The 51,434-nt window shown below is 69.6% G+C and carries 50 protein-coding genes and 1 pseudogene; 27 read left to right on the top strand and 24 right to left on the bottom strand.

The genetic code is table 11. The annotated features are described in order from the left end of the window. Positions 1–148: 148 nt before the first annotated feature. The gene (locus C0461_RS02110; RefSeq protein WP_292103509.1) at positions 149–415 is read right to left on the bottom strand and encodes a DUF6356 family protein; all 267 of its coding nucleotides are present in this window, start codon (positions 413–415) and stop codon (positions 149–151) included. A gap of 109 nt (positions 416–524) precedes the next feature. Here C0461_RS02110 and C0461_RS02105 point away from each other — a divergent pair, with 109 nt between their 5' ends. Beyond that, positions 525–1,700, top strand: coding sequence for an acyl-CoA dehydrogenase (locus C0461_RS02105; protein ID WP_292103507.1), 1,176 nt, complete (start codon positions 525–527; stop codon positions 1,698–1,700). Positions 1,701–1,799: 99 nt separating this feature from the next. On the opposite strand, the gene C0461_RS02100 is transcribed toward C0461_RS02105, so the two are convergent. After that, the gene (locus C0461_RS02100) at positions 1,800–2,609 is read right to left on the bottom strand and encodes a DUF3313 family protein (protein WP_292103505.1); all 810 of its coding nucleotides are present in this window, start codon (positions 2,607–2,609) and stop codon (positions 1,800–1,802) included. Between the two features lie 149 nt (positions 2,610–2,758). Here C0461_RS02100 and C0461_RS02095 point away from each other — a divergent pair, with 149 nt between their 5' ends. The 4 genes from C0461_RS02095 (at position 2,759) to C0461_RS02080 (ending at position 7,018) form a co-directional block, all read left to right on the top strand. Next, positions 2,759–3,571: a response regulator transcription factor gene (locus tag C0461_RS02095; protein ID WP_292103503.1), complete on the top strand. Its 813-nt coding sequence runs from the start codon at positions 2,759–2,761 to the stop codon at positions 3,569–3,571. Between the two features lie 7 nt (positions 3,572–3,578). Beyond that, a complete protein-coding gene (locus C0461_RS02090) occupies positions 3,579–5,006 on the top strand; it encodes an ATP-binding protein (protein WP_292103501.1) in 1,428 nt (475 codons plus the stop codon). A 33-nt stretch (positions 5,007–5,039) separates the two neighbouring features. Then, positions 5,040–6,365, top strand: coding sequence for a trypsin-like peptidase domain-containing protein (locus C0461_RS02085; protein ID WP_292103499.1), 1,326 nt, complete (start codon positions 5,040–5,042; stop codon positions 6,363–6,365). Positions 6,366–6,673: 308 nt separating this feature from the next. Then, the gene (locus C0461_RS02080) at positions 6,674–7,018 is read left to right on the top strand and encodes a DUF2794 domain-containing protein (protein ID WP_292103497.1); all 345 of its coding nucleotides are present in this window, start codon (positions 6,674–6,676) and stop codon (positions 7,016–7,018) included. Positions 7,019–7,198: 180 nt separating this feature from the next. Here the strand turns inward: C0461_RS02080 and C0461_RS02075 are convergent, their stop codons facing one another. Continuing rightward, positions 7,199–7,945 carry a Bax inhibitor-1/YccA family protein gene (locus C0461_RS02075; RefSeq protein WP_292103495.1) on the bottom strand — a complete coding sequence of 249 codons (747 nt, stop codon included), beginning with the start codon at positions 7,943–7,945 and terminating at the stop codon, positions 7,199–7,201. Between the two features lie 126 nt (positions 7,946–8,071). Here C0461_RS02075 and thpR point away from each other — a divergent pair, with 126 nt between their 5' ends. Together thpR and C0461_RS02065 are read left to right on the top strand one after the other, a co-directional pair. Next, entirely contained in the window at positions 8,072–8,605 is a 534-nt protein-coding gene (gene thpR / locus C0461_RS02070; RefSeq protein ID WP_292103493.1) for an RNA 2',3'-cyclic phosphodiesterase, read from the top strand. Next, positions 8,602–9,138 carry a GNAT family N-acetyltransferase gene (locus tag C0461_RS02065; protein ID WP_292103491.1) on the top strand — a complete coding sequence of 179 codons (537 nt, stop codon included), beginning with the start codon at positions 8,602–8,604 and terminating at the stop codon, positions 9,136–9,138. The genes thpR and C0461_RS02065 overlap by 4 nt, the downstream gene beginning before the upstream one ends. Here C0461_RS02065 and C0461_RS02060 read toward each other — a convergent pair. The 4 genes from C0461_RS02060 to C0461_RS02045 all read right to left on the bottom strand — a co-directional run bounded on the left by C0461_RS02060 (position 9,135) and on the right by C0461_RS02045 (position 14,028). Continuing rightward, on the bottom strand, positions 9,135–11,969 hold the full coding sequence (locus C0461_RS02060) for a hypothetical protein (protein WP_292103489.1): 2,835 nt from the start codon (positions 11,967–11,969) through the stop codon (positions 9,135–9,137). The genes C0461_RS02065 and C0461_RS02060 overlap by 4 nt on opposite strands. Positions 11,970–12,033: 64 nt before the next feature. Beyond that, the gene (locus tag C0461_RS02055; protein ID WP_292103487.1) at positions 12,034–12,246 is read right to left on the bottom strand and encodes a hypothetical protein; all 213 of its coding nucleotides are present in this window, start codon (positions 12,244–12,246) and stop codon (positions 12,034–12,036) included. A 24-nt stretch (positions 12,247–12,270) separates the two neighbouring features. After that, complete coding sequence (locus C0461_RS02050) at positions 12,271–12,708, bottom strand: SRPBCC domain-containing protein (protein ID WP_292103486.1); 438 nt, start codon at positions 12,706–12,708, stop codon at positions 12,271–12,273. A 39-nt stretch (positions 12,709–12,747) separates the two neighbouring features. Then, a complete protein-coding gene (locus C0461_RS02045; RefSeq protein WP_292103485.1) occupies positions 12,748–14,028 on the bottom strand; it encodes an MFS transporter in 1,281 nt (426 codons plus the stop codon). Between the two features lie 76 nt (positions 14,029–14,104). On the opposite strand from C0461_RS02045, the gene C0461_RS02040 reads away from it, so the two are divergent. After that, positions 14,105–15,439, top strand: coding sequence for an amidohydrolase (locus C0461_RS02040; RefSeq protein ID WP_292103483.1), 1,335 nt, complete (start codon positions 14,105–14,107; stop codon positions 15,437–15,439). Positions 15,440–15,501: 62 nt separating this feature from the next. Continuing rightward, positions 15,502–16,518: an ABC transporter substrate-binding protein gene (locus tag C0461_RS02035; protein WP_292103482.1), complete on the top strand. Its 1,017-nt coding sequence runs from the start codon at positions 15,502–15,504 to the stop codon at positions 16,516–16,518. Here the strand turns inward: C0461_RS02035 and C0461_RS02030 are convergent. The 5 genes from C0461_RS02030 to C0461_RS02010 form a co-directional block, all read right to left on the bottom strand. Then, positions 16,515–17,087, bottom strand: a complete 573-nt coding sequence (locus C0461_RS02030; RefSeq protein WP_292103480.1) for a cob(I)yrinic acid a,c-diamide adenosyltransferase — start codon at positions 17,085–17,087, stop codon at positions 16,515–16,517. The two genes, C0461_RS02035 and C0461_RS02030, sit on opposite strands and share 4 nt — an antisense overlap. Positions 17,088–17,092: 5 nt before the next feature. Then, positions 17,093–17,299 (bottom strand): twin transmembrane helix small protein, encoded by a 207-nt coding sequence (locus tag C0461_RS02025; protein ID WP_292103479.1) that lies wholly within the window; start codon positions 17,297–17,299, stop codon positions 17,093–17,095. Positions 17,300–17,331: 32 nt separating this feature from the next. Beyond that, the gene (locus C0461_RS02020) at positions 17,332–18,981 is read right to left on the bottom strand and encodes a M28 family metallopeptidase (RefSeq protein WP_292103477.1); all 1,650 of its coding nucleotides are present in this window, start codon (positions 18,979–18,981) and stop codon (positions 17,332–17,334) included. Positions 18,982–19,058: 77 nt separating this feature from the next. After that, positions 19,059–20,270 carry a TIGR03862 family flavoprotein gene (locus C0461_RS02015; protein ID WP_292103475.1) on the bottom strand — a complete coding sequence of 404 codons (1,212 nt, stop codon included), beginning with the start codon at positions 20,268–20,270 and terminating at the stop codon, positions 19,059–19,061. 2 nt (positions 20,271–20,272) lie between these two features. Beyond that, positions 20,273–21,574 carry an SLC13 family permease gene (locus C0461_RS02010; RefSeq protein ID WP_292103473.1) on the bottom strand — a complete coding sequence of 434 codons (1,302 nt, stop codon included), beginning with the start codon at positions 21,572–21,574 and terminating at the stop codon, positions 20,273–20,275. Positions 21,575–21,663: 89 nt separating this feature from the next. Between C0461_RS02010 and C0461_RS02005 the strand changes: the two genes are divergently transcribed. Then, positions 21,664–22,518 carry a hypothetical protein gene (locus C0461_RS02005; RefSeq protein WP_292103472.1) on the top strand — a complete coding sequence of 285 codons (855 nt, stop codon included), beginning with the start codon at positions 21,664–21,666 and terminating at the stop codon, positions 22,516–22,518. 69 nt (positions 22,519–22,587) lie between these two features. Then, entirely contained in the window at positions 22,588–23,079 is a 492-nt protein-coding gene (gene greA / locus C0461_RS02000; protein ID WP_292103471.1) for a transcription elongation factor GreA, read from the top strand. 218 nt (positions 23,080–23,297) lie between these two features. Here the strand turns inward: greA and C0461_RS01995 are convergent, their stop codons facing one another. Further along, positions 23,298–24,767 (bottom strand): methyl-accepting chemotaxis protein, encoded by a 1,470-nt coding sequence (locus C0461_RS01995; protein WP_292103470.1) that lies wholly within the window; start codon positions 24,765–24,767, stop codon positions 23,298–23,300. Between the two features lie 182 nt (positions 24,768–24,949). Here C0461_RS01995 and C0461_RS01990 point away from each other — a divergent pair, with 182 nt between their 5' ends. After that, positions 24,950–25,432 (top strand): MarR family transcriptional regulator, encoded by a 483-nt coding sequence (locus tag C0461_RS01990; RefSeq protein ID WP_292103468.1) that lies wholly within the window; start codon positions 24,950–24,952, stop codon positions 25,430–25,432. Here the strand turns inward: C0461_RS01990 and C0461_RS01985 are convergent. After that, positions 25,429–26,382, bottom strand: coding sequence for a glutathione S-transferase family protein (locus C0461_RS01985; RefSeq protein ID WP_292103467.1), 954 nt, complete (start codon positions 26,380–26,382; stop codon positions 25,429–25,431). The two genes, C0461_RS01990 and C0461_RS01985, sit on opposite strands and share 4 nt — an antisense overlap. 146 nt (positions 26,383–26,528) lie before the next feature. Next, positions 26,529–28,076, bottom strand: a complete 1,548-nt coding sequence (locus C0461_RS01980; RefSeq protein WP_292103466.1) for a bifunctional GNAT family N-acetyltransferase/carbon-nitrogen hydrolase family protein — start codon at positions 28,074–28,076, stop codon at positions 26,529–26,531. A gap of 106 nt (positions 28,077–28,182) precedes the next feature. Here C0461_RS01980 and hslU point away from each other — a divergent pair, with 106 nt between their 5' ends. Continuing rightward, the gene (gene hslU / locus C0461_RS01975; protein ID WP_292103464.1) at positions 28,183–29,484 is read left to right on the top strand and encodes an ATP-dependent protease ATPase subunit HslU; all 1,302 of its coding nucleotides are present in this window, start codon (positions 28,183–28,185) and stop codon (positions 29,482–29,484) included. 3 nt (positions 29,485–29,487) lie between these two features. On the opposite strand, the gene C0461_RS01970 is transcribed toward hslU, so the two are convergent. Next, positions 29,488–30,396 (bottom strand): Hsp33 family molecular chaperone, encoded by a 909-nt coding sequence (locus tag C0461_RS01970; protein WP_292103463.1) that lies wholly within the window; start codon positions 30,394–30,396, stop codon positions 29,488–29,490. 124 nt (positions 30,397–30,520) lie between these two features. On the opposite strand from C0461_RS01970, the gene C0461_RS01965 reads away from it, so the two are divergent. The 5 genes and pseudogenes from C0461_RS01965 (at position 30,521) to C0461_RS01950 (ending at position 36,708) form a co-directional block, all read left to right on the top strand. Then, positions 30,521–31,903: an SDR family oxidoreductase gene (locus tag C0461_RS01965; RefSeq protein WP_292103461.1), complete on the top strand. Its 1,383-nt coding sequence runs from the start codon at positions 30,521–30,523 to the stop codon at positions 31,901–31,903. A gap of 91 nt (positions 31,904–31,994) precedes the next feature. Continuing rightward, positions 31,995–32,549: pseudogene (locus C0461_RS14445) on the top strand (HAD-IB family phosphatase); the annotation flags it as partial. 9 nt (positions 32,550–32,558) lie between these two features. Beyond that, on the top strand, positions 32,559–33,911 hold the full coding sequence (gene serA, locus C0461_RS01960; protein WP_363377373.1) for a phosphoglycerate dehydrogenase: 1,353 nt from the start codon (positions 32,559–32,561) through the stop codon (positions 33,909–33,911). Positions 33,912–33,998: 87 nt separating this feature from the next. Next, positions 33,999–35,819: an autotransporter domain-containing protein gene (locus tag C0461_RS01955; protein ID WP_292103457.1), complete on the top strand. Its 1,821-nt coding sequence runs from the start codon at positions 33,999–34,001 to the stop codon at positions 35,817–35,819. Positions 35,820–36,072: 253 nt separating this feature from the next. Then, complete coding sequence (locus C0461_RS01950) at positions 36,073–36,708, top strand: M23 family metallopeptidase (protein ID WP_292103455.1); 636 nt, start codon at positions 36,073–36,075, stop codon at positions 36,706–36,708. Here the strand turns inward: C0461_RS01950 and C0461_RS01945 are convergent. Together C0461_RS01945 and C0461_RS01940 are read right to left on the bottom strand one after the other, a co-directional pair. Next, positions 36,705–37,280 (bottom strand): demethoxyubiquinone hydroxylase family protein, encoded by a 576-nt coding sequence (locus C0461_RS01945; protein ID WP_292103454.1) that lies wholly within the window; start codon positions 37,278–37,280, stop codon positions 36,705–36,707. The genes C0461_RS01950 and C0461_RS01945 overlap by 4 nt on opposite strands. Further along, entirely contained in the window at positions 37,264–37,665 is a 402-nt protein-coding gene (locus C0461_RS01940) for a hypothetical protein (protein WP_292103452.1), read from the bottom strand. Before C0461_RS01940 ends, C0461_RS01945 begins: the two co-directional genes overlap by 17 nt. Before the next feature lie 120 nt (positions 37,666–37,785). Here C0461_RS01940 and C0461_RS01935 point away from each other — a divergent pair, with 120 nt between their 5' ends. Both C0461_RS01935 and C0461_RS01930 read left to right on the top strand, forming a co-directional pair. Further along, positions 37,786–38,739 carry an ATP-binding cassette domain-containing protein gene (locus C0461_RS01935; protein ID WP_292103513.1) on the top strand — a complete coding sequence of 318 codons (954 nt, stop codon included), beginning with the start codon at positions 37,786–37,788 and terminating at the stop codon, positions 38,737–38,739. Then, a complete protein-coding gene (locus C0461_RS01930) occupies positions 38,736–40,190 on the top strand; it encodes an ABC transporter permease (protein WP_292103451.1) in 1,455 nt (484 codons plus the stop codon). Before C0461_RS01935 ends, C0461_RS01930 begins: the two co-directional genes overlap by 4 nt. 74 nt (positions 40,191–40,264) lie before the next feature. Here the strand turns inward: C0461_RS01930 and rpsU are convergent, their stop codons facing one another. Then, entirely contained in the window at positions 40,265–40,495 is a 231-nt protein-coding gene (gene rpsU / locus C0461_RS01925) for a 30S ribosomal protein S21 (RefSeq protein ID WP_148291571.1), read from the bottom strand. A 202-nt stretch (positions 40,496–40,697) separates the two neighbouring features. On the opposite strand from rpsU, the gene C0461_RS01920 reads away from it, so the two are divergent. Then, on the top strand, positions 40,698–41,336 hold the full coding sequence (locus tag C0461_RS01920; protein WP_292103450.1) for a COQ9 family protein: 639 nt from the start codon (positions 40,698–40,700) through the stop codon (positions 41,334–41,336). Positions 41,337–41,402: 66 nt separating this feature from the next. Next, positions 41,403–41,726, top strand: coding sequence for an endonuclease domain-containing protein (locus C0461_RS01915; RefSeq protein WP_292103448.1), 324 nt, complete (start codon positions 41,403–41,405; stop codon positions 41,724–41,726). Positions 41,727–41,833: 107 nt separating this feature from the next. Here C0461_RS01915 and C0461_RS01910 read toward each other — a convergent pair whose 3' ends face one another. Then, positions 41,834–42,913, bottom strand: coding sequence for a 5-(carboxyamino)imidazole ribonucleotide synthase (locus tag C0461_RS01910; protein ID WP_292103446.1), 1,080 nt, complete (start codon positions 42,911–42,913; stop codon positions 41,834–41,836). Further along, complete coding sequence (gene purE, locus C0461_RS01905; RefSeq protein WP_292103444.1) at positions 42,913–43,404, bottom strand: 5-(carboxyamino)imidazole ribonucleotide mutase; 492 nt, start codon at positions 43,402–43,404, stop codon at positions 42,913–42,915. Before purE ends, C0461_RS01910 begins: the two co-directional genes overlap by 1 nt. A 119-nt stretch (positions 43,405–43,523) precedes the next feature. Here purE and C0461_RS01900 point away from each other — a divergent pair, with 119 nt between their 5' ends. After that, the gene (locus C0461_RS01900) at positions 43,524–44,111 is read left to right on the top strand and encodes a GGDEF domain-containing protein (RefSeq protein WP_292103443.1); all 588 of its coding nucleotides are present in this window, start codon (positions 43,524–43,526) and stop codon (positions 44,109–44,111) included. A gap of 46 nt (positions 44,112–44,157) precedes the next feature. Here the strand turns inward: C0461_RS01900 and C0461_RS01895 are convergent, their stop codons facing one another. After that, complete coding sequence (locus C0461_RS01895; protein WP_292103442.1) at positions 44,158–44,547, bottom strand: DUF559 domain-containing protein; 390 nt, start codon at positions 44,545–44,547, stop codon at positions 44,158–44,160. A 100-nt stretch (positions 44,548–44,647) separates the two neighbouring features. Here C0461_RS01895 and C0461_RS01890 point away from each other — a divergent pair, with 100 nt between their 5' ends. The 3 genes from C0461_RS01890 to C0461_RS01880 are packed head-to-tail and all read left to right on the top strand — an operon-like array spanning position 44,648 to position 48,301. After that, entirely contained in the window at positions 44,648–45,595 is a 948-nt protein-coding gene (locus tag C0461_RS01890) for a pepsin/retropepsin-like aspartic protease family protein (protein ID WP_292103440.1), read from the top strand. A 40-nt stretch (positions 45,596–45,635) separates the two neighbouring features. Further along, positions 45,636–46,694: a ligase-associated DNA damage response exonuclease gene (locus C0461_RS01885; RefSeq protein WP_292103438.1), complete on the top strand. Its 1,059-nt coding sequence runs from the start codon at positions 45,636–45,638 to the stop codon at positions 46,692–46,694. After that, complete coding sequence (locus tag C0461_RS01880; RefSeq protein WP_292103436.1) at positions 46,694–48,301, top strand: cisplatin damage response ATP-dependent DNA ligase; 1,608 nt, start codon at positions 46,694–46,696, stop codon at positions 48,299–48,301. The genes C0461_RS01885 and C0461_RS01880 overlap by 1 nt, the downstream gene beginning before the upstream one ends. A gap of 179 nt (positions 48,302–48,480) precedes the next feature. Here the strand turns inward: C0461_RS01880 and C0461_RS01875 are convergent, their stop codons facing one another. Both C0461_RS01875 and C0461_RS01870 read right to left on the bottom strand, forming a co-directional pair. Next, complete coding sequence (locus C0461_RS01875; RefSeq protein ID WP_292103434.1) at positions 48,481–48,813, bottom strand: chorismate mutase; 333 nt, start codon at positions 48,811–48,813, stop codon at positions 48,481–48,483. Between the two features lie 177 nt (positions 48,814–48,990). After that, positions 48,991–49,806 (bottom strand): ferredoxin--NADP reductase, encoded by an 816-nt coding sequence (locus tag C0461_RS01870; protein ID WP_292103432.1) that lies wholly within the window; start codon positions 49,804–49,806, stop codon positions 48,991–48,993. 142 nt (positions 49,807–49,948) lie between these two features. Here C0461_RS01870 and C0461_RS01865 point away from each other — a divergent pair. Then, positions 49,949–51,434, top strand: a 1,486-nt coding sequence (locus C0461_RS01865) for a DPP IV N-terminal domain-containing protein (RefSeq protein ID WP_292103431.1), incomplete at its 3' end; no start/stop codon positions are given.

Genomic DNA, 51,434 nt, shown 5'->3' with positions numbered 1-51,434 from the left:
GCGACCGCTGGACCGTGGTGCGGGCGCGTCCGAGCTATGACGAGATGCTAGCGCGGGAAACGGTGGCGGGGTGGCTTTGAGGTGAGGGCTTAGAGGGTAGGGCTTAGGGCTTAATCATCGCCCCTAAGCCCTAAGCCCTACGACTCCTTCACAGCCCCGGATCGATCGCTCCGGCCTCGCGCATCCGGGTCTCGCGGGCCATGCGGGCGCGGCCGTTCAGTTCGTCGGCCATGTCCTTGATTCGGTCCGAGGCGGCGGTCCTGGCCACGCCCGGAACGAGGGCGTGGAGGAAGGCGAATCCCGCCGCGCCCAGCAGGCGGAAGCCGAAGGACGACGCCGCGCCCAGGTGCTCCAGATAGGATTCCTCCACCTCGCGCGGGTGATTCAGAAACAGTCGATGGAACGGTGTCGTCATGCTGCGGCGATCCTCACCCCTACCCGTGGAACCCGATCTATCCTAAAGCGGCGGTGACGATCAGGAAACAGGCCGAGGCGCAATCGGCCCAGAAGAAAAGACCACGACCATGTCCGACGCCAAGACCTTTCGCTGGGATGACCCGCTGGATCTGGAGGGCCGTCTGACCGACGACGAGCGGATGATCCAGGGCGCCGCCCGGTCCTACGCTCGCGAGGCCCTGCTGCCCCGCGTGGTCGCGGCGTTCCGCGACGAGACCTTCGACCGGGCCATCATGACCGAGATGGGCGAGATGGGCTTTCTGGGGGCCATGCTGCCGGAGCAGTACGGCGGCTCCGAAGCGTCCCATGTGGCCTATGGCCTGATCGCGCGCGAGATCGAGGCGGTGGATTCGGGCTATCGCAGCGCCATGAGCGTGCAGAGCTCGCTGGCCATGTATCCCATCTATGCGTTCGGTTCGGACGAGCAGAAGATGAAGTTCCTGCCCAAGATGGCGGCGGGGGAGCTGATCGGCTGTTTCGGCCTGACCGAGGCGGACGGCGGGTCGGACCCGGCGTCCATGAAGACCAAGGCCGTGGCGGTGGACGGCGGCTATCGCCTGAACGGCGCCAAATACTGGATCACCAACAGTCCCATCAGCGATCTGGCGGTGGTCTGGGCCAAGCTGGATGACGTGATCCGGGGCTTCATCGTCGAGCGCGACTTCGACGGCTTCACCACCGACAAGATCGGCGACAAGCTGTCCCTCCGCGCCTCGGTCACCGGCGACATCGGGCTGAACGACGTGTTCGTGCCCGAGGCCAACATCCTGCCGGGCGTGAAGGGGCTGCGGGGGCCGTTCAGCTGCCTGAACAAGGCGCGCTACGGCATTGCGTGGGGCGCCATGGGGGCGGCGGAGTTCTGCTTCCACGCCAGCCGCGACTATGTGGGCGAGCGCATGCTGTTCGGGCGGCCCCTGTCGTCGCGCCAGCTGGTGCAGAAGAAGCTGGCCGATATGCAGACCGAGATCTTCCTCGGCCTGGAGGGCGCGCTGGCGCTGGGGCGGCTGCTGGACCAGGGGGCGTGGGTGCCCGAGGCCATCTCCATGATGAAGCGCAACAACTGCGGCAAGGCCCTGGCCGTGGCCCGCGAGGCTCGCGACATGCACGGCGGGGCGGGCATCACCGGCGAGATGCACGTGATGCGCCACGCCATGAACCTCGAGACCGTCAACACCTATGAAGGCGCCCACGACGTCCACGCCCTGATCCTGGGCCGGGCGATCACGGGGCAGGCGGCATTCTAGGGCGCTACCGCTCGGCTCGCGGAGGCTCGCTGCTTGAGCGCGTCTTTAGCGCGCTACCGCTCGCCGCGCGGCGGCTCGCTGCTTGAGCGCGTCATGAGCTTATTGGTCGGGCTGCGTCGTCTGCGCGGCTTCGGGCTCGTCGTCCTCCACCTGGGCGCCGCTGAGTTCGGGGGAGTACAGGCCGGTTATGAAGCGGGCGGCGAGGCCTCCGGGGCGGAAGCGGGGGCCGAAGCGGGCGCAGGGGTCCGGGTCGGCGATGGCGCGCACTGCCCGTTCCTCAGGGCTGAAGGCGTCGCCTACGGCGTCGCCGAACGGCCCGGCCAGCTGCACCGCATCGCCCACCCGCGACAGGGACGGACTGTCGGTCCCCACGGCCTTGGCGTCGCGGGACCACAGGATGGCCGCCGCCTGGCCCTGATCATTGGCGGCCAGCAGCTCGGCCTCGGCGGCCAGCCCGCCGAGCGTGCCGGGCACGCGCAGTCCGATGGGGCCGGGAATGAAGAAGCCCGAGGCGGCCGAGGCGGCCGAGGCGGCGCGGCCGGTCGGCCCGATCCGCGTCACTACCGCCCGCACCCGGCCCGCGTCCGGGGCGGCGTCGGCAAGGACGGTGAACCGCTCGCTGACCTCGTAGCAGATCTGCCGATCCACCTCGCGCAGCACCAGGGTCCGCTCGAAATCGGTCAGCCCCTCGCCCACGCCGGGCGCCAGGATGGCCGGTTCGATGAACAGGCGGTCGATCTGCGACGCGAGGGCGTCGTCGCGGCGCTCCTGGATGGAGGCCCACACCGTGCCCTCGCGCACGACGAGGCCGTCGTAGCTGCTGAGCAGGCCCGAAGGCTCCACCGCCGCCGTGCCGCACGCGGCCAGGGCCAGGGCGCCGCAAGCCGCCGTCATCACGTGAAATCGCATCCGTCTTCACCCGGTCAGAAACCATCAGCGGCGATCATCGCCGCGAAGCCCTAGCTACGGTTCAGGCGCAAGGTGGTTGCATGGCGGTTCGCACACCGTTGTCATCTGGCTGCGCCGGTCTATCCTCGCACCGAGGGCATGGAGGGGTCATGACACAATCCGAGGTCGCCGAGGCGGATCCGTTCGCGGGTCTGAGAGACATGTTTCAGGGCCGTCGCGTTCTGTTGCTGGAAGACGATCCGGCTCTGGCCGAGCATGTGGCCGACCGACTTCTGAAGGCCGGGTTCACGGCCGTGGACCGGGTCGAGGCGGGCGAGGAAGCCCTGTCGCTGGCCGAGGGCGGCGGATACGACGTCATCATCCTGGACCGCATGACTGCCGGCCTGGACGGGCTGGAGACGCTGAAGCGGATCCGCGCCGGCGGGGGGCCTTCGGCGGAGGCGCCGGCCCTGATGCTGACGGCGCTGGGCGGCGAGGGCCAGAAGGTGGAGGGCCTGCTGTCCGGCGCGGACGACTATCTGGCCAAGCCGGTGGGCGACGAGGAGCTGGTGGCCCGCATCGCGGCCCAGCTGCGGCGCGCCGCACGGGCCGCCCCCGCGGCCAACGGTGCGGACATCATCAACGGGCCGTTCCGTCTGGCGCCCGGGGCGCGGACCCTGACGTTCGCCCTGGGGGACATGACGCCGCGGCAGATCGAACTGTCGCCGCTGGAGTTCGGCATCGTTTGCGAGCTGATGACCGCGCGCGGTCAGCCGGTGACCAAGACCATGCTGTGGGACCGCTGCTGGGTGGAATGGAAATTCCTGCCCGACAATTTCGTCAACATCATCGACGCCCGCATCTCGGCGCTGCGGCGGCGGCTGAAGGAGGCGACCCCGGAGCTCGGCGAGGGCCTGCACCCCCTGATCGTCTCGGCGCGTAGCCAGAGCCTCGTCTTCCGCGATCTGAGCGGGGTCGGATGAGGCGGCCTTGATCCCCTCCAGACTGTTCACGGCCCTGAGCCGTGCGGCGCTCAGGCCTACGGCCACCCAGCTGACGGCCGCCATGGGCGTCCTGGCGGCGATGGCCCTGACCGGCTCGCTGGTGGTGACCGGCCTGGCGATCCAGACCGACCAGCGCGAGAAGGCGGCCCTGATCGCCCTGCAGGACTTCGCCGCCATGGCCGCCAAGCTGGGGGCCGACGACAGCTTTTCGACCCAGACCCTGACCGACACGGACGCAGCCTGGCTGGCCGCATGGCTCGAGGCGGTTCAGACGCGGCCCGGCGATGCGCGGTCGCTGGAGGCGGTCTGCCGCACGGGCCGCGGCGGCGCGGGCGTGCGTCTGATCGAGGCGCCGGGCGTCGCGCCCGCCGGCCTTGCGGCCCTGGCCGAGGCGGAGGCGGATCCCATCGAGCGCCTTGGCGACGGGGTCCATGTGCTGAGACTGGAGCGCGGGGCGCTGTGTCCGAATCGCGCGGTGGAGGTGGCCGCCGTGCGTCAGCCCTACGGCGCCCTGACCCTGACCGTGGGCCGGGTGGTGGAGCGCAGCGGCGCGCCATGGGGCTGGGCTGTCCTGACCATTCTCGTGACCGGCGTCCTGATTCTGGTCTTCGGACTGGGGGCTGCGGCCCTGGCCCGGCGGCGCCTGGCGATCGACATCGAGCGGCTGAGCCAGACCCTGGACCGGGCGGCGGTGGGCGATTTCGCCGAGCGCGCGCCGGAGACCGCCGCCGCGCCGGAGCTGACCGGCCTGACGCGGCGCGTGAACCAGACGCTGGACCGGCTGGAGGAACTCATGGACTGGCTCCGGGACGCCTCGGACCAGCTGGCCCATGATTTCCGCACGCCCCTGGCCCGGGCCTCCTCGCGGCTGGACCGGCTGGGGGAGGCGGCGGACGAGGCGGAGCGGGTGCGTCTGGCCGGTCAGGCGGGTGCGGACCTGGCCCAGTTGACCCGCGCCATGAACGAGGCCCTGGCGCTGCGGGACGGCGCCTCCTGGGTTTTCGAGCCCGTGCGGCTGGACGGCCTGGCCGCCCAGGTGATCGAACTGTACGAGCCTGTAGCGGCCGAGCGGGAGATCAGCATCGTCGCCGATCTGGCGTCGGTGGAGATTCCGGGTGTGCGCACCCTGTTGCAGCGGGCGGCGACCAATCTGCTGGATAATGCGGTGAAGTATTCGCCGCCGGGCGGCGTCGTGCGCGTCACTGTGGCCCTGGACGGCGGGGAGGCCGTGCTGCGTGTGGCGGATCAGGGGCCCGGCTTCGCCGGGGCGGCGGCCCTGACGCCGGGCGAGGGGCCGGAAAGCCATGGCATGGGTCTGCCGTTCGTGCGCGCCGTGGCGGGTCGGCACCGCGGCGACCTGATCATTGATGACGCATCGCCAGGGGCTGTCGTCACGGCGCGTTTCCGGGTCTAGTCTGTAATCTGGAATCTGATGGGGGCTTGCTGCGTGAATACGATCCAACTGCGCCGGGCGGCGGCCGTGGCGGCCCTGACCTTGAGCCTGACGGCGGCCGGCGGCGCCTGGGCCCAGATGCCCCCGCAAATGCCCTATGACGCCGAGCGTGGAGTCTTCACCTTCGCGGCAGGGATCGAGCCCAGCCTGCCGGCGGTGGTGGCCATCACCACCCTGGGCGCGGGGGGCGGACCCTCGCGCGGGGATGACGGTCCCAAGGAGATATCGGGCGGATCGGGCGTCATCATCGACGCGGCTGGCGGAGTGATCATCACCAATCACCATGTGATCGACAACGGCACGGCGTTCCGGGTCGACCTGCTGGACGGCCGGTCCTATCGAGCCGAGCTGCTGGGCGCGGACCGGGCCACGGACATCGCCGTGCTCAGGATATCCGCGCCCGATCTGACCCAGGTTCACATGGCGCCCGCCGGAACCCTGCGCAGCGGCGATCTGGCGTTTGCGGTGGGATATCCGCTGGGTCTGGACCAGACCCTGACCATGGGCGTGATCTCCGGGCTGGGCCGTTCGGGGCTGGGCGACGCGGTGGAGGACTACATCCAGACAGACGCGGCGGTGAACGCGGGCAATTCGGGCGGGCCGCTGCTGGACAGCCGGGGGCGGCTGATCGGCATCAATACGGCGATCCTGTCGGGCGGCGGCATGGGCGGGGGCAACGACGGCATCGCCTTCGCCGTGCCCATCAACATCATGCGTTTCGTGACGGACCAGATCCTGGCCACGGGCGAGGTGGTGCGGGGCGAGACCGGGGCGACCGTGTCTTCCCTGACCCCCCGCCGGGCCGAGGACATGGGGCTGGAGCTCGGCCGGGGCGCGGTGGTCGAGGACGTGATCCCCGGCTCACCCGCGGACCGGGCGGGCCTGAGGCGCGGCGACATCATCACGGCCCTTGAGGACCGGGTGGTCTCCAACGGCGGCACGGTCCAGGCCATGACCGGCATCGCGCAACCGGGCGCGACGCTGGAGGCGACCTATCTGCGGGACGGCCGGTCGTTCGAGACGACCCTGACGGTGCAGCGGCCCAACGGTCCGGTCATCGCCATGGGCGGCGCAGGCCTTTCGGCCCACGGGGCGCGCTTCGCCGACATGGACGGCGGCGTGGTGACGCGTTCGGTGGAGGCCGGTTCGCCGGCGGCCCAGGCCGGGCTGACCGCGGGCGACGTGGTCACCCGGGCCGGGAACGCCACGGTGCGCAGCGCAGCCGATCTGGAGCGGGCCCTGTCGGGGGCGCGGCGCGAGATCACGGTGACGGTGACACGGGGCGCGGAGACGGCGACGGCGACCTTGCCGGCGGCCTGATCCAGGGGGCAGGCCCCAAACGCAAAACGCCCGCGCGACCGGGAGGGGGAGGTGTCGCACGGGCGTCTCGCTTGGAGGTTTGCCGGCCCGTCGAGGCCCCATGAAATCCAGGGGGGCTGGGGGGGCTGTTCAGGATCCGGGATCTCCGGCGACCCCGACTGGCCGACACTGCTTATCTGGGCGCCCAAACGGGCGTTGGAAGGACCGAAACAGGGCCTTTTCGTGTTCGCGTCGTTTTTCTTCAGGGGCCGGTCAAATCCCCGTTCCCGCCGCTGGCGTTGCAGGCGCTTCGCGCTAAGCTGAAGACGATGAGCGTCGACGCCTCCGACAGTCCCGCAAGCCACGGCCAGGCCGGTCCGGTGTTCTTCGACCGCCGCGAACTGGACGCCATGCTCAGGGTCTATGGCCGCATGGTGGCGGCGGGGGAATGGCGGGACTACGCCATGGCGCCGGGCAAGGACGCGGCCGAGTTCGCCGTATTCCGCCGGGCCGGGGACGCCCCCGCCTACCGCATCGAGAAACGCCCGGCCCTGGCCCGGCGTCAGGGCGCCTGGGCGGTGATGAACCACAGCGGCATGATCCTGAAGCGCGGCCGCGACCTGGCCCAGGTGCTGCGTGTGTTCGACGCCCGTCGGTTTCAGGTGGTGGAATAGAAAAGGCCCCCGGGAGCGATCCCGAGGGCCCATTCTTAGTTGGCCTACCGCGCTTCGCGCTACTTGAGGCCGTTCTTTCTTGGCCTACCGCGCGTTGCGCGACTTGAGGCCGTTTAGCGCACCACCAACGCGCTCAAGCAGCGAGGCTCCGCGAGCCCAGCGTAGCGCTACTCAAAATTCCTATTCACGCCCGCCCATGAAGGCCAGCAGGAACTGGAACAGGTTCACGAAATTGATGAACAGGGCCAGGGCGCCGAAGCCGGTGGCCACGCCCATGGCGGCCTTGTCGCCGCCGAGCGCGTAGTAGGTCATCTTCAGGCGCTGGGTGTCATAGGCGATCAGGCCCGAGAAGATCAGCACGCCCAGGGCGTTGATGACGAAGTACATCAACGGATTGGCCAGGAACATGTTGACCACCATGGCGATGATCAGACCGATCACGCCCATGATGAGGAAGGTGCCCCAGCCGGACATGTCCTTCTTCGTGGTGTAGCCCCACAGGCTGAGCGCGCCGAAGGCGGCCGCCGTCACGAAGAAGGTCGAGGCGATGGACGTGCCTGTGTAGACCAGGAACACCACGCCCAGACCGGCGCCGATGGTGGCGACAACGGCCCAGTAGAGCAGGTTCACCGCGCCCGCCGTCGGGTTCTTCATGAAGAACATGGAGCCGAACAGCATGGCCAGCGGCGCGAAGGCCACGATCATGCCCAGCGGGGTGTAGCCGACGCCGCCCTGGGCGGTTTCGGCGAACAGATACTGGCCAACCGCCGGCACATTGCCGGTGACGTAGGCCAAGACGCCCGCCACGACCAGGCCCAGGGCCAGCTTGTTGTAGACGCCCAGCATGAAGGCGCGCAGGCCGGCGTCCACCGCCATGTCCGCGCGGGCCGGAGCCTGGGCCGGATAGCCTCGGTTGAAGTCGTTCATCGCGTCTCTCTATCTCCATATGGCCGGGTCTGGACCCGGCCCTCGTCGTCAATATCGGAATCCCCGCCCGCCCTTGCAAGCAAAACCGGTTTGTCACGGTTCGCGGCGCCGCGTTAGTGATGTCACATGATCAGACTGTTCGCCGCCGTTCCGGTCCCTTTCGACATCGCCGAAGGCCTGGCGCGGCGCCAGCGGGGCCTGCCCGGCGCGCGCTGGCGGCCCCCCGAGGCGCTGCACATCACCCTGGCCTTCTACGGCGAGGTGGTCGAACCGCGCGCCGATGATCTGGCCGCTGAACTGACAAGGGCGCGCGTTGATCCGTTCGAGCTGACCCTTGAGGGCGTCGGGGCCTTCGGCGACGATCACCGGACCCGCGCCCTGTGGGCCGGGGTGACGGCATCAGAGCCCCTGAACATCCTCGCCGGCCGGTGCCGCGCGGCGGGGCAAAGAGCGGGCGTGGTCATGGAATCCCGTGACTATCGGCCGCATGTCACCCTGGCCTATCTGAAAGGGGCCGAGGACGACCGTGTGGGCGCCTGGATGACCGGCCACAACCTGCTGCACTCGCCGCCGTTCCGGGTGGAGCGGTTTGGCCTGTACGCCAGCGTCCTGACCGACGCGGGATCCCATTACACCCTGGAACGGGAGTATCTGTTTTGAGCGACGTGAAGATCGAGACCGAACGGCTGATCCTGCGCCCCATAGAGATGGCGGACTTTCCCCGCTGGGCCGAGTTCATGGCCGACGAGGTCAGCGCGGAATTCCTGGGCGGGGCGCAGACGCCCGCCGCCGCGTGGCGCGGCTTCATGACCATGGCGGGGGCCTGGCATCTGACCGGCGCGTCCATGCTCTCGGTGGTGGAGAAGTCGAGCGGCCTGTGGGTGGGGCGGCTGGGTCCGTGGGCGCCCCTGGACTGGCCGGGGACGGAGGTGGGCTGGGGCCTGCACCGGGACGCCTGGGGGAAGGGCTATGCGGTGGAGGGCTCGACGGCGGCCATGGACTACGCCTTCGATGTGCTGGGCTGGGACGACGTCATCCACTCCATCGCCCCGGGCAACCGAGCATCGCAGAAGGTGGCGGAGCGGCTGGGCTCGACCAATCGCGGGCCGGGGCGCTTGCCGCCGCCGCTGGATGGTCTGACGATCGACATATGGGGTCAGACGCGGGCCCAGTGGAAGGCGCGGCCGCGTTAAGCGGCGTCAGTGCGCTCGCGGAAGCTCTGCTTCATGGCGGCGACCCAGCCGGTGAAGGTGTCGGTGCGCGCCGCCAGGGTGGCGAAGTCCGAGGCGCTCTGGTTGGACCCCGGCCCCGCCAGGGCGATGCGCAGGGCGCCGGACGAGCGAGCGCCCTCGATGAATCCGGCATAGCGCTCCGAAAGACGCGCCAGCGGCGCGGGCTGGCGCGCCAGGCTGTAGCCGACGCCGGCGCGGATCAGCCGGGTCTCCTCCGCCGCAGTCAGGGGCGTTGAGGCGTCGCGCCACCGCTCACCCAGCAGGGCCTCATAGGTCGCGGCGGCCGCGCCATAGTCCAGTCGCCGCCAGTGCAGGTCGGCGCGCACCTCACGGGCGGGGACGCTCTGATCCGATCCCAGGATCTCCAGCGCATGGTCATAGCGGCCGAGCTCCATCAGGGCGCGGGCCTCGACCGCCCGGCGTTCTGCGTTCAGGGCGTTGGGCAAAAGGGTGGTGCGGGTCGCCCAGATGGCGCGCAAGGCCTGTTCGGGCTGGCGGTTCATCAGATAGACGGCGGCCAGATCGGTGGCGATCTGGGCCTGGGCCACGCCGTCCAGGCGGTTCTCGACCTGGTGCTGCAGCAGTTCGGCGGCGGGGGCCAGCAGATCCACGTCGATCAGACGGCGGGCCAGGCGGCGCACCATGTCGTCGCCGTCGGCGCCCACGGGCGTCAACTCGCGGAAATCATAGAACAGGGCCAGGGCCTGCACAGGCTGGAGGCCATCGGCGGCGCCCTCCAGGAACAGGCTGCGGAAGGCCTGGGCCAGATCCTGCTGCAGTTCGGAGGACTGGGGCAGGGACGAGAACCGGGTCCCCGCGCCGCGCAGGGCGTCCAGCGCCTCGCGATAGCGGCCCTGGGACAGATAGATGCCGCCGAGTGAGCGGATCACCTCAAGCTCCACCGCGTCGCCGCGCCAGCGCCAGCGCAGCGGCTCCAGCTCGGCTGCGGCCTGGGTGGGGGTCAACTCGCCCGCCGTCATGCGCAGACGGATCGCGCCCAGCCGCGCGGGGGTGGAGAGGCCGTCCAGCGGTGCGCGGGCGACGGCCTGATAGACGGCCAGGGCGCGGTCAGTCTGGCCCTCCAGCTCGAACATGCGCGCCTGGATCAGGCGGGCGGCCAGTTGTTCGGACGCGGGCGGGTTCTGGCTGAACACAAAGGCCAGCAGGGAGCGGGCGGCGGCCAGGTCGCCTGTCTCCAACGCCGCCAGCGCGTGGGCCGTGCCGAACCGGGCGCGCCAGACGGCCGGGAACTGATCAATGGCCCGCGCGCCCCGGGCGAAGGCCTGACGGGCCGTGGTCCAGTCGGACTGCTGGGTGGCGATGTAGGCGCGCCAGACGTCGACGGACGGATCATTGGCCAGGGCCGAGCCAGAGAAGTCGGCCAGCGCCTCGTTCTGGCGGCCGATGGCTGCGCGGGCGGCACCGCGAAGGCCGCGCACCTCCGGCTCGCTGGCCATGGCGGGGGCGGAGGCCACAAGGGCGTTGAGGGCGCCGATGGCTTCATGATGCAGGCCTGTGCCGATCAGGAACCGGGTCAGGGCCAGCCGCGCCTCGACGGGCGCGCGGGGATTGTCCTCGGCGTCGGCGGCCTCGCGGACGGCGTCGGCCTGGAGCTGGCGGCGACGGGCGCCGAACTCGGCCTCCCCCGTGTCGGCCCAGGTGGCGAGGATCAGGGCGGCGTAGGGGGCGCGGCGTGGCGCACCGGCCTGGGCTGCGGCCGCCTGAAGGCTGTCGGTGGGGCGCGACAGGCTGAGGCCCGAGGGCCGTGTCATGCGCACCAGATCGCCCTGGACGGACACCCTGAGGTCGTCCGTGGCGGTTTCTATGCCCAGACCCTGGGCGGTGGGCAGCAGGGTCAGGTCGACCAGGCGGCGGCGCGAGCCCATGCCCTTGGCCGGCGCCAGGGCCGTAACGGCGGCGAACCGGTCGCCCACCAGCGGATCGGTCAGCCATACGGCGCGCCCCGCGCCCGCCAATTCGGCGATCAGGGCGGTGGGGCCGGTATTCTCGTCGCGGCTAAGCAGAACGCCGCCGGGCCCGCCGGCCGGGCCTCCGAGAGACACGGTCCAGGCCGAGCCTTCGCCATTCGCGCTAAGGGTCAGGTTCTCCGGCGCCGCTATGCGCACGGCCACATAGTCGGGCCCGGCCGCCCATCGAACGCCCGTGGCGGGGCCCAGGTCACGGTTCGCCTCAGCATTCAGATCCAGCCGTGCGGCGTGGTCGAAGACGATCCAGACAGCCTCGCCCCGGCGGAACACCGCGGCGCCCACGGGAGCAGCCCATTCGAAACGCAGCTGAAGACGGTCGGGACCGGCGGTGACAGCCACGGGAACAACGCCCGAAGCCGGGACGGCGGGCGAGGCGGCGGCCGCAGGACCCCGGCCGGGCGCGTAGAGGTTGACGAAGACGGCGCCGTCGGCGCGGCCGGTGATCGCCTGGGCGCCCTCAAGCAGGTGGATGACCACCTCGGTTCCGCCTTGGACGCCGCGCGTTTCGACGCGCTCGACCCCGGGGGGCGGATCGACCCGCAGGCGGGCGATGTCCGGCGCGGCGGTGGAGCCCACGCGGATGATGATCTGACGGTTCTCCCGGCGGATGCGGGCGCGCGCGCCGATCACGCCGGCGAACTCCACGCGGGTGAAGGTGTCGTTGGCTCCGACGCGCACGGCCACAGGCTCGAGCGCGGCGTCCTGGGCGGCGCTCGGCGCCATGGGGGCGAGCGCCATCGTCCCCGCAGCCGTCAGGGCCACGGTGGTCTCCAGCAATCCCTTGCGCGCGGCCTTTCCCGACATGGGGGCAAGGTGGACGAAAAGCCCTTTAATCGCGGTTAACGGATGATGACCGGAAGCGCCCGGATCAGGTCCTGGTCTCGGGGGTCAGGTCCGGCCAGTCGGCCATGGTGCCAGTGCTTTTCGGCGGGTTTTCGGAGCCTGTGAAGACCCCCTGCAGTCGGGCCCCCGGCTTCAGGAAGACGATCACGTCCTCGTACTCGTAAAGCACCACGCGCTGGGTGCTGTTGGACAGGCGCACGGCCATGGTGGAGATCGGGGTGTCCAGGTCGTCGGCCATGATGTCGTCCTTGGTTTGAAAGGGTCAGGATTTGCGGGCCAGGGCCTGATCGCGCAGGGCCTCGTTCATGGTCTCGCACGCCAGACGAAGGGTGCGGCGATGCTTCATGAACCAGCTCTCGCCGCGCATGCCGCCATAGATCTCGCCGTTGGTGACGATGCATCTGCCGCGCGTGATCTCGTCGATCAGCACATAGCGGGTCGAGGTGAACTGCCAGCCGCGCTTCTCAGCCCAGACCAGCTTGGAATAGGGAACCCAGTCGCCCAGCCGGGCCTGGACTCGACGCTCGCCCAGTCCTTCAATTCGCTCGACCAGGCTGAGCGGTGCGCCGAAGCCCAGCGCCCCTTCGGCCTCGACAAAGACGGGGTTCCAATGCGTCCAGCGCTCCAGATCCGCCAGCACCTCCCAGAGGGCGTCGGAGGTTGCGGGCACGCCGATCTTGTTCTCGACACGAAAATCCATGGGCGGGGTTTTACAGCATCATGCGGCGTGAGGAAGGCGTCACGACAGGTTCTGCTTGCCCTCGGGGCCCGGCTGGGAGGCTGGACCCTCCACGGGCCGGCGGCTGCGGCCGGACGGGGCGGCCTTCAGAGGCGTGCTGACGAAGCAAAGGATCAGGGCCGCGGCCAGCAGCAACGCATTGCCGATAAAGGGCCCCGCCTCGGCCAGTTCATAAAGGGCCACCCCGATGACAGGTGGCGCGAGAAAGCTGAGGCCCGCCAGCGACATGACAAGCCCGGCGATGGAGCCCTGCTCGTGGGGGCCCACGGCCAGGGACGACCCCGCGGTGAAGCCTGGCCGGGCGAAGCCGGCGCCCATGGACACCACCGCATAGCCCACCACCACCCCGAAGAAGCCAGGCGCGGCGATGCTCATGAGATTGCCGACAAGGGCCATGGCGGCGCCCCAGCGCATCAGCTCGCGCGGCTGCATCTTGAGCATGGGGATCAGCCCCCACTGGACCATCAGGGTGGCGGCGGCGCCGGAGAGCATGGCCACGCCGATGAAGGACTGGGCCTCGCGCCCCGGCAGGCCCATCTCGTCGATGACGTGAAAGCCCAGCACGGCGATGTTCACCGCCTGGGCGCCCGTGACCAGCAGGCCGTAGATCAGGAAGTCGCGCACGCGCGGATCCTTCCAGAGACCCTTGCCGGTCGGATCGCCGGGCCTGACCGGATGGCGGACCACGTCGCCGCTGGGCAGCCGCTTCCACAGCAGGACAAGCACCACCAGCCCCATGAAGGCGAAGGCGTACATGGGACCGGCCAGACCCACAAAGGGCAGCACGAAAAAGGGCGCCAGCGCCGGACCGATGACGGTGCCCAGCCCCTGGGCCGAGGCCAGCATGGACATGGCGCGGGTGCGGGCCCGGCGCGAGGTGCGGTCCGCCACATAGGCCTGGGCGGCGATGGGGGCGGCCGAGCCCAGCAGGCCGTACACCGCCCGCGCGACGGCCATCAGCACGAAAGCCACCGGCGCCGACAGCCAGTGGACCAGCCCGAGGGTGGCCGCGATCCCGAAGCCCAGCATGGAGATGATGAAGCCGGTCAGGCCGATCATCATCACCCGCTTGCGCCCCCATCGGTCCGACAGGCGCGCCCAGTAGGGCGAGGCCACGGTCCACAGCAGGGCCGACAGGGCGAAGGCGAAAGCCACCAGGGTGTCGGCCAGGCCGAACTCGCGCCCGATGGCGGGCAGCACCGACTGCAGCGCCATGTTGCCGGCGCCCGCGGTCAGGGTGACCGCGAACAACAGGCCGAAGGCTTCGGATTTCAGCTTCATGGGCGTCGCCCCTGCGGCCCTTGCGCCGCCCGCCCGCCCGCGCCCATGATCGCGGGGCTGAACAGGAGGGACGGGAATGCGCGGACGTAGCAGGTCATGGGCGGTCGGAATGCTGGCGGGGGCGGCGCTGGGCGCCCTTTCCCTCCCTGCCTACGCCCAGTCGCCGATCTCCGCCAGTGAGGTGCGCGCACTGGCCGACGCCATCCAGCCGCAGGTGGTGGAATGGCGCCGGCATCTGCACGCCAACCCGGAGCTGGGCTTCGCAGAGCACGACACGGCCGAGTATGTGGCCGAACACCTGCGCGGCCTGGGGTTTGAGGTGCGCACGGGCGTAGCGGCCACCGGGGTGATCGCCATCCTGCGCGGGGGCGCCGGAGACGGGCCGGTGGTGGCGCTGCGGGCGGACATGGACGCCCTGCCGGTGCGCGAGGCCACAAGCCTGCCGTTCGCCTCGACCGCCACGGGGGAATATCAGGGCGCGACCGTGCCGGTGGCCCACGCCTGCGGCCACGACGCGCACATGGCCATGCTGATGGGCGCGGCCCAGATCCTGGCCGGGATGAAGGACCAGCTGGCCGGAACCATCGTCTTCGTGTTCCAGCCCGCCGAGGAAGGGGCGCCTCCGGGCGAGCCCATGGGCGGCGCGGCGCGCATCCTGGCCGAGGGCGGACTGGATGATCCGCGGCCCCAGGCCATCTTCGGCCTGCATGTGACGCCCGGCGAGGCAGGGACCCTGCGCTACCGGCCGCGCGGCTTCATGGCGGCGTCGGACCGGGTCGACATCACCCTGACCGGGGTCCAGACCCATGGCGCCTGGCCCTGGCGCGGGGTGGACGTGATCGCCGCTTCGGCCGGGATCATCAACACCATCAACACCCTGACGGCGCGCACGGTGGACCCGACCACCACGCCGACGGTGTTCACCATCGCCACCATGAACGCGGGCGTGCGCTACAACATCATTCCCGACACCGCGGCCCTGAGCGGCACCCTGCGCACCTTCGACGTGGCCCAGCGTGACGATCTGGTGGAGCGCGCCACCGCCGCGGTGGAGCACGTGGCCCACGCCCACGGCGCCGAGGCGGAGATGACCGTGTTCCAGAATGCGGCCCTGGTGTTCAACGACCCGGACCTGTCGGCCTGGCTGGCGCCGGTGCTGGAGGAGGTGGTGGGGGCCGAGGCTCTGGACGCCGCCACCCCGCCAACCACCATCGCCGAGGATTTCTCATATTATCAGCAGCAGATTCCGGGCGTGTTCTATCACCTGGGGGCCACGCCAGAGGGCGTTGATCCGGACGACTCGCCGCCAAACCATTCGCCCCTGTTCGACGTCAACGAAGCGGTGCTGCCGATCGGGGTGACCACCCATGTGATGAGCGCGGTGCGGTTTCTGGAGCGGGACGGGAACTAGGCCGGCTTCCAATCCGGACGCCGCCGTCATAACGTCCCCGTGATCTCCGGGGACAGAATCGCATGGGTTTTCCGCATCGCAGGGCCGTCATCGGCGCCGGCCTCGCCGTTTCGGCGCTGGGCCTTTACGCGTGCGGGCGGGCCGAGGCGCCGGTGGACGAACAGGGTCGCGTGCGTCTGCGCTTCGCCACCGACTGGCGGGCCCAGGCCGAGCACGGCGGATTCTATCAGGCGCTGGCGTCGGGGGCCTACGGGGCGCGCAATCTGAACGTCCAGATCATCCAGGGCGGACCGGGCGTGAACGTGCCCCAGTTGCTGGCCTCCGGCGCGGTGGAGCTGGGCATGGGGTCCAACAGCTTCATTCCCATGAATCTGGTGGCCGAGGGCGCGCCGGTGAAGGCGGTGGCGGCCTATTTCCAGAAGGACCCGCAGGTGCTGATCGCGCACCCGGACCCGGCGCTGGAAGGCATCGCGGATCTGGCCGGGCGGCCGTTCCTGCTGGCCACCGCGTCGCGGGACGCCTTCTGGGTGTGGCTGCGGGCCCGGTACGGTTTCACCGATGATCAGGTGCGCACCTACACCTTCAATCCGGCCCCGTTCCTGGCCGACGAGCGGGCGGTGCAGCAGGGTTATCTGACCAGTGAGCCTTACACGATTGAGCAGGTCGGCGGATTCGAGCCGCGGGTGTTCCTGCTGGCGGACGAGGGCTATCCCTCCTACGCCTGCATGGTGCTGGCGCCCAACGCCTTCGCCCGGGACAATGACGAGGCCCTGCGGGCCTTCATCGCCGCCTCGGCCGAGGGCTGGCACGACTATCTGAACGGCGACCCGGCCGAAGCCGACGCCCTGATCATGGCCGACAATCCGGAAATGACCGCCGAGATCCTGGCCCAGGCCCGCGAGGCCCTGAGGGAGAACCAGATCGTTCAGGGCGGCGACGCGGCCATCATGGGCATCGGCGCCATGACCGAGGACCGCTGGCGCGACTTCTTCGCCGTGACGTCGGAGGCGGGGGTCTACCCCCAGGCCCTGGACTGGCGCGAGGCGTTCACCCTGGAGTACCTGCCGGGGCGGGGCTAGCGCGTCGCGCCGGGCTTCCAGAGCACGTCATCAGCCCCATTGGCATTGGCGCGGCGGCTGGCGACGAACAGCAGGTCCGACAGGCGGTTCAGATAGATCACCGCCTCGGGTGTGACGGTCTGGCCGGACTCGACCAGGCGCACGGCCTCGCGCTCGGCGCGGCGGCAGACCGTGCGGGCCATGTGCAGATGGGCCGACAGGGGCGAGCCGCCCGGCAGGATGAAGCTGTCCAGCGGTTTCAGGGCGTCATTGATCTCGTCGATCTCGCATTCCAGCCGCTCCACCTGGGACGCCACGATGCGCAGGGCCTCCCACTTGGGCGGCGGGTCGTGGGGGGTGGCCAGGTCGGCGCCCAGATCGAACAGCTCGTTCTGGATGCGGGCCAGCTTGGCGTCGATGCGGTCATGCTGGGCGGTGTGCTGGCGGCACAGGCCGATGACCGCGTTCAGCTCGTCCACCGCGCCGTAGGCCTCGACCCGCAGGTCCGACTTGGAGACCGGCTCACCGTTGGCCAGCCGGGTGGCGCCGTCGTCGCCGGTCTTTGTGTAGATCTTGTTCAGCACGACCATGCAGGTCAGCCTCCGTTCTGGGTTTTCCACCACATGCCCGCCACCAGCAGGATGATGGCCACAGCCTGAAGCGCCACGCGCAGGCGCATCAGCTTGTTGGAATGGGACCGGGCGAAGTCGCCGCCGCGATAGAGCGAATAGATGCCCATGAGCAGGGTCACGGCGACCGCGCCGATGGCCAGCAGGATCAGGATGTCGAACAGGTTTTCCATGACCCGGTTCTACGCTCCGTCGCGAGGGGGCGCTAGCGACGCGACGACGCGGACGACTGACGCACCGCCTCGAACTCGTCGCCCTCGGTCCATTCGGGCCAGACGTCCGAGTTGGCCAGCTCGGCCCCCACATCGAACAGCAACTGAACATTGGCGGCGGCGGCGCCCATGGTCCAGGTCTCGTCCCACTCGTCGGACGGCTGGTGATAGCGGTTCTGCACATAATCGCGACTGGCCTCGTTGTGGCCGGTGAAGTCCGCGGCCGCGAACAGGGCGGGCACGCCCCGGCGCGCCAGCGGGAAGTGGTCAGAGCGGTAGAAGGCGCCGGCGTGGGGCGCCGGGTCGGGAATCACCGTGCGGCCCGCCGCCCGGACGTGGCGTTCGAGAATGGCGTCCAGCTGGCTCTTGCCCGGGCCGATGATGACCACCTGCGGGTCGATGGCGTCGCCGGGCAGGAAGGAGTCCATGTTGATGTTGGCCACCGTCGTCTCCAGCGGCGACAGCGGATTGACCGCATAATACTCGGCGCCCAGCAGGCCAGGCTCCTCCGCCGCCCAGGCCATGAAGACCACCGAGCGTTCCGGCGGCGGGCCTTCCGCGAACAGGCGCGCCAGTTCCAGCAGACCGGCCAGGCCGGTCGCATTGTCCACCGCGCCGTTATAGATGTCGTCACCATCCGCATCGGGTGTGGCGCGGCCAAAGGCGTCCCAGTGAGCGCCGTAGATGACCGTCTCATCCGGGCGCGCGGCGCCGTTCACGCGGGCCACCACGTTCCGGGTCTCGATGCGGTCCACGGTCTGGCGGAAGTCCACGGACAGGGTGACGCCGTCCAGCTCCACCGGCTGGAAGCCGCGCTGCTGGGCTGCGGCCTTGAGCATGTCGAAATCCAGACCGGCCTGCTCCAGCAGGGCCTCGGCCTGTTCGCGCTGGATCCAGCCCTGGAATGGGGCGCGGTCGGCGTTGGGGTCCTCGCGCACGATGTCCAGCTTGGGCGCGGGGGCGGAGTTCTGCAGCACGCTCCAGCCGTAGCCGGCGCCGGAGTCCTCGTGGATCACCAGAACCCCGGCCGCGCCCTGACGCGCCGCCTCCTGGAACTTGTAGACCCAGCGGCCGTAGAAGGTCATGGCGTTCCCGTCGAACAGGCCCGCCGTGGGGTGGTCCTCGGGAACCTCGAAGTCCGGGTCGTTGACCAGAACCACCATGATCTTGCCGGTCAGGTCGACGCCCTTGAAGTCGTCCCAGTCGCGCTCTGGCGCGCTGACACCGTAGCCGACGAAGACCAGCGGGGCGTCAATGACGGTGATGCGGGTCTCCGGCCGGTCGCTGCTGACCAGAATGTCCGGGCCGCGCTCAAGGGTCCGGGTCCAGCCGTCGGCGGAGGCGGTGATGGTGGCGGGGCCGTCCTGGGCCGTGCGGCTGAGGGGGACGGTCTGGATCCACTGGCCGCCCGGGCCGCCGGGCTGCAGGCCCAGGGCCTGGAACTGCGTCACCAGATAGTCGACCGTGGGCTGTTCGCCGGGTCCGGCGGGGCCGCGGCCCTCGAATTCGTCCGAGGCCAGGACGCGGACGTAGTCGTTCATGCGATCCGCATCGACGGCGATCCCGGGGCCGTCCGACGGCTGGGCGCAGGCGGTCAGAACAGCGGCGGACAGCACGGGGACAAGGGCGCGGCGCAGGGACATAATGTTCTCCGGTCCGGTCAGTGATCAAACCCAAGGCTGCCCGCCGGGAGGAGCGGAGTCGACCCCGACGCCAGAATTCAGCCCAGCCAGTCGGCGGCCCCGCGACCCGCGGTCGCGCCCGTGGCGAAGCAGGCCTGCAGCAGATAGCCGCCGGTGGGGGCCTCCCAGTCCAGCATCTCGCCCGCCACGAACACCCCGGGCAGGGCGTTCAGCATCAGGCCCTCGTCCACCGCGTCCCAGGCGACGCCGCCCGCGCTGGAGATGGCGCGGTCCAGCCCCTGCACGCCGGTGAGCGTCAGGGGCGCGGCCTTGATGCGGGCGGCGAGAGCGGCCGGGGCTTCCGCCGGGTTGGGGAGGATACGCTCGCCGGTTTCGCGCAGCAGGCCGATAGCGACGGGCGACAGGCCGGCGACCTTTCTCAGGTGGTTGGACAGGGACTGTGAGCCGCGCGGGCGGGCCAGCCGGTCGGTCAGGGCCGCGAGGGTCAGGTCCGGCTTCAGGTCGAGGGTCAGGACGGCGGCGCCGTCGCGCTGGATGGCGTCGCGCAGGGGGGCGGACAGGGCGTAGATCGCCCCGCCCTCCAGCCCGTAGGCGGCGATCATGGCCTCGCCCCGCACGGTGCGACCGTCGAGGGCGTAGGCGGCGCCCTTGAGCGGCTGGCCCGCGAACCGCTCGACGAAGGTCGGGCTCCAGTCGGCCAGGAAGCCGCTGTTGGCGGGGCGGAACGGGGCCACGGGGACGCCGCGCGCGGTCAGCCATCCGGCCCAGTCGCCGGTGGACCCCAGACGCGGCCAGCTGGCCCCGCCCAGGGCGAGCACCACGGCGGCGGGGGCCTCGGCGCGTTCGCCCTCAGGCCCGGCGATGATCAGGCGGCCCCGGTCGTCCCAGCCGCGCCAGTCCTGCCGGGTGCGGATCTCGACGCCCTGTTCCGCCAGCCGCGCCAGCCAGGCGCGCAGCAGGGGCGAGGCCTTCATGGCGCGGGGGAAGACGCGGCCGCTGGTTCCGGTGAAGACGGGCTGGCCCAGCGCCTCGGCCCAGGCGGTCAGGGCGGCGGAGGGAAAGGCGTCGATGCAGGGCTGGAGCCGGGCGCGCGCGGCGCCGTAGCGGCCCATGAACAGCGCGATCGGTTCAGAGTGGGTCAGGTTCAGCCCGCCCCGCCCGGCCATCAGGAATTTGCGCGCCGCCGACGGCATGCGCTCCAGCACCGTGACCCGGTGGCCCGCGGAGGCCAGGGTCCCGGCGGCCATGAGGCCGGCAGGTCCGGCGCCGATGACGGTGACACGCGCCATGATCAGAAAGGGAAGACCAGCGGGATGACCAGACCGCCGACCACCCAGGTGATCAGGTTCATGGGCAGGCCCACGCGCACGAAGTCCATGTAGCTGTAGCGGCCGATCTGGAACACCAGCACATTGGTCTGGTAGCCGAACGGCGTGGCGAAGGCGGCGCTGGCGGCCATCATGACGGCCACGATGAAGGGCCGGGCGTCCACCCCGAGACTGTCGGCCAGAGCCACCGCCAGCGGCGTCAGCAGCACCGCCACGGCGGCGTTCGACAGCACCTCGGTGCACAGCAGGACGAAGCCGTAGAGCAGGAACAGGGCGCCCCACGGGCCCAGCGGCTGGATCAAGCCGATCAGGCCGCCGGTGACGGTGGAGGCCAGTCCCGTGACCTCGAAGGACAGACCCACCACGACCATGCCCGCGATCAGCAGAAGCACCTCGGGCCGCAGGCCGCGGTAGGCCTCGTCGGCGTTGATGGTGCCCAGCAGGACCAGCAGCACGGCCCCGGCGAAGGCGGCGGCGGCGATGGGCGCCCAGCCCATGGCGGCGACGATCACCACGCCGATGAAGACGCCCGCGGACACCATGGCGCGGGGCAGGTCCAGCGGCCTGTGGGCGGCGAACAGTTCGGAGTCGCCCACGTAGCCGACGCCGGAGTCCGCCTGATCCTGATCGGCATCATTGCTGTCGTCGCCCGCATGTTTGGCCAGGGTCCGGCCGCCCAGCAGGAACAGGTAGGCCGCTCCCGCCGCGCCGATCACCAGGGCCACCGGGGTTATCTCGAAGATGCCGAAGCCGGGCTGGCCGGCGTTTCGGGCCATGTCGTTGACCAGCAGATTGGTGGAGGTGCCAATCAGGGTGCAGGCCCCACCCATGATGGTCAGGTAGGACAGGGGAATCAGATAGCGTTTGGGCGAGTGCCCCAGGGACTCGGCCATGTCGCGCACCACCGGCGCGGCCAGCACCACGATGGGGGTGTTGTTGAGAAAGGCCGAGCCCGCGCCGCACAGGATCATGGCCAGCCACAGCCCCAGGGCCCCGATGCGCCGGCACAGAATGACGCCCCGCTGGATGACCCAGTCCAGAAGGCCAGACAGCTCAATGGCGTAGGCGATGACGAACAGGGAGGCCAGGGTGATGATCGCCGGGCTGGCGAAGGCGCCCTGGACCTCCACCGGCCGGAGCACGCCGGTGGCCAGCAGCGCAGCGGCGCCGGTCAGGGCGACCACATCCGCGCGCACCTTGCCATGGATCAGGGCGGCCACCACGGCCGCCAGAATCACCAGGGCGAGCAGTTGTTCGAAGGTCATGGGATCAGGACACAGACCCGGAGCCCGACGTCAACACTCCGTTCCGTGATCACACTGTCGCAACGCAAAGTCTGTGCTAGGGTTCGGCCATGTCGAGCTCGCCATCCAATCCGAACCGCCTGCGGCTGATCCTGGCGGCGGTCGTGTTCGTGATGATTCTGGGCGCGGTGGGCGTGATGCTGCTGCGCGCCAATCAGACGGTCGAGACGCCGGAGCCGACGCAGGATCCCGAGACGGTGGAGCCGGTCCAGACCCCGACCATCCCGCTGCCGCCGCCCGCGCTGACCCGGGCCCAGCTGCTGGACATGGCGGAGGCCGCGGCGTCCGCCTACGCCGCCGGCGAGCCGGTTCCGGAAGGCCAGGCCGCCCTGGTCGGACGGAATTTCCGGGTCCGCATTCCTTTCGGCTGCTTCGGGCCGCGGGAAGCGGGATCCGACGCCTGGGCCTGGTGGGAGTACGCCGACGACGGCGCCACCATCCGCCTGTCGGCCCGGCCCGAGAACTGGACCGAGACGGGGTTTGTGGCCCAGTTGGGCGGCGGGCCCTATGACGCGGTCCAAGGCTTCTGGATCCCGCGGCCGTGGATGGCCAGCGACGCCTGCCCGCCGATCCGGGTCGACCCGCTGGGCGGCGCCCCCGCCGCCTCGCCGCAGACCGTGGGCCTGGCCGCCTTCTTCGGCGCCGACAGCTCGCGTGTGGACCAGCGGGGCGGGCGACCCTGGCAGGCCGCCGTCCGCGCCGCCGAAGGCGAGACCCTGGAGCGGCCCACGGGCTTCCACCTGATCGTCGAGGGACGCCTGGGCGCCTTCGCCGACGGGCGCCCCGTCCGGTGCCAGAGCGCGGGACCGGACCAGCGGCCCCTGTGCGTCATTCGGATCCGCCGGGACTATGTGGCCTTCGCCCCCATCGGGTCGGACGAGATCATCCAGGAGTGGCGCAGCTGACGGCGGAACCTGTCCGCAGACTGTTCCTTTCCCTGACATGACATTGAACCATCGCCACCGGGCGCGGCCATGAGCGTCGCCTTCACCCGCGAGGAGGATCTGGAGGCCACAGCCGCCGATCTTCCCGATCGCCCCGTCTCGACCCACCCCAATCTGGTCACGCCTGAAGGCCTGGCCATGATCGACGCCGAACTGGCCTCGGCCCGCACCGCCTACGCCGCCGCCCAGGCCAGGGGCGACATCGAGGCGGACCGCACCGCCATGGCCCGGGCCACCCGCGATCTGCGCTACTGGTCCGCCCGCCGCGGCAATGCGCAGCTGGTGGAGACGACGGCGGACGGCGCCGTGCGTTTCGGCGGCTCGGTGGCCATCGAGCGCGAGGACGGGCGGGTGCAGACTTGGCGCATCGTCGGCGAGGATGAGGCCGATCCGGCGAAGGGGTCGGTGTCGCACGTCTCGCCCCTGGCCCGCGCCCTGATGGGCAAGCGTGTGGGAGACGTCGCGGTGGTGGCCGGCCAGGACGTTGAAATCACTGCGGTTGACCAGGACCGGCCCGGGTAGGGCTTTCAGACTCCGGGGCTAAAAAAGGGTCTGAATCGTCTGAATAGTCTGAAATCACCTCCGGTGGTGCAGCGATTTCCGACTCTACAGCATCTGAAGGGGAGGGGGTGCAGACAGGGGATGGTCCGACCGCGCAATCACACTTAACCCGCTGGCGGGCGGGCGGGCGGGCGGGCGGGCGGCCTGCGCCAGCCGGATTTCGCCGTCGTCGTCTGGTGTCAGAAAGCCTCCCATTCCGACAAGGCGGCGGCCGCGCCGCCCACGGTCGCCAGGCGGGGTTTGGCGTCGGCTGGAGCCGACGGCGATGATCGGCCCTTGAGGGGCTGGATCTGCGAACTGCGGCCTTGCGTCGAGCCCGGGGTTGGATCCCGGCCCACGGAGTCCACGCTGACCTGGAAGTGCCCGACCAGTTGCGCCATTTCGGATGCGTCGCGGCTGAGAGAAACGCTGGCGGCGGTGGACTCCTCGACCATGGCGGCGTTCTGCTGGGTGACCTGGTCCATGGCGTTGATCGCGCTGTTGACCTCCCCCAGCCCGACCGCCTGTTCCTGGGTGGAGGCCCGGATCTCGGTCATGAGGGTGGTCACCGTATGAACGCCATCCGCGATGCCCGTCAGGGCCTCGCCCGTCTGCCGCACAAGGCCCACGCCGTTCTTGACCTGGGCGCCGCTGGTGGAGATCAGCGCCTTGATCTGGCGAGCCGATTCCGCCGACCGCTGGGCCAGGGCGCGCACTTCTGAGGCGACGACGGCGAAGCCCCTGCCCGCATCACCGGCGCGGGCCGCCTCGACGCCGGCGTTGAGCGCCAGCAGATTGGTCTGGAAGGCGATTTCGTCGATCACCCCAAGGATTTCGCCGATCTGATCCGAGGATTGTTCGATCTCCACCATGGCCTCGATGGCGCGCCGGACGACCTCGCCGCCAGTCTCTGCCTGGGCGCGGGTGGCGCCGACAACGGTGTCGGTGGCCCTGGCGTTCTCCGCGGTCTTCTGCACCGTTGCCGTGATCTGGTCGAGAGCCGCAGCCGTCTCTTCCAGGGCCGCCGCCTGACGTTCTGTACGGCTCGACAGATCCTCGGCGGCGCTGCTGATTTCGTTGGCGCCCGACTGGATGGTCCCGGCGTTGCTGCGGATAATCCCGAGCGCCTCATCCAGGGCCGTCATGGCCTGGTTGAAGTCGTCGCGAAGGCCGGCGTAGTCGCCGGGGAAGGTCTCGACGATGCGATAGGACAGGTCGCCGTCGGCCATGGCGGACAGGCCGCGGCCCAGCCCCGCCACCACGGCTGCCTGTGTTTCGGCCGCCTCGCGGTCCGCCTGCTCGCGCCGCTCGCGCTCGTCCTCGATGGCTGTGACGTCGGTGGCGAACTTGACCACCTTGTAGGGCGCGCCGTCCGCATCCAGCATCGGGTTGTAGGAAGCCTCGATCACCACCCGGCGTCCGTTCTTGCCGTAGCGAACGAACTTGTCGACAAAGAACTCCCCCGCGTTCAGCCGGCGCCAGAAGTCGGCGTAGGCGGGCGAGGCCACCTCCAACGGGTCCACGAACATGCTGTGGTGGCGGCCCTGAATATCAGCAAGCGCGTAGCCGACGACAGAAAGGAAGTTGGCGTTGGCGTCACGGATCGTTCCATCGAGGTCGAACTCGATCACCCCCTGGGAGCGATGAAACGCCGCGACCAGACTTGTCATCTCCGCCGTGGCGGCGAGATCGGCAGTATGGTTACTTGGCCGAAACCTGAACATGGTTCATCTCCGCGCGGGCGTGAATATGAGCGCCCACGGCGAAGCTGACCGGAAAACATTAACACTGATTATATCAAGTACGACTTAAAGTAATTCAGTATGAGTAGATTTTGCACAGCGGCGGCGGCATGAACGCCCAGTCAGGGCGTCCGAACGGCGCTCCGGATTTCACCGAACTTCATGTGGACCAGCAGCTCTGTCTGGCCCTGCAGACCAGCAGCAGCCTCATCACCCGTCTCTACAGACGGCTGCTGACGCCGCTGGGCCTCACCCATCCGCAGTATCTGGTGCTCATCGCCCTGTGGGAGTTCGAGCGCCCGGCGACCATGGGAGAGCTGGGTGAGCGCCTCTCCATGGACACGGGCTCGCTGACGCCGCTCGTGAAACGGATGGAAACGGCGGGCCTGCTGTCGCGGGAACGGGATAAGCAGGACGAGCGACGGGTGTGGGTGGCCCCCACCGCCAGGGCTACCGCCCTGCGCGACGAGCTTCTGACCGTCCGCCGGGAGGTGGTCCGCCAGCTGCCGATCACGGCTCAGCAGATCGCCGAACTCCGCCGCATGCTCCAGGACATGAACGACGCGATCAGCCGCGCCGACCAGACAGACTAGCGGAAGGCGATCAACGGCCCCCGGGGCACCACGCCGGAGGGATTAATCTGGCGGTGGCTCTCGTAGTAGTGCCGCTTGATGTGCTCCACATTGATCGTTCCGGCGACCCCCGGAAGGTCGTGGAAGGCGCGCACGTAGCGCCACAGGGCCGGATAGTCGACGATGCGGCGCAGGTTGCATTTGAAGTGGCCGTGATAGACCAGATCGAAGCGCACAAGGGTGGTGAACAGGCGGATGTCGGCTTCGGTCAGGCGGTCGCCGGTCAGCCATCTTGACCCCGTCAGCCGCTCTTCGAGCCAGTCCAGCGTATCGAACAGCGGACCGATCGCCTCGTCGTAGGCGTCCTGATTGGCGGCGAACCCGGCGCGATAGACGCCGTTGTTGAGCGTCGGATAGATGCGGTCGTTCAGGGCATCAATTTCGGGCCGCAGGTCCTCAGGGTAGTAGTCGCCCGCCGCCGCGCCGACGTCGTTGAAGGCGGTGTTGAACATGCGGATGATGTCGGCGGACTCATTGGAGACAATGGTCTTTCGGGTCCTGTCCCACAGCACAGGGACGGTGACCTTGCCGGTGTAGCCGGGGTCGGCCGCCGTATAGACCTGATGCAGATAGTCGGCGCCGCGAAGCGGATCGCCGGTCACGCCGGGACCCGGAGAGAAGGTCCAGCCCTTGTCCCGCATCAGCCAGTGGACCGTGGAGACGTCGATCATCGCCTCCAGACCCTTGAACGCCCGCATGATCAGGGTGCGGTGCGCCCAGGGACAGGCCAGGCTGACATACAGGTGGTACCGACCCGCCTCGGCCTTGAAGCCGCCTTCTCCGGAGGGGCCCGGTTCGCCGTCAGCGGTCACCCAGTTGCGGAACTGGCTCTCCTTGCGCTTGAAGCGCCCGTCCGTTTCGTCGGCGAAGGCGTCGTCTGCGCGCCATTTTCCATCGACCAGCTGGCCCATGTCGGTCTCCGTCTGTTGGGGTGTAGGAGCCAACGACTCAGGTCGCCTCCGGTTCGCTCGCTTCGACGCTCACGTCGGCTCGCCGCGGAGGCGGCCGGCCTGCCGCACCGACGCAGCGACCGCCCATCCTCCCGGGCGATGACCACCTAGCCCTTGTCGCTCCACACGGTCTTGTAGAGGTCGAAGCGGCGGTCGCGCAGGTTGCGGACCGTGCCCTGGGCCTTGGCCCAGGCCAGGTCGGACAGGTCCAGATCGGCCACGGTCACCGTCTCCACATTCTCGGTCGCCTCAGCGGCGATGCCGTCGCGGGCGAAGGGGAAGTCGCACGGGGTCAGGATGCAGGACTGGGCGTACTGGATGTCCATGTTCTCGACATTGGGCAGATTGCCCACATTGCCCGACAGGATGACGTAGCACTGGTTCTCGATGGCCCGGGCCTGCGAGCAGTAGCGGACCCGCAGATAGCCCTGACGGTTGTCGGTGCAGAACGGCACGAACAGCAGGCGCGCGCCCTCGTCCACCAGCCGCCGCGCCAGTTCGGGGAACTCTGAGTCATAGCAGATCAGCACCCCGATCGGCCCGCAGTCGGTGGGGATGGCGTGGACCATGTCGCCGCCCTTGATGTTCCACCAGTGCCGCTCGTTGGGGGTGGGGTGGATCTTCTCCTGCTCGTGCACCGAGCCGTCGCGCAGGAAGACATACGCAACATTCTGGATTTCGCCGTCGTCGGTTCGGGTGGGGTGCGAGCCGCCGATGATGTTGATGTTGTAGCTGATGGCCAGCTTCGACATCTCCTCCACGAACCGCGGCGTGTACCGGGTCAGGGCCTCAATGGACTCGGCCGGGTTCAGCTTCTTCTCCTCCAGGGCCAGCAGCTGGAGGGTGAACAGCTCGGGGAACACCACGAAGTCGGAGCGATAGTCCGCCGTCACGTCGACGAAGTATTCGACGTTGTGCATGAAGTCCTCGAAGGAGGTCACGCGCCGGGCCTGGAACTGCACCGTGGCCACGCGCACGTTTTCCTTGGAGGCGAACACCGCGCCCTTGGTGCCCCGCTCCTCGGGGTAATAGGGATTGCGCCAGATCATGTGGGTGGCGTGGCCCATGGACTGCCGGTCGGCGGGCAGATAGTCCTTCAGCACCCCGATGGCCTCGAAGCCGGCGCGCAGGTGGAAGGCGACCACCGGGTCCTTGGCCTTTCGCGCCGTGACCGCGTCCAGATACTCCTCGGGCGAGGGATAGGTCTTCTTCTTGCGGTCCAGCCCCGGCATGCGGCCGCCGAAGACGATGCCCTTGAGCTCCAGATGTTCGCAAAGCTCGCGGCGGGCGTCGTAGAGGCGCTGGCCGATGCGCAGGCGGCGGGCGTCCGGATCGACGCACACCTCCATGCCGTACAGCCACTCGCCGTTGGGGTCATGGCGCGAGGCGTAGCCGCCGCCGGTGATCTCGTCCCAGGTGTGGGGGCCCATGGCGGTCTTCTCGTCGATCCGGAAGCCGGCGGCGTAGCCCACCAGGTCGCCCTCGTATTCGACGATGAACTGGCCCTCCCGGAACGCGGCCACCTGGCCCTGCAGCATGCCCCGGGTGTAGCCGCTGTTGCCGTAGACGCGCTGGACCAGGTCGTAGATGCGCGGCACGTCCTTCAGCGTCGGATTGCGGATTTCGATGAGGGCGGTGCGAGCGGTCTTGGTCATGAGACTCCAGATGGGCGGCGTTGCAGGGTGGTCAGCTTAACCGTTCAGCGACCGGTTGGATGCATGCCCCCTCCCGTTGCGCTTCCACAGCGCCTATGTGAAGCCCATGACCGACCTTTCTCCCCGCGAAATCGTCTCCGAACTCGACCGCTTCATCGTGGGCCAGCATGACGCCAAGCGCGCCGTGGCCGTGGCCCTGAGGAACCGCTGGCGCCGCAAGCGCGCGCCCGAGGACATCCGCGACGAGATCACCCCCAAGAACATCCTGATGATCGGCCCCACGGGCGTGGGCAAGACCGAGATCGCCCGGCGTCTGGCGCGACTGGCGGGCTCGCCGTTCCTGAAGGTGGAGGCCACCAAATTCACCGAGGTGGGCTATGTGGGCCGCGACGTGGACCAGATCATGCGCGATCTGGTGGAGGCCGCCCTGGTGATGGTGCGCGACGACCGCAGGGCGGGGGTGAAGGCCAAGGCCGAGGCCGCCGCCGAGGAGCGCATTCTGGACGCCCTGGTGGGACCGGGCTCGCAGCCGGTCACTCGCGACGCCTTCAAGAAGAAGCTGCGCGCGGGTGAGATGGACGACAAGGAGATCGAGCTGGCGCTGGCGGACACCACCTCGCCGTTCCAGAACATCGACCTGCCCGGCGGCGCCGGCATGGGCGTGCTGAACCTGTCGGAAATGCTGGGCAAGATGGGCGGCGGCAAGACCAAACCGGTCAAGCTGCAGGTCCGGGACGCCTGGGCGCCCCTGACCACCGAGGAAAGCGACAAGCTGCTGGATCAGGACAGCCTGACCCGCGAGGCCGTGATGCTGGCCGAGAACGAGGGCATCGTCTTTCTGGACGAGATCGACAAGGTGGCGGCGAAGTCCGACCGCTCCGGCGCCGACGTCAGCCGCGAGGGGGTCCAGCGCGACCTGCTGCCCCTGATCGAGGGGACCACCGTTTCAACCAAGTACGGGCCGGTGAAATCCGACCACGTGCTGTTCATCGCCTCGGGCGCGTTCCACGTGGCCAAGCCTTCGGACCTGCTGCCCGAGCTGCAGGGCCGTCTGCCCATCCGGGTCGAGCTGAAGGCCCTGACCCGCGACGACTTCAAGCGCATCCTGACCGAGCCCGAGGCCAATCTGATCCGTCAGAACCAGGCCCTGCTGGCGGCCGAGGACGTGACCCTGATTTTCACCGAGGACGCCGTCGAGGCCATGGCCGACGCGGCGGTGGCGGCCAACGGCGCGGTGGAGAACATCGGCGCCCGCCGTCTCGTGACCGTGATCGAGCGGGTGCTGGAAGAGACCAGCTTCAAGGCCTCCGATCTGTCGGGCCAGACCCTGACCTTCGACGGGGAGATGGTGCGTGAAAAGGTCGGCGATCTGGCGAAGAACGCCGACCTCAGCCGCTTCATTCTCTGATCGTCACACGCTCTCGGGTGCGATCTCGTAGGTGGTCGAGCAATATTCGCAGGTGACGCGGATCTTGCCGTCGTCCTCGACCATTTCGGCGCGCTGGTCCTCGGGGAAGGCGCGCAGCATGCCGGTGACGCGCTCGGGCGTGCAGCGGCAGACGGCGGCGAGGGCCAGCGGGTCTTCCAGCCGGACGCCGTCCTCGTGGAACAGGCGGAACAGCAGGGTTTCGGCGCTGATGGTCGGGTCGACCAGCTCGTCGTCGCCCAGGGTGGCGAACAGGGCGCGGGTGCGGTCCCATACCTCTTCGGTGGAGCCACGGGTCTCGTCCCCTGCGATCAGCTGGATCATGGCTCCCCCCGCGCGCCAGCTCTGGCCCGCAGCGGTGGTCACGCGGCCCACGGCCAGGTTGACCCGGGTGGGCACCTGTTCGGACTGGGCGAAATAGGTCTCGGCGCACAGGGCCAGGGTTTCGCCCTCGATGGGGGTGACGCCCTGATGGCGCGCCATGTGCTCCCCCTGGTCCAGGGTCATGATGAAAACGCCGTCGCCCAGAAGGGATTTGGCGCCGGGCCGGGCGAAGCCCTTCGACGCCTCTGCCACCTCGTCGGGATCAAAGCGGCAGTAGCCGCGCAGGGTCCCGGCGGTGTCATAGTCGGCGACCACATAGCGGACCGGGCCGTCGCCCTGGGCCTGGACGATCAGACGGCCCTCGAACTTCAGGGCGGAGCCCACCAGGGCGGCCAGGGCGCAGGCTTCGCCCAGCAGGGCGGCCACGGGCTCGGGATAGTCATGGGCCGACAGGATGGCGTCCACAGCCGGGCCCATGCGGACCAGACGGCCGCGCACGGGCCAGCCCTCGATCTGGAAGGCGGCGGCCAGGTCGTCTGGGTGGGCGGAAAGGGGCGCGGCGGCGCTCACGGCGTCAAATCCTCTGGTTGTCGACGGACGGCGTCAGATAGTGTGTTCACGCCCTCGTGGTAAGAGGGCGGAACCCGCCGGCTGGGCGGGCCGTTCCGATTCCGACGTGTTCACAAGGCCATCCATGTCCCGCAAGCCCAGGCTGAAGCCCCTTTCGAAGCAGGCCATCGTCATCACCGGCGCCACCTCCGGCATCGGCCTGGCCACGGCGCGCCGGGCGGCCAGGGCCGGGGCGTGTGTGTTCCTGATCGCGCGCAGCGAGACCGATCTGAAGGCGCTCTGCGAGGAGATTCAGGCTGAAGGCGGGCGCTGCGCCTATGCGGTGGCGGATGTGGCGGACCATGACGCCCTGGCCGAGGCGGCGGAGAATTGCCGTCGGATGTTCGGCGGTTACGACACCTGGGTGAACAACGCCGGGGTTTCCATCTACGGCCCCATCCGCGAGACGACGCTGGAGGATCACAAGCGCCTGTTCGACACCAACTACTGGGGCGTGGTGAACGGGTCGATCATCGCGGTGGAGCATCTGCGCACGCGGCCGGGCGGCGGGACGATCATCAATGTGGGGTCGAGCCTTTCGGATGCGCCATTCCCGGTGCAGGGCCTTTACGCAGCGTCCAAGCATGCGGTGAAGGGGTTCACCAACTCGCTGCGCATCGAGATGCTGCGCGAAGGCGCGCCGGTGAAGGTGTCGCTGGTCAAGCCGGCGGCGGTGGACACGCCCTATCCGCGCCACGCCCGCAATCTGACCGGCGAGGCGGTGCGCAACCCCCAGCCGGTCTATGCGGCCCATGTGGTGGCGGACGCCATCCTGCACTGCGCCACCCATTCGACGCGGGAAATCACGGTGGGCGGGAGCGCATCGGTCCTGGCTGCGTTCTATGCGGTGTTCCCCGGTGTGGCGGAACCGCTGCTCGCGCGCTTCGGACCCTCGATGATGCGTGATCGGCGCGCCGATTATCAGACCTATGACGACGGGCTCTATGACCCGACGGAGGACGGTCTCTATGAAGAGGTTCATTATCCCATGGTTCGACAGTCCAGCCTTCTGGCCCAGGCCCGCATGCACCCCGGCGTCACCGGAGGCGGCCTGGCCCTGATCGCCCTGGCCGGCGTCGCAGCCGTGCTTCTGACCCAGCGCAGCGGCCCGACCCGCTATGAGCGCCTGCGTTCGCGGGTCGATCCGCGCAACTGGCGCCGCCAGCCCAGCATGGGCGATCGTCTGGGCCGCTGGAGCGACCGGGTGCGCGATGACGCCGAGGACTGGAGCGGCCGCGCCGCCAGGGACGCCCGCCGCTGGTTCGACCGCGCCGCCGAGGCCTTCCCCGCCGAAGAGATCGAGGCCGGCGCCCGCAAGACCGGCCGCATGGCCCGGGACGGGGCGGTGCGCACGGGCCGCTTCGCCAAGGACCACGCCCGCGAGGGCGGGGCGCTTCTGGCGCTGGCCACCATCGCGGCCGCCGTGGGCGCCGCGGCGCTGGAGCACCACCGCGCGCAGGACCGCTGAGCGCTCGCTAGAGAAAAAATGCCCCGGACTCGCCTGAAATAGGGGCGTCCGTGCATTGCTGCACCCGCGAAGGGGCGGCTAAAGAAACGGAATGAACGCTTCGCCGTCTTCCGCTTCCGCAGCCGCCCCTTTCGTCGTGCTGGATTTTGACTCCACCCTGGTCAAGGTGGAGACGCTGGATGCGCTGGCCGACCTGGTGCTGAGCGAATCCGCCGAGGCGGAGGCCATCCGCATCCGGGTGGCGCGCCTGACCGACCAGGCCATGGCCGGGGACATCGATTTCGGCGAGGCGCTGAAGCGGCGGCTGGAGCTGCTGCAGCTGACCCGCAGCCATGTGGAGGCCCTGGCCGACCGCATCCTGGGCGAGCTGACCCCGTCGGTGCGCCGCAATGCGCGCTTCTTCGCCGAGAACGCCGGGCGCATCATCATCGTCTCGGGCGGCTTCCGCGAGATCATCGCCCCGGTGGCGGCCGAACTGGGAATCGCGCCCGAGCGGGTGCTGGCCAACGACCTGCTCTATGACGAAGAGGGCCGGGTCACCGGGGTGGACGAGGCCAACCCCCTGTCACGGGAGGGCGGCAAGGCCGAGGCGCTGAAAGCGCTGAATTTGCCGGGGCCGGTCATCCTGATCGGCGACGGCTGGAACGACGCGGTGATGAAGAAGGCCGGGGTCGTGGACCGGTTCTACGCCTTTACAGAGGTGGTGCGGCGCGAGCCGGTGGTGGCGGCGGCGGACGCCGAGGCGCGCTCGCTGGACGAGGTGCTGCACGCCGAGGGCCTGAGCGGACGCTGGTCGTTTCCGCGCAGCCGCATGAAGATCCTGCTGCTGGAGAACATCCACCCCCTGGCCGTGCAGCGGCTGCGCGAGGAGGGATACTCGGTCGAGACCCTGAAGGGGGCTCTGGACGAGGACGCCCTGATCGAGCGGATCAAGGGCGTGCATGTGCTGGGCGTGCGCTCCAAGACCAATGTGTCGGCGCGGGTGCTGGAGGCGGCGGACAAGCTGATGGCCGTGGCGGCCTTCTGCATCGGCACCAACCAGATCGATCTTGAGGCGGCGGCTGACCGGGGCGTTGCGGCGTTCAACGCGCCCTATTCAAACACCCGCTCGGTGGTGGAACTGGCCATCGGGCTTACGGTCACCCTGATGCGCGACGTGGTCGACAAGTCCGCCGCCATGCACCGGGGAGAATGGAACAAGTCGGCGGCCGGCTCGCGCGAACTGCGCGGCAAGACCCTGGGCATCGTGGGCTACGGAGCCATCGGTTCGCAGCTGTCGGTGCTGGCCGAGGCCCTGGGCATGCGGGTGGTGTTCTACGACGTGGTGGAGCGTCTGGCGCTGGGCAATGCGCGGCGGCTGCGGTCGCTGGACGCCCTGCTGGCCGAGGCGGACGTGGTCAGCCTGCACGTGGACGGGCGCCTGACGAACACCAGTCTGATGGGGCCGCAGCAGTTCGCGCGCATGAAGCCGGGCGCCCTGCTGCTGAACCTGTCGCGGGGCCATGTGGTGGATATCGGGGCCCTGGCCCAGGCGCTGGGCTCGGGCCGGGTGGCCGGGGCGGCGGTGGACGTATTCCCCGAGGAGCCGCGCACCAATGACGATCCGTTCGAGAGCCCGCTGATGGGCCTGAAGAACGTCATCCTGACGCCGCACATCGGCGGTTCGACCGAGGAGGCCCAGGAGGCCATCGCCGACTTCGCCGCCGAGCGGGTGCTGGGCTATCTGAACCGGGGCGACACCACGTTCAGCGTCAACCTGCCTAATGTGCAGCTGGCCGAGGTGACGGGCGGGCACCGGCTGCTGCACATCCACCGCAATCAGGCCGGCGTGCTGGCGGCCATCAACCGGGTGCTGGCGGATGCGGGGCTGAACATCCTGGCCCAGCACCTGAAGACCGACGAGCGCACCGGCTATGTCATCGCCGACGTGGACCGGGATTACGACCGCGCGTTGCTGGCCGATCTGAAGGCTATTCCCGGGACCCTGCGGTTCCGGATTCTGCACTGAACCTTCCCTTGCGGCATCTTGCGTCCGCCGCTGAGCGGCGCACAGTGCCGGCAACGACCGCATACTGACGGTCGAGGGAGGAAGATCATGTCTCGTCAAACCGTTTCGGCGGCCGCGCTCGCCGCTGTTCTGGGCGCCGTGATGCTGGCGCCGCCGCAGGCGCAAGCCCAGTCCTATGACCGTCTGGTCGTGTTCGGCGACAGCCTGAGCGACAACGGCAACCTGTTCGGCTTTACCGGCGGGACGCAGCCCCCGGCGGCGTTCTACTGGCAGGGGCGATTCTCGAACGGACGCGTTTTCACCGAGTTGCTGGGCTTTGACGCCACCGGCTTCGGCACGACCGCGGGCAGCGTCAACTACGCCTTCGGCGGCGCGCGCACAGATGCGGCCATGAGCCCGCCTGGCATGCAGGTGCAGCTCCAGGCCTATCTGGCGAACGGCGGCACGTTCGGATCGGGCGATCTGGTCAGCGTGCTGGGCGGCGCCAACAACATCTTCCAGGCTCTGGGAACGATCAGCACGGTGCCGATGGCTGACCCGCTCGGCTATCTGACGCTGGAGTCCATCGACGCGGCAAACGAGATCACCGGGCTGGTGAACGCCATCGCCGGCGCGGGCGCCGGGACGGTGCTGGTCTCGAACCTGCCCAGCCTGGCCGCCACACCCCAGTTCCGGGGCGGCCCTGCCCAGAATCTGGCGGGGGGCGCCACATCGACCTTCAACGCGGCCCTGAGGCAGGGGCTGTTCGCCGCCGCCGCCGCCAACACGAACAGCAACATCATCCTTGTGGATCTGGAGACGGCCTCGGCCTTCTTCGCCGCCAATCCCGGCCTGTTCGGGGTGACCAACGCCACCGACGCCTGTTTCAACCAGACGACCTTCACGGTCTGCGCCAATCCGGACAGCTATTTCTATTTTGACGGGGTCCACCCGACGGCGACAGGACACCGGGCCCTGGCCAATCTGGCGCTGGACTACATGTACTACGGCGACGCGGGGGCTCAGACCACGGTGCTGGGCGAGACCGCCTTCCGCCACCGCGAGCGGGCGATGGAGGACGGTTCCGCCCGCCTGTCCGGACGCGAGGGCTGGACCGAAGGCTCCGGCGGGGTCACCGCCGGGGTGGTCTATGACCAGACCGAATTCGACGCCCGGGGCGCGATCGCCGCGGCCGAGACCGAGACCTGGGGCGCGCGCTTCCAGCTGGAGGCCATGCCGTCGTCCAGCTGGCGCTTCGGCGTGGGCCTGGGCCTGGACCAGGGCGATCTGACCGCCGGCCGCCTGACGGCGGACATCGAAACCGTCAGCGCGGACCTGTGGGCGGGCTGGCGCTCGGGCGACGTGTTCGTCAACGGCGTGATCGGCGTGTCCAGCGACCGGTTCGATGACATCAACCGCCTCACCGCCCTGACCCCCGTGGTTCACACGGGCAAGACCCGGGCCGTGACCACCGGCGCCCGCCTGCAGGCGGGGACCTGGATGGAGATGGGCGGCCTGGCCCTGTCGCCGCGTGCGGCCCTGGCCTGGGTCAGCGCGGATCTGGACGGCTATGTGGAGCAGGGCCCCGCCGCCCGCCACGACATCGCCGACCGCACAGTGGAGGGCGTCACGGCCGAGGTGGCCCTGCGACTGGAAGGGGGCGGCCCGGCCTTCGGATTCTACGCCGAGGGCGGCTATCGCGATCTGATCAACGACGACGCCGATCCGGTGACGGTCGGCCTGGCCGCCAATCCGGCCCAGGCCCTGTCCACGGCCTTCGACAACCCGCTGTCCGAGCAGGTCATGGTCAATCTGGGCGTCACCGCGCGCCTGGGCGAGCGGATGAACCTGGACATCGGCTATCGCGGCCGGTTTGCGGAGGCGGCCGACAGCCACGTGGGGGCGATCACCCTCAGCCTGCCGTTCTGATCGCGCAGGATTAAAGAACAGACGGCGGAGGGCTTCGCGCTCTCCGCCGTTTCTGCGAGGGCGCCAAAAGGTTGCGCCGGTGCGGCGGTCTGTCGCAGGCGGCGCCCATAAATGGCCCCATCGGCCCCGCACAACGCCCCCTCGATCAGGTCGCCGACCTCCTGATCGGAGGTTTCGGGTCTCTCGGAGACCCGCGCGGCGATCTTTCCATCGAGCTTTTACGAGCTTGTCACGCCGCCGACGGAGCCGCCGCTTGCGACGACTATTGCCGACTGCGAGGTCTTTCCTCACCCATTCCGGCCAGACCCTCGGTCTGGCGGCCGTCGCCGTGATGGCCATGGCCGCCGCGCCTCAGGCCATGCATGTGGCCGTGGCGGTGGACAAGCCCGTGGCGGAGCGGCCCATGGCCCCGCCCCTGATCGCCGAGGCCAAGGACATGGGTCCGCCCGTCCGCATCATCAGCTTCGACCTTCCCATCAAGAGCCATCCCATCAATTCGCGCTTCGGGACCCGCCGTCTGGCGGGCGAGCCCGGCGCCCGCCATCACGCCGGGATCGACATCGCCGCGCCCACGGGCACCCCGGTGCTGGCTACGTCCGAGGGCGTGGTCACGGCCGTGGGCTATGACCGCGCTGGCTATGGCCGCTATGTGGAGGTGCGCCACCCCAACGGCCTGCGCAGCTTCTACGCCCACATGAGCGCCGTGGACGTGCAGACCGGTGCCGAGGTGGCGGCCGGTCAGGTCGTGGGCAAGGTGGGCTCCACCGGCTACTCTACCGGCCCGCACCTGCATTTCGAGATTCGCCGGGGCGGCGCGCGTCTGAACCCCGCCAACTATCTGGGCCGCGAGTTCGCGGTGCGCATCCCGGGCGACCGGGCGCGGGGTTAGGCTGCGTCTTTCAGGTCGTGGCGCAGTCTGAATGAGTCGCCTCTGGTCGATATGGCGATAAGGGTTTCGGTGGCCAGGCTGACAAGCGCTCGAGCCATACGCAGAACCAGTGAGCGTTGTGGAAGGCGATCACGCGCATAGACGAGATGATCCACTTCCTCCTTGAGGATATCCCGGACGATATCAGCCAGTTCGGGATCTGCGCGGTCAAGGAAGCTGATCTGCTCCAGCAGATGACGGTGAACCGTCTCTTCTACGGCTTGCGTGCAGACCAGCACGCCGACTCTTCCGAAGGCCGAAGAGAGCCACCCCAGAAGACTTCCTCCGCTTTTCCATATCACCAGGGCGCGGCAAGGTTTGGCGCCCCGCTGCGGCATGGCGTCCTGGAAAGCTGTCCGGTGACGCAGTTCATGATCCAGCGTCTCATTCAGCCATGCGCCGAGTTCGCCATCCGCCTTGTTCAGGCCGCGCAGTTGCGCCTGATATATCGAGACAGCGCCGTGTTCACCTGCATGGTTCACACGCAGGATTCGTCTAATCAGGCGCGTCGCCTCGTCAGGTTGATTGGTCAAAGGCCGCTGACGGACTGTACGCGCCCATCCCCAGGCTCAGGTGTCGCGCCGCGAAGGTCGCCACCGCCATCACCGCCAGGGACAGGGCCGGGAACCAGAGCGGGTGGGGCATCAGGACCACCAGGGCGATCACGGACGCCATCATCAGCCCGCCCACGATCAGCGCCGCCCAGTCGACCCGCGCCAGGCGCGCGGCCGTCAGGGCGCCCAGAAAGGTGGCGACGCCATAGCCGACGATGACCGCGGCCAGGGTCGGCGCGCCGGGCGCCACGTCCAGCCGCGTGGGCGGCGGCGGCATCAGATAGTGGGCGGTCATCTCCCACAGGCTGGTGATGACGACGGCCAGCACGACCCCCGCCAGCGTCCCCAGAATTCGTCGCAGCACATCCCTCTCCCTGAAAGCCCCGATCGACAATCCGCCGCCGCGCAAGTCCCGTCAACGGCCACGGTTGGCGGGCGACGGAGAAGCGGGTTAGTCATGGTGTTCGCGAACAGGGGAGGCGGCATGGGTCCGGCGCTCGCACTTACGGATGTCAGCAAGCGGTACGGCGCCTTTCAGGCCGTGCGTGATCTGAGCTTTCAGGTTCCCAAGGGGTCCATCTGCGGCTTTCTGGGACCGAACGGGGCGGGCAAGACCTCGACCATCCGCATGATCCTGGGCCTGACCCCGGCCACCTCGGGGCGCGTGGAAATCCTTGGGGCGAACGACGGGCGCAAGGTGCGCGACCGCATCGGCTTCCTGCCCGAGGAGCGCGGCCTGTACCGCAAGATGACGCCGGTGGACGCCATCGCCTTCTTCGCCGGTCTGAAGGGCGTGCCGCTGGGCGAGGGCCGCCGCCGGGCCCGGGTCATGCTGGAGGCCCAGGGGCTGGGCGAGGCGTCGAACAAGAAGATGAAGGACCTGTCCAAGGGCATGGCCCAGAAGGTCCAGCTGATCGCCGCCCTGGCGCACGAGCCGGAGTTCGTGATCCTGGACGAGCCGTTCTCCGGACTGGACCCCATGAACCAGCAGGGGCTGGAGGTTATGATCCGCGACATCGCGTCGAAGGGGGCCACGGTGCTGTTCTCGACCCATGTGATGCAGCACGCCGAGCGGCTGTGCGACAAGGTGGTCCTGATCGCGGGCGGGCAGAAGGCGTTCGAGGGCACGGTGGATGAGGCGCGGGCCACGGCGCCGCGCTATCTGGAGCTGGAAGGCGCCATCGCGCCGGACGTCGTCGCGGCCCTGCCGGGCGTGGTCTCGGTGGAGAGCGAGGATCTGGGCGAAACGCGCCGCATCCGGGCGACCCTGAAAGCGGGCGGCGCGGGACAGGAGGCGCTGAAGGCGGCCTTCGTCCAGGGCCTGGATGTGCGCACCTTCCAGATGCGCGAGCCCAGCCTGCACGACGCCTTCATCGGCCTGACCGGGGCGGACCCGGATCAGGATCAGGGTCACCGGACCGAGGAGGCCGCCCGATGAAACGCGCCCTGTTGATCGCCCGCCGCGAATATCTGGCCTACGCCCGCACGGTCGGGTTCTGGCTGTCGCTGCTGGCCCTGCCGTTCTTCGCCGTTCTGGGCGGCTCTGTGCCCTTTCTGATGGAGCGGTCCGAGCCGGTGCGTGAAGTGGTGTTGGTGGAGGCGCCCGGCGAGGGGCCGTCCCTGACCGCCGCTGTGCGCGCCGCTCTGGACCGCGAGGCCCTGGGGCGTCAGGCGCAGGCCCTGCGCGCCGCAGCCCGTATCGAGGCCGGGCCCGAAGCGGCCGACGCCGTGCGCGACCGGACTGAGCGGGAGGGCTATGAGGCCGGACTGGCGGAGCTCAGGCGCGTCGCGCCCCAGGCGGCTGCGGGATTCAGCACGCCGCGCGAACGCATCCGCATCATGGACCCGGCGCCGGCCGGGCTGACCGAGCTGGCGTCCACCGAGGATCCGGCGGCCATGCTGGCTCCGTGGTTCGAGGGCGAGCGCCTGCTGCCGGGCGAGGTGCGGCTGGATTCGGCGGTGATTCTGAACCGGGTCGACGGCGCGCCCTCGGCGGTGGTGTGGTCGCGCCGGGCCACCAACGACACGGTGGAGGACGCGGTGCGGTCGGCCCTGGTCGAGGTCAACCGGCGCGAGGCCCTGACCGGCGCGGGCGTCGCCGACGTGGTGGTGGACGACGTGCAGCGGTTCCGGCCGCAGGTGCAGCTGTTCTCGCCCGCCAGCGCCAGCGGCGGCCAGGTCGCCATGCGCGACCGCCTGCCCGGCATCATCGGCTTCGCCCTGGGCTTCCTGTTGTGGTCGCTGGTGGTGACCGGGGCGTCCATGCTGATGAACAGCGTCATGGAGGAGAAGGCCAACAAGGTGATGGAGGTGCTGATGTCGTCAGCCTCATCCACCGAGATTCTGGCGGGCAAGGTGCTGGGCGTGGCCGCCCTGACCGGGACGGTGCTGCTGGCCTGGGGCGCCATGGGCGCGGCCGGGTTCGCGGCCCTGATTCCCCAGATCGGCGCGGACGTGGCCGCGGTGCTGATGAAGGATGGTCTGCTGCTGTATCTGTTCGCCTATCTGGCGGGCGGCTACCTGATGTACGCGGTGATGTTCGCCGCCATCGGGGCGTTCTGCGAGACGCCGCGCGAGGCCCAGACCCTGATCGGGCCGATCATGATGATCCTGATTGTGCCGCTGCTGGTCATGCAGATGGCCATGCGCAACCCGGACGCCATGGTGGTCAAGGTGCTGTCCTGGGTGCCCCTGTTCACCCCGTTCCTGATGAGCGCGCGGGCGCCGTCGGGACCGCCGCTGGTCGAGATCATCGGCACCATGGCCGGCATGCTGGTGACCGTGGTGGTGATCACCTGGCTGGCGGGCCGCGCCTTCCGCGCCGGGGCCCTGTCGGGGGTCAAGCTGGAGTGGAAGAGCCTGGGCCGGGTTCTGAAGCGGGAGGGATGATCCCCGCTGTCCCAACGTGAAAAGGCCGCCCCGGCGAACCGGGGCGGCCTGATCGTTTCAGCAGTCGTCCTGCCTTAGCGGCGCGGCGGCGGCGCGGGCAGCAGACCCTCGCGCTGGGCGCGCTTGCGGGCCAGCTTGCGGGCGCGGCGCACGGCCTCGGCCTTTTGACGGGCGCGCTTTTCCGACGGCTTTTCGTAATGCACGTGGCGCTTCATCTCACGGAAGCTGCCTTCGCGCTGCATCTTCTTCTTGAGCGCCTTGAGCGCCTGATCGACATTGTTGTCGCGAACGAAAATCTGAACCAGGGGTATCTCTCCTTTGGCCGCCCGCCGCGTCCTTATCCAAGGGAGACGGGCGAACAAAAAACAATTTCTCGCGGAAGGCGGGCTCCCGCAAGGAAGGCGTGCGGATACACGAACGGTTTGAGCCTGTCTAGGTTTCCGGTCCAAAGGACGCAGATTGTGATGCAGGCTCGCCACGCGCGCGGCCCGGGCGTAATCTACTGGCATGAACACGAGCACGGAACCCGACTGGGCTGACCGCATGGAGCAGGCGGTGCTGGACGCCGCCGTGGAGCGCGCGCGGGCGCTGGGCTGGAACCGCCGCCTGGTGCGCGCCGCCTGCGAGGCCCAGGGCCTGTCGCGCGGGGACGAGGAGCTGCTGCTGCCCAACGGACCGCGCGATCTGGCCGCCCTGCTGTCGCGCCGCCATGACGCCCGCGCGCTGGAGGGCCTGTCGTCCGAGGGCCTGAAGATCCGCGAGCGCATCTTCGCCGGGGTCTCGGCCCGCATGGAAGCCGGGGCGGCGGATCTGGAGGCGGCCCGCCGCTGCGCCGGCTTCCTGGCCCTGCCGACAAACGTCGATCTGGGGCTGGAGCTGGCATGGGAGAGCGCCGACCGCATCTGGCGCTGGGCCGGCGACACGGCCACGGACGAGAATCACTACTCCAAGCGCATGATCCTGTCGGGCATCCTGATCCCGGCCCTGACCATGCGCTGGTTCGACGGCCGCGAAGCCGCCGAGGCCTTCGTCCAGCGCCGCATCGACAACGTCATGACCTTCGAGAAGTGGAAAGCCGGCAAGGACTTCGACGCCCCGCTGAGGAAGGCGACGGAGTGGCTCGGTAGGATGCGGTATCGGGGGTAGATTCTCCTCCCCATTCATGGGGAGGGGGACCGCGCCCGACAGGGCGTGGTGGAGGGGGCGACGCCGATGGCGGACAGCAAATCCCATGAGCGTGCGCGACGGTTCAGACGCGAACTGACCCCGCCGGAAGCCCGGCTCTACGTCGCACTCAGAGGCCGAAAACTGCGCGGACTGAAGTTCCGCCGCCAGCACCCGATCGGCCCCTACATCCTCGACTTCTATTGCTCTGCCGCCAAGCTGGCGGTCGAGGTGGACGGCGCCTCGCACCTGACCGCTGAGCGCGGCGCCCACGATGAACGCCGGACGGAATGGCTGGCCCTGCAGGGCATCAAGGTGCTGCGGATCGCCGCGTCCGATGTGCGGGACCATCTGGTGGATGTGCTGGGCTAGATCGGAGATGCGGCCGAGGCGCGTTTGCCTCAAACACCGAGCCGCCCCCTCCACCCCGCGGGCTGAGTCGCCCGCGCGGTCCCCCTCCCCGCAGGCGGGGAGGAGAACTAGAGTTTCCGCACCCGGTTCACATGCCCCATCTTGCGCCCGGGGCGCGCCTCGCCCTTGCCGTAGAGGTGCAGGCGCGCGGCGGGGTCGGCGGACAGGGCGGGCCAGTCGAGGACGTCCTCGCCCAGCAGGTTGGTCATCTCCACCCGGGCCAGGGCGTCTGTTGATCCCAGCGGCCAGCCGGCGATGGCGCGGATGTGCTGCTCGAACTGGTCGCAGAGGCAGCCGTCCTGGGTCCAGTGGCCGGTGTTGTGCACCCGGGGGGCGATCTCGTTGACCAGCAGTGTCCCGTCGGCCAGCTCGAACAGCTCCACCCCGATGACGCCCACATAGGCCAGGCCGTCCAGAATGGCCTCGGCGATCTCGCGGGCGCGGGCGGCGGTGTCGGGGCGCACCTCTGCGGGGGCGAGGGTGGTGCGCAGGATGCCGTCGGCGTGGCGGTTCTCGCCCAAGGGATAGACGGCGATCTCGCCCTCCAGTCCGCGCGCGGCGATGATGGACAGCTCGCGCACGAAATCGGCCTTCGCCTCAAGAATGGCGGGGGCGCCGCCGATGGCCTCGAAGGCGGCTTCGGCCTCGTCGGCCGAGCGCACCCAGGCCTGGCCCTTGCCGTCATAGCCTTCGCGCCGGGTCTTGAGCAGGGCGGGCAGGCCGATGCGGGGCAGGGCGGCGACGATGTCTTCGGCCGAATCGATGGAGGCGAAGTCCACCGTCGCGGCGCCCACGGCGTTGAGGAAGGTCTTTTCCGCCGAGCGGTCCTGCGCCACGGCAAGGGCCGTGGGGCCCGGCGCCACCGCCGCGCCGTTGACGGCCAGCAGGTCCACCGCCGCCGAGGGCACGTTCTCGAACTCGAAAGTCACCACGTCGGACAGCCGGCCCAGCGCCTCCAGCGCGTCGGGGTCGTCGAACGGGGCGGTGATCTGCTGGCGCGACACCCGGCCCGCCGGGCTTTCGGCTTGCGGATCGAGGATCACCACGTCGAAGCCCAGCCGCGAGGCCGCCTGCGACAGCATCCGGCCCAGCTGGCCGCCGCCGAGAATGCCGATGCTGGAGCCGGGAGCGAGAGGGAACTGCGCCATCAGTCCTCGACGGTCTCCGCGACCGAAGCGGTCAGGTCCGCGCGCCATTTCGCCAATCGTCCGGCCAGGGCCTCGTCCGACAGGGCCAGAATCTGGGCGGCGAGCAGGCCGGCATTAGTGGCGCCCGCCTCGCCGATGGCCAGGGTCCCCACCGGCACGCCGCCGGGCATCTGGACGATGGAGAGCAGGGAATCGAGCCCCTTCAGCGCCCTGGACTTCACCGGCACGCCCAGCACCGGCAGCTCGGTCATGGAGGCGACCATGCCCGGCAGGTGGGCCGCGCCGCCCGCGCCCGCGATGATGACCTTGAACCCTTCAGCCTTCGCGCCGCGCGAGAAGGCGACCAGCCGGTCGGGGGTGCGGTGGGCCGAGACGACGCGCGCCTCCCAGGCGACTTCGAGCGCATCCAGCGCATCGGCGGCGCACTTCATGGTGGGCCAGTCCGAACGGCTGCCCATCACGATGGCGACCAGGGGCGTAGAGCGGTCCATGAACCCTCCGACGTCAAGGAAAGAGCGGGCTTATAGGACCGGCGTTGCGTGAGCAACCGGGTGCGGTAGCATCGGCTCCGTAAACGGGGGTGAGTCGCGCCCCCGGCGGGAGTTCGGGAGTGTCCGACGGTGGTCAGGGTCCGGTGAGCGGTGCGCTCGCGATCGACCTGGAAGGCGAGCTCCGGCGTCTGCGCGCGGAGGTCGAGGCCCTGCGCGCCCGAGCCGAGGCGGCCGAGGCTGCGGCGGACCACGATGTGCTGACCCCGGCCCTGAACCGTCGCGGTTTCATGGACGCCCTGCACCGGACTCTCGCCTATTGCCGCCGCCACGATGTGCCGGCGGTGTTGCTGTATCTGGATCTGGACGGGTTCAAGGGCGTGAACGACACCCTGGGCCATCCAGCGGGTGACGCGGCGCTGAAGCGCGTGGCCGAACTGATGCTGGCCAACCTTCGCGAAAGCGACGCCGTGGGCCGTCTGGGCGGGGACGAGTTCGCCCTGCTGCTGCTGAACGCCGGGGCCGAGGAAGGCCGCGACAAGGCCCGCCGCCTGCTGGAGGCCCTCAACGCCGACGGATTCGAGTGGGACGGCGAGCGGGTGCCGCTGGGCGGGTCGTTCGGCGTGCGCGCCTATGCGGGCCAGCCCGACGCCGAAACCTGGCTGGCCGAGGCCGACGCCGCCATGTGGGTGAAGAAGAAGGGGCGCTAGACTTTCTCTCCTCCCCGCTCGCGGGGAGGGGGACCGCGCGGGCGACTCAGCCCGCGTGGTGGAGGGGGCGGCCGGGAGGTTCAGGCAAACGCGCCTCGGCCGCATCTCCGATCCAGCCCAGCACATCCACCAGGTGATCCCGCACATCGGACGCGGCGATCCGCATGACCTTGACGCCCTGCCGGGCCAGCCATTCCGTCCGGCGTTCATCGTGGGCGCCGCGCTCCGCGGTCAGGTGCGAGGCGCCGTCCACCTCGACCGCCAACTTCGCGGCGGCGCAGTAAAAGTCCAGAATGTACGGCCCGATCGGGTGCTGGCGGCGGAACTTCAGTCCGCGCAGTTTTCGGCCTCTGAGTGCGACGTACAGCCGGGCTTCTGGCGGGGTCAGTTCGCGGCGGAACCGCCGTGCGCGCTCATGGGATTTGCTGTCCGCCACCTGGCCGCCCCCTCCACCACGCCCTGCGGGCGCGGTCCCCCTCCCCATGAATGGGGAGGAGAATATTTGCGCCTCGCGCATTATAGATCACGTCTTGTCCATGAATCATTCCCCCTCCCGCTCCCGCGGCCGATCGCGCCGTTCTGTCCTGACCAGCCTGGGGCTCCTGGGTGCAGCGGGGGCGGCGGCGTGGTGGGCGCGGGAGAAACTGTTCTGGCCGGGGCCGGGCGCGACCTTCGCCGAGGATGGGACCAGCGGCTGGCTGGCCTTCGCCACGGAGCATCGCCTGTTCGTCTCGACCCGCGCCATGATCGGCGACACGGCCGTGGACGCCCTGATCGACAGCGGGGCCCAGCGGTCAGTGTTGGACGCCACCCTGGCCGAGGAACTGGATCTGCCACGTCGCCTCGGTCCGCCCCAGATCGCCTATGGACTGGGCGGCGGGGCGCAGCTGGGCCATGCGGTCAATGCGGATGTGCGGCTGGGCTGGATGACCCTGAACGGCCTGACGGCGGGGGTGCTGGATCTGGGCCCGCTGGCGTCCAGCGGCCTGAACACCCGGTTGATCGTGGGCTATGACGTGCTGAGTCGCATGGCGCTGGATATCGATTTCCCGCGCCGCCGCCTGCGTTTTGGGCGTGACCTGGCGGCCGTGGCGCCGCCGGACGCCCAGGTTCTGCCCGCCACGCGTGAGGGTCGGTCCCTGATGACCCAGGTGTCGGTGGAGGGCGCGGTGCTGGACGCGGTGGTGGACACCGGCGCCTCGCCCGCCCTGAGCCTTAACATGGAGACGGCCGAGGCGGCGGGGCTGCTGGACGGCCGCGAGGCGCGCGAGGCGTCGAGCATCGTACTGGGCGGCGTGCTGGCGGGCCAGGTGGTCACGGCCCGCACCTTGACCCTGGGCGAACGCCTCTATGAGGATGTGGAGGTGCACGCCTATCCGCGCAGCGCCCTGCCGGGCGTGCCGGCGGTGCTGGCGGGCATGGGGCTGTTCCACGACGACCGCCTGATCCTGGACATGGGCGCCGGGCGGATGCTGGTGGGGTGAGCCGGGAACGGCTTGGCCAAAGGCGCCTTATGATCACGCCATGCCGCCGTCAGCCCTGAAGCCCGAAGCCCTGCTGCGCCCCACACCGAGGGGCCTGTGGTGCGAGCCGGGCGATTTCTACATCGATCCGCCGGGGCCCGTGGACAGGGCCGTCATCACCCACGGCCATGCGGACCATGCGCGGGCCGGGCACGGATCGGTGCTGGCCACCCCCGAGACCCTGGCCATCATGGGCGAGCGTTACGGCAAGGATTTCGCCGGGCGCACCCAGGGGCTGGCCTACGGCGAGACCGCCGAGGTCAATGGCGTGTCCGTGGGGTTCGCCCCCGCCGGCCATGTGCTGGGCTCGGCCCAGGCGGTGTTGAGCCATCGCGGTCTGACCGTGGTGGCGTCCGGTGACTACAAGCGGCGGCGCGACCCCACCTGCGCCCTGTTCGAGCCGGTGCCCTGCGACGTCTTCATCACCGAGGCGACGTTTGGATTGCCCGTGTTCCGCCATCCGCCCGACGCGGGCGAGATCGGCCATCTGCTGAAGTCCGTGGGCCAATTTCCGGACCGGGCCCATCTGGTCGGGGCCTATGCCCTGGGCAAGGCGCAACGGGTGATCCGCCTGCTGCGCGAGGCGGGCTATGACGAGGCCATCTACGTCCACGGCGCGCTGGAGCGGCTGAACCGGCTGTACGAACATTACGGCGTCGATCTGGGGCCGCTGGCGCCCGCCACCGGATCAAAGGCCGACTTCGCGGGGAAGATCGTGGTGGCCCCGCCCTCGGCCATCGCGGACCGGTGGAGTCGCCGCTTTCCCGATCCGGTCACGGCCTTCGCCTCGGGCTGGATGCGGGTGCGGGCCCGCGCGCGGCAACGAGGGGTGGAGCTGCCGCTGATCCTGTCCGACCACGCCGACTGGGACGAGTTGACCGACACCCTGACCGAGTTGATGCCCGATCAGGTCTGGATCACCCACGGGCGGGACGACGCCCTGTGTCGCTGGGCCGCGCTGAACGGCCTGAACGCCCGGGCCCTGCATCTGGTGGGCTATGAGGACGAGGACGACGAGGACATGGGCGGTCCAGAGCCGGGCGGGGAGGCCGACGGCTGATGCGCGCCTTCGCCACCCTGCTGGACCGGCTGTCCATGACCGCGTCGCGCAACGCCAAGCTGACCCTGATGCGGGACCATCTGGTGGACGCCCCGGACCCGGACCGGGGCTGGGCGCTGGCGGCCCTGACCGGGGCCCTGTCGTTCAAGGCCGCCAAGCCCGCCATGATTCGTCAGGCGGTGGAGGGCAGGGTCGATCCGGAGCTGTTCCGCCTGTCCTATGACTATGTGGGCGATCTGGCCGAGACCGTGGCCCTGATCTGGCCCGCCCGCCACGGCGCCAACCGCGAGCCGGAGCTGTCCGAGGTCATCGACGCCCTGACCCATGCCAAACGCGGCGAGGTGCAGGGGCTGCTGGAAGGCTGGCTGGACGCGCTGGACGCCGACGGGCGCTGGGCCCTGCTGAAGCTGCTGACCGGCGGCCTGCGCGTCGGCGTCTCGGCCCGGCTGGCGTGGCAGGCGGCGGCGGACTTCGGCGGGGTCGCGGTGGCCGACATCCAGGAGGTCTGGCACGCACAGGAACCGCCCTACGCCGACCTGTTCGCCTGGCTGGAGGGCAAGGCGGAGCGGCCCTCCACCGACGCCCACGGCCGCTTCCGCCCCGTCATGCTGGCCCAGCCGCTGGACGAGGCGACCGACCTGCCGAAGCTGGACCCGGCCGCCTACGCCGCGGAGTGGAAATGGGACGGCATCCGCGTGCAGGCGGTGTCCGAGGGCGGGGTGAAGCGGCTCTACAGCCGCACGGGCGAGGACATCTCCGGCGCCTTTCCAGACGTGCTGGAGGCCCTGACCTATGAGGGCGTGATCGACGGGGAACTGCTGGTCATGCGCGACGGGCAGGTGGCCTCGTTCGGAGACCTCCAGCAGCGGCTGAACCGCAAGACGGTGGATGCGAAGCTGGTGGCCGCCAACCCCGCCGGGGTACGGGCCTACGACCTGCTGGCGGCGGGGGGCGAGGATTTGCGCGGGCTGCCGTTCGCGGAGCGCCGCGCGCGGCTGGAGGCGTTCGTGGCGGCGGCGGGATCGAACCGCATCGACCTGTCGCCGATCCAGCCGTTCGATACGTGGGAAGAGCTCGCCGCCCTGCGCCTCGCGCCGCCGCCGGGCGATCCCGCCATCGCCGAAGGCCTGATGCTGAAGCGGCTGGACAGCACCTACGAGGCCGGGCGCCCCAGGGGGCCGTGGTTCAAGTGGAAGCGCGATCCGCACCTGATTGACGCGGTGCTGATGTACGCCCAGCGCGGCCACGGCAAGCGGTCCAGCTTCTATTCCGACTACACCTTCGGCGTCTGGGTGGAGGACGCCGACGGCGCCCATGTGCTGACCCCGGTGGGCAAGGCCTATTTCGGCTTCACCGACGAGGAGCTGAAGCAGCTGGACAAGTTCGTGCGCGACCACACCACCGACCGCTTCGGCCCCGTGCGCGCCGTGCGGGCGGACCGCGAGTTCGGTCTGGTGCTGGAGGTGGCCTTCGAGGGGCTGCAGCGGTCGAAACGCCACAAGTCCGGCGTCGCCATGCGCTTTCCCCGCATCAGCCGCATCCGCTGGGACAAGCCGTCAAAGGAGGCGGACGAACTGGCGACGCTGGAGCGGATGCTGAATGCCTGACCCTTCTCCCGGTGGGAGAAGGGGGACCCGCGCACCGGAGCGCGCAGCGCGAAGGTTCTTGCGCGGGGGATGAGGCGCGGGTGTTTCCAGGAGGCGGCCACCGAACCCTCACCCTGTGCGCGAAGGAGCGGCTGCTTCGCAAGCCGCTGCGCACAGCCCTCTCCCAACGGGAGAGGGAGTTACGTCCGCGTCCTGTCCCACACCCCGAATTCATGGGCGATGCACTGGGCGATCAGCTTGCGCCAGACGGGCTCGGCGATGGCGGGGGAGAGGCCTGCCTCTTCAGATGCGGCCAGCACCTTGGTCACCACGTCCTCGATGCGCCAGTCGTCGTGGACCACGTCGCGGCTGGGCTTGATGCGCGCGGCGGCCTCCATGTAGCGCTGCCGCTCGGCCAGCAGGGTGACCAGGGCGCGGTCGAGAGCGTCGACCCCGTCGCGCACCTGGGCCATGTCGGTGCAGTCTTCGGGCGGGGTGCGAGGGTCGATGGAGACGGAGTTCGGCGCGGTCATGGCCCCGGCTTTAGAGCATGATCGTTTCGGACGGAACCGCTGTGCGGTTCCGACAGAAGCGTGAATCATGCTCTCGCTTTTATCCGGAGCCTCATTCACGGCATCGGCGAAATCGCGAAGCGATTTCACCTCAACCGATCAGGCTCCAGGGGAGGGGGCCGCGCCCGCCAAGCCCGGTCAGCCCACGAAGGCCCGTTCCAGCACGAAATCGCCGGGTTCGGCGTTGGAGCCTTCCCTCAGGCCGTAGCCTTCCAGCAGCTCGGCCGTCTCCTTGATCATGGCCATGGAGCCGCACAGCATGACGCGGTCCTTGCCCGGATCGAAGCCCTGCTCAAGACCCAGATCGCGGAAATAATCGCCCGAGCGGATGCGGTCGGTGATGCGGCCCGCATTGTGAAACGGCTCGCGCGTGACGGTGGGATAGTAGGTCAACTGGGCCTTCGCCTCATCGCCGATCAGCGGGTCCTCGTGGATGCCGCCCTCGAAGAATTCGCGATAGGCCAGATCCTCGGCTTTGCGCACCGTGTGGGTCACGATCACCCGGCCGAAGCGGGAGTAGGTCTCGGGCTCGCGGGCCACGGACAGCCAGGGCGCCAGGCCGGTGCCCGTGCCGATCAGGTGCAGTCGCTCGCCGCCGGTCAGGGCGTCCAGCACCAGGGTGCCCGTGGGCTTCTTGCCCACCACCACCGTGTCGCCGGGCTGAATCTTCTGCAGCCGCGAGGTGAGGGGCCCATCCGCCACCTTGATGGAGAAGAACTCCAGCTCCTCGGCCCAGAAGGGGCTGGCCACCGAATAGGCGCGCACCAGCGGCTTGCCCGTCTCGGTGGGCAGGCCGATCATCACGAACTCGCCGGAGCGGAAGCGGAAGTCCTCGGCGCGCGACAGGCCGAAGCTGAACAGCTGGTCGGTCCAGTGTTTCACCCACAGCACCTCGGCCTCGTGATACGGGCTGGGTTTGGCGGGCTTTGCGGCGACGGCGAGAGTGTCGGTCATGGGGCTCCGACTTAAGCCCTTCGCCGGGGATGCGAAAGGTTCGCGGGCGCGACATTTTCTGCGGGGGACGGATACCCATTCTTATTCCGCCGTCGGCGCGGAAACAGTTGTCACGGGGCGCTGAGCCGCTAGCTTGGCCGCCATGCGCACATTGCTTCTGGCCTCGAGCCTGCTTATCGCCCCGCCCGCCTTCGCCCAGTCGATTGATGCGGCCGCCCCGGTCCTGACCCCCGAGCGGGTTTTCGCTGACCCCAGCCTGAACGGCCCGGTGGCTCGGGGGGTCAGCCTGTCGCCGGACGGCGAGCTGGTGGCTTTCCTGCGCTCGCGCGAGGATGACGTGAACACCCTCGACCTGTGGGCCGCGCCCACCGGCGAGGGCGAACCCTACAAGCTGATCGACGCGCGAGCGTTGGTCCCGGACGCCGGCGAACTGTCCGAGGCCGAGATCGCGCGGCGCGAACGCATGCGCATCAGCCAGCGCGGGGTGGTGGAGTATTCGTGGGACGAGCAGGGCCGCTACATTCTGGCCCCGCTGGAAGGCGACATCTTCCTGGCCGATCGCAATGGCGAGGTGCGCCGCCTGACCGAGACCGAGGGCGACGAGATCGACGCCAAGGTGTCGCCGCAGGGAACCTGGGCCTCGTGGGTGCGCGACGAGAACCTGTACATCCAGCCGCTGGCCGGCGGCGACGAGCGCGCGGTCACCACCGACGGCGACGGCCTGATCACCTGGGCCACGGCCGAGTTCATCGCCCAGGAGGAGATGGACCGGGACACCGGCTACTGGTGGAGCCCGGACGAGGCCCGCATCGCCCTGACCCGCGTGGACGAGAGCACGGTCGACGTGATCCCGCGCCTGGACATCCAGGGCGGCGGCGCCACCACCATCGAGCAACGCTACCCCCGCGCCGGGCGGCCGAACGCCATCGTCGACCTGTTCATCCATGACGTGGCCTCGGGCCAGCGGATCGAGGTGGACCTGGGCGAGAATGACGACATCTATCTGGCCCGCGTGAACTGGTCGGCCGACGGGGGCGTGCTCTATGTGCAGCGCCAGTCGCGGGACCAGCAGACCCTGGACCTGCTGGCCGTGGATCCGGCCACGGGCGAGAGTCGGGTCATCGTGACCCAGACCGACGACGCCTGGGTCGGCCTGACCCACGACTTCCGCGCGCTGGAGGACGGCCGCTTCGTCTGGTCCAGCGAAGAGGATGGCTGGCGGCATCTGTATCTGTACGAGGCCGACGGGACCCTGGTGCGCCAGATCACCGACGGCGACTGGGCGGTGAAATCCCTGGAGGGGATCAACGGGGAGACGGGCGAGGTCTTCTTCACCGCCTCGTTCGAAATCACGGACGTCGCCGCGCGCGAACTGCCCATCGAACAGCGCCTGTGGCGCACCACCCTGGATGGCGGGGCGCCGACGCCCGTGACTCCCGAGGGCGGCTGGTGGAGCGTGAACATGAACGGGCCGGCCACGGCCTTCGTGGGCAATTATTCCGATCCCACGGCGCCCAGCCGCAGCGGCCTGTACAGCGCCGACGGGACCTTCATCCGCTGGATCGAGGAGAACCGGCTGGGCGAGGGGCATCCCTATCACCCCTATCTCGCGCGCCACCGCACCCCGG

It is taken from the genome of Brevundimonas sp. (genome assembly GCF_013823285.1).
Classification (GTDB): Bacteria; Pseudomonadota; Alphaproteobacteria; order Caulobacterales; family Caulobacteraceae; genus Brevundimonas.
This window is presented reverse-complemented; position numbering and strand designations above follow the sequence as displayed.

Excerpts from the sequence above, each read along its gene's own strand:
- C0461_RS02110 (WP_292103509.1), bottom strand. The coding sequence starts at position 415 with ATGACGACACCGTTCCATCGACTGTTTCTGAATCACCCGCGCGAGGTG.
- C0461_RS02015 (WP_292103475.1), bottom strand. The coding sequence starts at position 20,270 with ATGGCGCGTGTCACCGTCATCGGCGCCGGACCTGCCGGCCTCATGGCC.
- C0461_RS01995 (WP_292103470.1), bottom strand. The coding sequence starts at position 24,767 with ATGACAAGTCTGGTCGCGGCGTTTCATCGCTCCCAGGGGGTGATCGAG.
- C0461_RS01980 (WP_292103466.1), bottom strand. The coding sequence starts at position 28,076 with ATGACCAAGACCGCTCGCACCGCCCTCATCGAAATCCGCAATCCGACG.
- C0461_RS02095 (WP_292103503.1), top strand. The coding sequence starts at position 2,759 with ATGACACAATCCGAGGTCGCCGAGGCGGATCCGTTCGCGGGTCTGAGA.
- C0461_RS02035 (WP_292103482.1), top strand. The coding sequence starts at position 15,502 with ATGGGTTTTCCGCATCGCAGGGCCGTCATCGGCGCCGGCCTCGCCGTT.
- C0461_RS02055 (WP_292103487.1), bottom strand. The coding sequence starts at position 12,246 with ATGGCCGACGACCTGGACACCCCGATCTCCACCATGGCCGTGCGCCTG.
- C0461_RS02080 (WP_292103497.1), top strand. The coding sequence starts at position 6,674 with ATGAGCGTCGACGCCTCCGACAGTCCCGCAAGCCACGGCCAGGCCGGT.
- C0461_RS02105 (WP_292103507.1), top strand. The coding sequence starts at position 525 with ATGTCCGACGCCAAGACCTTTCGCTGGGATGACCCGCTGGATCTGGAG.
- C0461_RS02040 (WP_292103483.1), top strand. The coding sequence starts at position 14,105 with ATGCGCGGACGTAGCAGGTCATGGGCGGTCGGAATGCTGGCGGGGGCG.
- hslU (WP_292103464.1), top strand. The coding sequence starts at position 28,183 with ATGACCGACCTTTCTCCCCGCGAAATCGTCTCCGAACTCGACCGCTTC.
- C0461_RS01910 (WP_292103446.1), bottom strand. The coding sequence starts at position 42,913 with ATGGCGCAGTTCCCTCTCGCTCCCGGCTCCAGCATCGGCATTCTCGGC.
- C0461_RS01990 (WP_292103468.1), top strand. The coding sequence starts at position 24,950 with ATGAACGCCCAGTCAGGGCGTCCGAACGGCGCTCCGGATTTCACCGAA.
- C0461_RS01915 (WP_292103448.1), top strand. The coding sequence starts at position 41,403 with ATGGCGGACAGCAAATCCCATGAGCGTGCGCGACGGTTCAGACGCGAA.
- C0461_RS02100 (WP_292103505.1), bottom strand. The coding sequence starts at position 2,609 with ATGCGATTTCACGTGATGACGGCGGCTTGCGGCGCCCTGGCCCTGGCC.
- C0461_RS02075 (WP_292103495.1), bottom strand. The coding sequence starts at position 7,945 with ATGAACGACTTCAACCGAGGCTATCCGGCCCAGGCTCCGGCCCGCGCG.
- C0461_RS01955 (WP_292103457.1), top strand. The coding sequence starts at position 33,999 with ATGTCTCGTCAAACCGTTTCGGCGGCCGCGCTCGCCGCTGTTCTGGGC.
- C0461_RS01985 (WP_292103467.1), bottom strand. The coding sequence starts at position 26,382 with ATGGGCCAGCTGGTCGATGGAAAATGGCGCGCAGACGACGCCTTCGCC.
- C0461_RS01875 (WP_292103434.1), bottom strand. The coding sequence starts at position 48,813 with ATGACCGCGCCGAACTCCGTCTCCATCGACCCTCGCACCCCGCCCGAA.
- C0461_RS01920 (WP_292103450.1), top strand. The coding sequence starts at position 40,698 with ATGAACACGAGCACGGAACCCGACTGGGCTGACCGCATGGAGCAGGCG.
- C0461_RS01965 (WP_292103461.1), top strand. The coding sequence starts at position 30,521 with ATGTCCCGCAAGCCCAGGCTGAAGCCCCTTTCGAAGCAGGCCATCGTC.
- greA (WP_292103471.1), top strand. The coding sequence starts at position 22,588 with ATGAGCGTCGCCTTCACCCGCGAGGAGGATCTGGAGGCCACAGCCGCC.
- thpR (WP_292103493.1), top strand. The coding sequence starts at position 8,072 with ATGATCAGACTGTTCGCCGCCGTTCCGGTCCCTTTCGACATCGCCGAA.
- C0461_RS02050 (WP_292103486.1), bottom strand. The coding sequence starts at position 12,708 with ATGGATTTTCGTGTCGAGAACAAGATCGGCGTGCCCGCAACCTCCGAC.
- C0461_RS01890 (WP_292103440.1), top strand. The coding sequence starts at position 44,648 with ATGAATCATTCCCCCTCCCGCTCCCGCGGCCGATCGCGCCGTTCTGTC.
- C0461_RS02020 (WP_292103477.1), bottom strand. The coding sequence starts at position 18,981 with ATGTCCCTGCGCCGCGCCCTTGTCCCCGTGCTGTCCGCCGCTGTTCTG.
- C0461_RS02060 (WP_292103489.1), bottom strand. The coding sequence starts at position 11,969 with ATGTCGGGAAAGGCCGCGCGCAAGGGATTGCTGGAGACCACCGTGGCC.
- C0461_RS02010 (WP_292103473.1), bottom strand. The coding sequence starts at position 21,574 with ATGACCTTCGAACAACTGCTCGCCCTGGTGATTCTGGCGGCCGTGGTG.
- purE (WP_292103444.1), bottom strand. The coding sequence starts at position 43,404 with ATGGACCGCTCTACGCCCCTGGTCGCCATCGTGATGGGCAGCCGTTCG.
- C0461_RS02025 (WP_292103479.1), bottom strand. The coding sequence starts at position 17,299 with ATGGAAAACCTGTTCGACATCCTGATCCTGCTGGCCATCGGCGCGGTC.
- C0461_RS01935 (WP_292103513.1), top strand. The coding sequence starts at position 37,786 with ATGGGTCCGGCGCTCGCACTTACGGATGTCAGCAAGCGGTACGGCGCC.
- C0461_RS02005 (WP_292103472.1), top strand. The coding sequence starts at position 21,664 with ATGTCGAGCTCGCCATCCAATCCGAACCGCCTGCGGCTGATCCTGGCG.
- C0461_RS02030 (WP_292103480.1), bottom strand. The coding sequence starts at position 17,087 with ATGGTCGTGCTGAACAAGATCTACACAAAGACCGGCGACGACGGCGCC.
- C0461_RS01930 (WP_292103451.1), top strand. The coding sequence starts at position 38,736 with ATGAAACGCGCCCTGTTGATCGCCCGCCGCGAATATCTGGCCTACGCC.
- C0461_RS01870 (WP_292103432.1), bottom strand. The coding sequence starts at position 49,806 with ATGACCGACACTCTCGCCGTCGCCGCAAAGCCCGCCAAACCCAGCCCG.
- serA (WP_363377373.1), top strand. The coding sequence starts at position 32,559 with ATGAAGAAGGCCGGGGTCGTGGACCGGTTCTACGCCTTTACAGAGGTG.
- C0461_RS01880 (WP_292103436.1), top strand. The coding sequence starts at position 46,694 with ATGCGCGCCTTCGCCACCCTGCTGGACCGGCTGTCCATGACCGCGTCG.
- C0461_RS02045 (WP_292103485.1), bottom strand. The coding sequence starts at position 14,028 with ATGAAGCTGAAATCCGAAGCCTTCGGCCTGTTGTTCGCGGTCACCCTG.
- C0461_RS01885 (WP_292103438.1), top strand. The coding sequence starts at position 45,636 with ATGCCGCCGTCAGCCCTGAAGCCCGAAGCCCTGCTGCGCCCCACACCG.